At 64.3% G+C, this 56732-nt stretch carries 54 protein-coding genes, 1 rRNA gene and 1 riboswitch (2 of these 56 cut by a window edge); of the genes, 23 read left to right on the forward strand and 32 right to left on the reverse strand.

Going from position 1 to position 56732, the window contains the following annotated elements; genetic code table 11:
- Window positions 1-1311, reverse strand: a 16S ribosomal RNA gene (locus K3F49_RS30030) (it extends 178 nt beyond the left edge of the window).
- A 1019-nt stretch (window positions 1312-2330) separates the two neighbouring features.
- Here K3F49_RS30030 and K3F49_RS30035 point away from each other — a divergent pair.
- Complete coding sequence (locus tag K3F49_RS30035; protein WP_234684506.1) at window positions 2331-4394, forward strand: M23 family metallopeptidase; 2064 nt, start codon at window positions 2331-2333, stop codon at window positions 4392-4394.
- Between the two features lie 31 nt (window positions 4395-4425).
- Here the strand turns inward: K3F49_RS30035 and K3F49_RS30040 are convergent, their stop codons facing one another.
- Window positions 4426-4839 carry a hypothetical protein gene (locus K3F49_RS30040; protein ID WP_234684507.1) on the reverse strand — a complete coding sequence of 138 codons (414 nt, stop codon included), beginning with the start codon at window positions 4837-4839 and terminating at the stop codon, window positions 4426-4428.
- A gap of 253 nt (window positions 4840-5092) precedes the next feature.
- Between K3F49_RS30040 and K3F49_RS30045 the strand changes: the two genes are divergently transcribed.
- Window positions 5093-5371 (forward strand): hypothetical protein, encoded by a 279-nt coding sequence (locus tag K3F49_RS30045; RefSeq protein ID WP_234684508.1) that lies wholly within the window; start codon window positions 5093-5095, stop codon window positions 5369-5371.
- Between the two features lie 68 nt (window positions 5372-5439).
- Here K3F49_RS30045 and clpB read toward each other — a convergent pair whose 3' ends face one another.
- Window positions 5440-8079, reverse strand: coding sequence for an ATP-dependent chaperone ClpB (gene clpB, locus K3F49_RS30050; RefSeq protein ID WP_234684509.1), 2640 nt, complete (start codon window positions 8077-8079; stop codon window positions 5440-5442).
- 241 nt (window positions 8080-8320) lie between these two features.
- Here clpB and K3F49_RS30055 point away from each other — a divergent pair, with 241 nt between their 5' ends.
- The gene (locus K3F49_RS30055) at window positions 8321-9124 is read left to right on the forward strand and encodes an MOSC domain-containing protein (RefSeq protein WP_234684510.1); all 804 of its coding nucleotides are present in this window, start codon (window positions 8321-8323) and stop codon (window positions 9122-9124) included.
- Window positions 9125-9248: 124 nt separating this feature from the next.
- Here K3F49_RS30055 and K3F49_RS30060 read toward each other — a convergent pair whose 3' ends face one another.
- Window positions 9249-9905, reverse strand: a complete 657-nt coding sequence (locus tag K3F49_RS30060) for an NlpC/P60 family protein (RefSeq protein WP_234684511.1) — start codon at window positions 9903-9905, stop codon at window positions 9249-9251.
- Between the two features lie 217 nt (window positions 9906-10122).
- Here K3F49_RS30060 and K3F49_RS30065 point away from each other — a divergent pair, with 217 nt between their 5' ends.
- Window positions 10123-10986 (forward strand): alpha/beta fold hydrolase, encoded by an 864-nt coding sequence (locus K3F49_RS30065; protein WP_234684512.1) that lies wholly within the window; start codon window positions 10123-10125, stop codon window positions 10984-10986.
- A 3-nt stretch (window positions 10987-10989) separates the two neighbouring features.
- On the opposite strand, the gene metW is transcribed toward K3F49_RS30065, so the two are convergent.
- Entirely contained in the window at window positions 10990-11652 is a 663-nt protein-coding gene (gene metW, locus K3F49_RS30070; RefSeq protein ID WP_234684513.1) for a methionine biosynthesis protein MetW, read from the reverse strand.
- Window positions 11653-11680: 28 nt separating this feature from the next.
- Window positions 11681-12898, reverse strand: coding sequence for a homoserine O-acetyltransferase MetX (metX, locus tag K3F49_RS30075; RefSeq protein ID WP_234684514.1), 1218 nt, complete (start codon window positions 12896-12898; stop codon window positions 11681-11683).
- Between the two features lie 90 nt (window positions 12899-12988).
- A riboswitch (SAM riboswitch) is annotated at window positions 12989-13068 on the reverse strand.
- A gap of 159 nt (window positions 13069-13227) precedes the next feature.
- Between metX and K3F49_RS30080 the strand changes: the two genes are divergently transcribed.
- From K3F49_RS30080 to K3F49_RS30090, 3 genes are read left to right on the forward strand one after another with little or no spacing between them, the layout of a single operon-like run.
- Window positions 13228-14076: a chorismate mutase gene (locus K3F49_RS30080; protein ID WP_234684515.1), complete on the forward strand. Its 849-nt coding sequence runs from the start codon at window positions 13228-13230 to the stop codon at window positions 14074-14076.
- Window positions 14077-14110: 34 nt separating this feature from the next.
- A complete protein-coding gene (hisC, locus tag K3F49_RS30085; protein WP_234684516.1) occupies window positions 14111-15205 on the forward strand; it encodes a histidinol-phosphate transaminase in 1095 nt (364 codons plus the stop codon).
- Complete coding sequence (locus K3F49_RS30090; RefSeq protein ID WP_234684517.1) at window positions 15202-16143, forward strand: prephenate/arogenate dehydrogenase family protein; 942 nt, start codon at window positions 15202-15204, stop codon at window positions 16141-16143. The genes hisC and K3F49_RS30090 overlap by 4 nt, the downstream gene beginning before the upstream one ends.
- On the opposite strand, the gene K3F49_RS30095 is transcribed toward K3F49_RS30090, so the two are convergent.
- The 4 genes from K3F49_RS30095 to K3F49_RS30110 all read right to left on the reverse strand — a co-directional run bounded on the left by K3F49_RS30095 (window position 16140) and on the right by K3F49_RS30110 (window position 19993).
- Window positions 16140-16583 carry a hypothetical protein gene (locus K3F49_RS30095; RefSeq protein WP_234684518.1) on the reverse strand — a complete coding sequence of 148 codons (444 nt, stop codon included), beginning with the start codon at window positions 16581-16583 and terminating at the stop codon, window positions 16140-16142. The two genes, K3F49_RS30090 and K3F49_RS30095, sit on opposite strands and share 4 nt — an antisense overlap.
- Before the next feature lie 17 nt (window positions 16584-16600).
- Window positions 16601-18172, reverse strand: a complete 1572-nt coding sequence (locus tag K3F49_RS30100) for a hypothetical protein (protein WP_234684519.1) — start codon at window positions 18170-18172, stop codon at window positions 16601-16603.
- A 275-nt stretch (window positions 18173-18447) separates the two neighbouring features.
- Window positions 18448-18669 (reverse strand): hypothetical protein, encoded by a 222-nt coding sequence (locus K3F49_RS30105; RefSeq protein ID WP_234684520.1) that lies wholly within the window; start codon window positions 18667-18669, stop codon window positions 18448-18450.
- 139 nt (window positions 18670-18808) lie between these two features.
- A complete protein-coding gene (locus K3F49_RS30110) occupies window positions 18809-19993 on the reverse strand; it encodes a DUF2125 domain-containing protein (protein ID WP_234684521.1) in 1185 nt (394 codons plus the stop codon).
- Between the two features lie 210 nt (window positions 19994-20203).
- On the opposite strand from K3F49_RS30110, the gene K3F49_RS30115 reads away from it, so the two are divergent.
- Entirely contained in the window at window positions 20204-20803 is a 600-nt protein-coding gene (locus K3F49_RS30115) for a gamma-glutamylcyclotransferase (RefSeq protein WP_234684522.1), read from the forward strand.
- Here K3F49_RS30115 and K3F49_RS30120 read toward each other — a convergent pair.
- The 4 genes from K3F49_RS30120 to ftsE all read right to left on the reverse strand — a co-directional run bounded on the left by K3F49_RS30120 (window position 20800) and on the right by ftsE (window position 23982).
- Window positions 20800-21573: a lysophospholipid acyltransferase family protein gene (locus K3F49_RS30120; protein ID WP_234684523.1), complete on the reverse strand. Its 774-nt coding sequence runs from the start codon at window positions 21571-21573 to the stop codon at window positions 20800-20802. The genes K3F49_RS30115 and K3F49_RS30120 overlap by 4 nt on opposite strands.
- 11 nt (window positions 21574-21584) lie before the next feature.
- Window positions 21585-22289: a YdcF family protein gene (locus K3F49_RS30125; protein ID WP_234684524.1), complete on the reverse strand. Its 705-nt coding sequence runs from the start codon at window positions 22287-22289 to the stop codon at window positions 21585-21587.
- A gap of 72 nt (window positions 22290-22361) precedes the next feature.
- Window positions 22362-23330 (reverse strand): cell division protein FtsX, encoded by a 969-nt coding sequence (locus K3F49_RS30130; RefSeq protein WP_234684525.1) that lies wholly within the window; start codon window positions 23328-23330, stop codon window positions 22362-22364.
- Complete coding sequence (ftsE, locus tag K3F49_RS30135) at window positions 23323-23982, reverse strand: cell division ATP-binding protein FtsE (protein WP_128954174.1); 660 nt, start codon at window positions 23980-23982, stop codon at window positions 23323-23325. The genes K3F49_RS30130 and ftsE overlap by 8 nt, the downstream gene beginning before the upstream one ends.
- 177 nt (window positions 23983-24159) lie before the next feature.
- On the opposite strand from ftsE, the gene K3F49_RS30140 reads away from it, so the two are divergent.
- A complete protein-coding gene (locus K3F49_RS30140; RefSeq protein ID WP_234684526.1) occupies window positions 24160-25038 on the forward strand; it encodes an MJ0042-type zinc finger domain-containing protein in 879 nt (292 codons plus the stop codon).
- Window positions 25039-25074: 36 nt separating this feature from the next.
- Window positions 25075-25449, forward strand: a complete 375-nt coding sequence (locus K3F49_RS30145; protein ID WP_234684527.1) for a response regulator — start codon at window positions 25075-25077, stop codon at window positions 25447-25449.
- A gap of 113 nt (window positions 25450-25562) precedes the next feature.
- Here K3F49_RS30145 and K3F49_RS30150 read toward each other — a convergent pair whose 3' ends face one another.
- Complete coding sequence (locus tag K3F49_RS30150; protein ID WP_234684528.1) at window positions 25563-28172, reverse strand: TIGR02302 family protein; 2610 nt, start codon at window positions 28170-28172, stop codon at window positions 25563-25565.
- Between the two features lie 178 nt (window positions 28173-28350).
- Here K3F49_RS30150 and K3F49_RS30155 point away from each other — a divergent pair, with 178 nt between their 5' ends.
- The 3 genes from K3F49_RS30155 (at window position 28351) to K3F49_RS30165 (ending at window position 31681) form a co-directional block, all read left to right on the forward strand.
- Window positions 28351-28734 carry a carboxymuconolactone decarboxylase family protein gene (locus K3F49_RS30155; RefSeq protein ID WP_128265891.1) on the forward strand — a complete coding sequence of 128 codons (384 nt, stop codon included), beginning with the start codon at window positions 28351-28353 and terminating at the stop codon, window positions 28732-28734.
- Window positions 28735-28874: 140 nt separating this feature from the next.
- Window positions 28875-29783, forward strand: a complete 909-nt coding sequence (locus K3F49_RS30160; RefSeq protein ID WP_234684529.1) for an NAD(P)-dependent oxidoreductase — start codon at window positions 28875-28877, stop codon at window positions 29781-29783.
- A gap of 164 nt (window positions 29784-29947) precedes the next feature.
- Window positions 29948-31681, forward strand: a complete 1734-nt coding sequence (locus K3F49_RS30165) for a tannase/feruloyl esterase family alpha/beta hydrolase (RefSeq protein WP_234684530.1) — start codon at window positions 29948-29950, stop codon at window positions 31679-31681.
- A gap of 40 nt (window positions 31682-31721) precedes the next feature.
- On the opposite strand, the gene lysA is transcribed toward K3F49_RS30165, so the two are convergent.
- The 3 genes from lysA to argH form a co-directional block, all read right to left on the reverse strand.
- Complete coding sequence (gene lysA, locus K3F49_RS30170) at window positions 31722-32987, reverse strand: diaminopimelate decarboxylase (RefSeq protein WP_234684531.1); 1266 nt, start codon at window positions 32985-32987, stop codon at window positions 31722-31724.
- A 23-nt stretch (window positions 32988-33010) separates the two neighbouring features.
- Entirely contained in the window at window positions 33011-33301 is a 291-nt protein-coding gene (lptM, locus tag K3F49_RS30175; RefSeq protein ID WP_234684532.1) for an LPS translocon maturation chaperone LptM, read from the reverse strand.
- 93 nt (window positions 33302-33394) lie between these two features.
- Complete coding sequence (gene argH / locus K3F49_RS30180; RefSeq protein WP_234684533.1) at window positions 33395-34792, reverse strand: argininosuccinate lyase; 1398 nt, start codon at window positions 34790-34792, stop codon at window positions 33395-33397.
- Window positions 34793-34893: 101 nt separating this feature from the next.
- On the opposite strand from argH, the gene tlpA reads away from it, so the two are divergent.
- On the forward strand, window positions 34894-35559 hold the full coding sequence (gene tlpA / locus K3F49_RS30185; protein ID WP_234684534.1) for a thiol:disulfide interchange protein TlpA: 666 nt from the start codon (window positions 34894-34896) through the stop codon (window positions 35557-35559).
- Here tlpA and K3F49_RS30190 read toward each other — a convergent pair.
- The 6 genes from K3F49_RS30190 to K3F49_RS30215 form a co-directional block, all read right to left on the reverse strand.
- Window positions 35556-35750 carry a hypothetical protein gene (locus K3F49_RS30190; RefSeq protein ID WP_234684535.1) on the reverse strand — a complete coding sequence of 65 codons (195 nt, stop codon included), beginning with the start codon at window positions 35748-35750 and terminating at the stop codon, window positions 35556-35558. The genes tlpA and K3F49_RS30190 overlap by 4 nt on opposite strands.
- Window positions 35751-35926: 176 nt before the next feature.
- A complete protein-coding gene (locus tag K3F49_RS30195) occupies window positions 35927-36808 on the reverse strand; it encodes a 3-hydroxybutyryl-CoA dehydrogenase (protein WP_234684536.1) in 882 nt (293 codons plus the stop codon).
- A gap of 192 nt (window positions 36809-37000) precedes the next feature.
- Window positions 37001-37951 (reverse strand): electron transfer flavoprotein subunit alpha/FixB family protein, encoded by a 951-nt coding sequence (locus K3F49_RS30200; protein WP_234684537.1) that lies wholly within the window; start codon window positions 37949-37951, stop codon window positions 37001-37003.
- A complete protein-coding gene (locus K3F49_RS30205) occupies window positions 37951-38700 on the reverse strand; it encodes an electron transfer flavoprotein subunit beta/FixA family protein (protein WP_234684538.1) in 750 nt (249 codons plus the stop codon). Before K3F49_RS30205 ends, K3F49_RS30200 begins: the two co-directional genes overlap by 1 nt.
- A 138-nt stretch (window positions 38701-38838) precedes the next feature.
- On the reverse strand, window positions 38839-39411 hold the full coding sequence (locus K3F49_RS30210) for a cob(I)yrinic acid a,c-diamide adenosyltransferase (protein WP_234684539.1): 573 nt from the start codon (window positions 39409-39411) through the stop codon (window positions 38839-38841).
- Between the two features lies 1 nt (window position 39412).
- Complete coding sequence (locus K3F49_RS30215) at window positions 39413-39607, reverse strand: twin transmembrane helix small protein (RefSeq protein WP_234684540.1); 195 nt, start codon at window positions 39605-39607, stop codon at window positions 39413-39415.
- Window positions 39608-39771: 164 nt separating this feature from the next.
- On the opposite strand from K3F49_RS30215, the gene K3F49_RS30220 reads away from it, so the two are divergent.
- Window positions 39772-40665 carry a YihY/virulence factor BrkB family protein gene (locus K3F49_RS30220; protein WP_234684541.1) on the forward strand — a complete coding sequence of 298 codons (894 nt, stop codon included), beginning with the start codon at window positions 39772-39774 and terminating at the stop codon, window positions 40663-40665.
- On the opposite strand, the gene K3F49_RS30225 is transcribed toward K3F49_RS30220, so the two are convergent.
- The gene (locus K3F49_RS30225; RefSeq protein WP_234684542.1) at window positions 40592-41863 is read right to left on the reverse strand and encodes an ATP-binding protein; all 1272 of its coding nucleotides are present in this window, start codon (window positions 41861-41863) and stop codon (window positions 40592-40594) included. The two genes, K3F49_RS30220 and K3F49_RS30225, sit on opposite strands and share 74 nt — an antisense overlap.
- A gap of 106 nt (window positions 41864-41969) precedes the next feature.
- Window positions 41970-42842, reverse strand: a complete 873-nt coding sequence (gene gluQRS / locus K3F49_RS30230) for a tRNA glutamyl-Q(34) synthetase GluQRS (protein WP_234684543.1) — start codon at window positions 42840-42842, stop codon at window positions 41970-41972.
- A 146-nt stretch (window positions 42843-42988) separates the two neighbouring features.
- Here gluQRS and K3F49_RS30235 point away from each other — a divergent pair, with 146 nt between their 5' ends.
- From K3F49_RS30235 to K3F49_RS30260, 6 genes are all read left to right on the forward strand, one after another.
- Complete coding sequence (locus K3F49_RS30235) at window positions 42989-43729, forward strand: DNA-3-methyladenine glycosylase family protein (RefSeq protein WP_234684544.1); 741 nt, start codon at window positions 42989-42991, stop codon at window positions 43727-43729.
- Window positions 43726-44811 carry a DUF2855 family protein gene (locus K3F49_RS30240; protein WP_234684545.1) on the forward strand — a complete coding sequence of 362 codons (1086 nt, stop codon included), beginning with the start codon at window positions 43726-43728 and terminating at the stop codon, window positions 44809-44811. The genes K3F49_RS30235 and K3F49_RS30240 overlap by 4 nt, the downstream gene beginning before the upstream one ends.
- 78 nt (window positions 44812-44889) lie before the next feature.
- Window positions 44890-46683, forward strand: a complete 1794-nt coding sequence (locus K3F49_RS30245) for a flavin-containing monooxygenase (protein ID WP_234684546.1) — start codon at window positions 44890-44892, stop codon at window positions 46681-46683.
- Window positions 46684-46696: 13 nt separating this feature from the next.
- Window positions 46697-47674, forward strand: coding sequence for a peptidyl-alpha-hydroxyglycine alpha-amidating lyase family protein (locus tag K3F49_RS30250; protein WP_234684547.1), 978 nt, complete (start codon window positions 46697-46699; stop codon window positions 47672-47674).
- Between the two features lie 206 nt (window positions 47675-47880).
- Window positions 47881-48438 (forward strand): HNH endonuclease, encoded by a 558-nt coding sequence (locus tag K3F49_RS30255; RefSeq protein WP_234684548.1) that lies wholly within the window; start codon window positions 47881-47883, stop codon window positions 48436-48438.
- Window positions 48439-48687: 249 nt separating this feature from the next.
- Window positions 48688-49938 (forward strand): glycosyltransferase family 87 protein, encoded by a 1251-nt coding sequence (locus tag K3F49_RS30260; RefSeq protein WP_234684549.1) that lies wholly within the window; start codon window positions 48688-48690, stop codon window positions 49936-49938.
- An 18-nt stretch (window positions 49939-49956) separates the two neighbouring features.
- Here K3F49_RS30260 and K3F49_RS30265 read toward each other — a convergent pair whose 3' ends face one another.
- Entirely contained in the window at window positions 49957-50838 is an 882-nt protein-coding gene (locus K3F49_RS30265) for a DMT family transporter (protein WP_234684550.1), read from the reverse strand.
- A gap of 149 nt (window positions 50839-50987) precedes the next feature.
- Here K3F49_RS30265 and K3F49_RS30270 point away from each other — a divergent pair, with 149 nt between their 5' ends.
- On the forward strand, window positions 50988-51209 hold the full coding sequence (locus K3F49_RS30270; RefSeq protein ID WP_234684551.1) for a dodecin: 222 nt from the start codon (window positions 50988-50990) through the stop codon (window positions 51207-51209).
- A gap of 77 nt (window positions 51210-51286) precedes the next feature.
- Entirely contained in the window at window positions 51287-51910 is a 624-nt protein-coding gene (locus K3F49_RS30275; RefSeq protein WP_234684552.1) for an HAD family hydrolase, read from the forward strand.
- A 12-nt stretch (window positions 51911-51922) separates the two neighbouring features.
- Here K3F49_RS30275 and K3F49_RS30280 read toward each other — a convergent pair whose 3' ends face one another.
- The 5 genes from K3F49_RS30280 to K3F49_RS30300 form a co-directional block, all read right to left on the reverse strand.
- On the reverse strand, window positions 51923-53173 hold the full coding sequence (locus K3F49_RS30280; protein ID WP_234684553.1) for an MFS transporter: 1251 nt from the start codon (window positions 53171-53173) through the stop codon (window positions 51923-51925).
- Window positions 53174-53237: 64 nt separating this feature from the next.
- Entirely contained in the window at window positions 53238-54206 is a 969-nt protein-coding gene (locus K3F49_RS30285) for an ABC transporter ATP-binding protein (RefSeq protein ID WP_234684554.1), read from the reverse strand.
- Window positions 54203-55198 carry an ABC transporter ATP-binding protein gene (locus K3F49_RS30290; RefSeq protein WP_234684555.1) on the reverse strand — a complete coding sequence of 332 codons (996 nt, stop codon included), beginning with the start codon at window positions 55196-55198 and terminating at the stop codon, window positions 54203-54205. The genes K3F49_RS30285 and K3F49_RS30290 overlap by 4 nt, the downstream gene beginning before the upstream one ends.
- A complete protein-coding gene (locus K3F49_RS30295) occupies window positions 55198-56115 on the reverse strand; it encodes an ABC transporter permease (RefSeq protein WP_234684556.1) in 918 nt (305 codons plus the stop codon). Before K3F49_RS30295 ends, K3F49_RS30290 begins: the two co-directional genes overlap by 1 nt.
- Window positions 56081-56732, reverse strand: the 3' portion of a protein-coding gene (locus tag K3F49_RS30300; protein WP_234684557.1) for an ABC transporter permease. Its footprint extends 308 nt past the window's final position; only the last 652 of its 960 coding nucleotides appear in the window; its start codon lies beyond the right edge, outside the window — the gene reads right to left on this strand; its stop codon occupies window positions 56081-56083. The genes K3F49_RS30295 and K3F49_RS30300 overlap by 35 nt, the downstream gene beginning before the upstream one ends.

The raw sequence follows: 56732 nt of genomic DNA on the forward strand, positions 1-56732 counted from the left end.
GCGTGCTGATCCACGATTACTAGCGATTCCAACTTCATGGGCTCGAGTTGCAGAGCCCAATCCGAACTGAGACGGCTTTTTGAGATTTGCGAAGGGTTGCCCCTTAGCGTCCCATTGTCACCGCCATTGTAGCACGTGTGTAGCCCAGCCCGTAAGGGCCATGAGGACTTGACGTCATCCCCACCTTCCTCGCGGCTTATCACCGGCAGTCTCCTTAGAGTGCTCAACTAAATGGTAGCAACTAAGGACGGGGGTTGCGCTCGTTGCGGGACTTAACCCAACATCTCACGACACGAGCTGACGACAGCCATGCAGCACCTGTGTTCCAGGCTCCGAAGAGAAGGTCACATCTCTGCGACCGGTCCTGGACATGTCAAGGGCTGGTAAGGTTCTGCGCGTTGCGTCGAATTAAACCACATGCTCCACCGCTTGTGCGGGCCCCCGTCAATTCCTTTGAGTTTTAATCTTGCGACCGTACTCCCCAGGCGGAATGCTTAAAGCGTTAGCTGCGCCACTAGTGAGTAAACCCACTAACGGCTGGCATTCATCGTTTACGGCGTGGACTACCAGGGTATCTAATCCTGTTTGCTCCCCACGCTTTCGTGCCTCAGCGTCAGTACCGGACCAGTGAGCCGCCTTCGCCACTGGTGTTCTTGCGAATATCTACGAATTTCACCTCTACACTCGCAGTTCCACTCACCTCTTCCGGACTCAAGATCTTCAGTATCAAAGGCAGTTCTGGAGTTGAGCTCCAGGATTTCACCCCTGACTTAAAAACCCGCCTACGCACCCTTTACGCCCAGTGATTCCGAGCAACGCTAGCCCCCTTCGTATTACCGCGGCTGCTGGCACGAAGTTAGCCGGGGCTTATTCTTGCGGTACCGTCATTATCTTCCCGCACAAAAGAGCTTTACAACCCTAGGGCCTTCATCACTCACGCGGCATGGCTGGATCAGGGTTGCCCCCATTGTCCAATATTCCCCACTGCTGCCTCCCGTAGGAGTTTGGGCCGTGTCTCAGTCCCAATGTGGCTGATCATCCTCTCAGACCAGCTACTGATCGTCGCCTTGGTAGGCCATTACCCTACCAACTAGCTAATCAGACGCGGGCCGATCTTTCGGCGATAAATCTTTCCCCGTAAGGGCTTATCCGGTATTAGCACAAGTTTCCCTGTGTTGTTCCGAACCAAAAGGTACGTTCCCACGCGTTACTCACCCGTCTGCCGCTGACGTATTGCTACGCCCGCTCGACTTGCATGTGTTAAGCCTGCCGCCAGCGTTCGCTCTGAGCCAGGATCAAACTCTCAAGTTGGACTTGAACTTTGAACCGGCTGATCACAACGTTTGACGAGGTCCCACCATTATCGACCGAAGTCGATGTGCTGCCTGCGATTCACATCGCTGGCAACGATGGTGTTTCCTTTGAAACGTGTACCGCCGAAGTCTTTCGTCCGGTCTCGATCAGAAAAGCCGAAGCTTTTCATAAGCGAGACCCGCAAGGACTCCGCCGTCCACGTTTCTCTTTCTTCATCTTCACTTGTCAAACAGCCCGGGACCAGGAGGCCCCAACCTTCCAGAGTGGAAGGGTTCCGACACCCTTACCGGCGACGAATGAACTCCAACCGATTTGTGTCGGCTGTTGTGCACTCAACGAGGTGAGGAGCATCAGTGGCGCGTTCGCTCGCCTTGGTCAGTGACCCGGCGGCGCCGCGCTCAGTGGTCGGGTTATAGGCCCCCCCGCCCGGGATTGTCAACGACCATCGTCAACAAATCGTCGCACAGTGAATTGTCGAAAATAATCCAGCGATTCCAGTTAATTAGAAGGCCGCGGAGACGACTGAGCAAAGCGGCTCGGCAAAAAATCTGAAAAAAAGTTTGGCTCCCAGGGGGCCCGGCAGGGGCTCGGAAGGGTTCCGGAGGGGCCCAGGACGGGGACCCCGGAAGCGGCTTGCGGCGCCTCCCCTACCAGGACCCCTGCGCCCGGCCGTTCAGGAAACTTTTTCCATATTAGGCGCCGTACTAGAGCCACAATCCCGCGGCGTTCTGGTATGAGACAAGCTTGAATCGCGGGATGCCAGTGGGGGCTGCCGGCGATTTTCATGGGGTTCAGAGAAGGCGATCTGATGATGACGCGGCCTTCTTCGGACATTCGAAAGACATCGAGAGACCTTCACCTGCCTTGCTGTTCGTAATTTCGGCCGGGCCCTTTATCGGGGCCTCCTGAGCGCGAACATCTGTGCGGCACGGCTTTTCCCGCGATCCCCCTGCAAGAGGGCGACCAGGGCAAGGCACGGAGCGAAGGGTCTCGGGTCGTTGATTGGGGGACTTGGGTTGAACCAGAGGACGTCACGCGGCGCTTACGGGCGTGAGACCGGGATCATCGATCTCGGCCACGAGCCGCCGCTTTCCGTCGATGGTTCCGAGGCCGCCGTCATCGATCGCCGTCGCGTCTCGGTGCAATGGTTCAGCGGCACAATTCTGACCGGACTCTGCGGCGCAGCCCTGATCGGCGGCGCCGTTTTCGCATCTCTGGACGGCGAAATGACCTTCGCCAAGGTGCCGGAGCGGGTCGAAGGCGCGCTGCGTGGTGCGTTCAGCGGTGCCGATCGCGCCGCCACGCTGCACAAGAGCGACCGCCTGCCACCGCCGAACGATTCCACCGCTTCGCGCAACATCGTACGCGTCTCGACGGTCGCCCGCGTCGGCAACCGCGACGTGATGCGCGTACGCCCCTTTGTCCGGATCGCCGGCAACCTGTCGATGACGACGAGCGACCTGTCGGCGAAGATTCCGCCGTTCAACGCGCAACGTCTGCTCACCGACGTCGGCTCCGATCCGAAGACCGCCACCGACGATCCGAACAATCCTGAAGCCGTCGAGCCCGACGCCGAGGTCTCCTTCGTCACCAAGGACCTCTCGCCGGTGCTGCCGAAGGCCAAGATTTCCGCCGTGGTGGCGCTCGACGACATCCTGATGCGGGTGCGCGATGCCGCCAATTGGCGCGGCAATGGCGGGGTTCGCTACGCCTCCCTCGCCAATGCCACCGCCGACATCTCCGGCGCGACCGGCCCGTCCGACATGAAGATGGCCTACGCCACCGAAGTGTCGCCGTCCGATCCCTATGCCGGCTTCGAGACCCGCGTGGTGCCTGAAAACGTCACGCTGCTGCCGAAGACCAAGGAGCAGATCACCGGCGGCAATCCCAACGGCGAACGCGTCCACGTCGTCAAGAAAGGCGACTCGGTCTCCTCCGTGCTGCGCGATCTCGGCGCCACGCCGGACGAAATCAAGTCGATCGCCGCAACGCTCGGCCCCCGCGGCCGCGACGGTGGCCTGAAGGAAGGCGAGAAGCTTCGCATCCTGATGGCGCCCGCAAGCCCTGGTGCCAGGCTGCAGCCCTATCGCGTCGTCGTCGCCAACGACACAATGGTCGAGGCGATCGCGGCGCTGTCCGATCTCGGCAGATACGTCGCGGTCGACGTCTCCAGCATGAACACCGTCGCCGACGCCACGGCCAACGCCAACAGCGACGATGAAGACGATGATGACGGCAGCGGCGTGCGGCTCTATCAGAGCATCTACGAGACCGCGATGCGCAACAAAGTGCCGATGCCGGTCATCGACGACATGATCAAGATCTACTCCTACGACGTCGATTTCCAGCGCAAGGTCGCGCCGGGCGACTCGTTCGACGTGTTCTACGCCGGCGAAGACGAGGGCTCGACGGCGGTCGACAAGAGCGAAGTGCTGTTCGCTTCGCTCACGGTCGGCGGCGAAACCAAGAAATATTATCGCTACCAGAGCCCCGACGACGGCGTCGTCGACTACTATGACGAGACCGGCAAGAGCGCGAAGAAGTTCCTGGTCCGCAAGCCCGTCAACAGCGCCATCATGCGCTCCGGCTTCGGCGGCCGCCGCCATCCGATCCTCGGCTATGTGAAGATGCACACCGGCGTCGACTGGGCCACGACCTACGGCACGCCGATCTTCGCCGCCGGCAACGGCGTGATCGAAAAGGCCCAGCTCGAAGGCGGCTACGGCAAATACGTCCGCATCAAGCACAACAACGGCTACGAGACCGCCTACGGCCACATGTCGGCTTTCGCCAAGGGCATGGAGCCCGGCAAGAAGGTGCGGCAGGGCCAGGTCATCGGCTTCGTCGGTTCGACCGGCCAGTCGACCGGCCCGCACGTTCACTACGAAATCCTGGTCAACGGCCGCTTTGTCGATCCGATGCGCGTAAAGCTCCCGCGCGGCCGCTCCCTGGAAGGGCCGATGCTCGCGGGCTTCGAGAAGGAACGCGACCGGCTCGACGGCATGATGAGCGGGCGGGGCGGCGCCATCGCCCGCATGTCGGACGCCACCGGCGGGCCGTTGCAGGTCAGCAACCGCTAAGCCGGCAATTCCTCACCTTCGTTGAGCCGGGCTAGGACAGGACCTGCGCCCGCACGATCACGAAGACGATCCCGATCGCAGTCAGGCCGAACGACACGGCCATCAACGGCAACAACACGTCGATCGCGGCATGCGAGCCGTGCAGCTCTGCACCCCAGACCTTGAATTCGCCGGCCTCCCAGTCGCGCAGCGAGATCGGTCCGAGGTGCGGTTCATGCGGCATCCGATACCTCCTCCATACCCGCGACAACGTCCACGGCAGCAGGATGGCGACCACGAACAGCAACGTGACGAAGCCTAGCGACAGGCTGACGTCACTACTGCGGTCGAACAGCACCCAGGCCATCAGCGCGAACCAGGCAACGAGGCCGGCAGCGGCCGCGTAGATCTTGGGATGAAGCTGGTCGTAGACAGGATGATTGGAGGCGACGAGATCATGTTTCATGGCGATATCCTGCATGGCAATGAGCAGGCTTCGCCGACGACGATTTTGCTGGCACCTGATCGCAGGATTTGTGACCGGAGGACCCGTAACCGCAGGACTTGGCGGCGAACTTGGCGAACCTGTATTGGGGCAATCCCGGTTCGCGGCGGCAGTTTCATTAAATCGAACGGTAGGGATGGCCAGTTGGACCAGTGGAACTGTTCGGCGAACTTCATGATTAATTGGTGCGAGTCCGCCAAAGAGGAGAACGACCATGCCGCCCCTCTCCCGCGACGACGTCTTCAAGGCCGTCAGCGGAGCTGACGATGTCACGATTGCACAAATCATCGGAACCGGCGCGACCGTCGAGGAACTCGCCGAAGCCCAGGCTTGGCTCACCAATGACGAGCCCATGATCAACGATCTCCGTCCGCTCGCACATGGCCGTGTGCGCGAGCTCGTGGACATACTGTCGGAGCTCGAACAGGACGGGGACGAGGAAGGGCCCGCCTCCCCCGGCTCAGTGCCCCAGTCAGCCAGCCAACAGACCTGACCAAAACAATTCGCCCCGGAGAGGACGATCTCTCCGGGGCGATCTTGCTTGAGACCGGGCGTCCGCGGTCAGTTCAGCTTGCGCTTCGACGCCGGCGCCTCGAACTGGGTGATCTCGGCGGTCTGCGACGCCTTGCCGTTGAACGTCAGCACGTTGCCAGCGGACGAGATCGCAACATGATCGCCGTCCCTGATGTCGCCGCCCAAAATCATCTCGGCGAGCGGATCCTGGACGTAGCGCTGCACCACCCGCTTCAACGGACGAGCGCCGTAAGCTGGGTCCCAACCCTTCGCAGCGAGCCAGTCGCGCCCCGCAGCGTCGAGCGTCAGCACGATCTTGCGATCGGTCAGCAGCTTCTGCAGCCGCGCGAACTGGATCTCGACGATCCTACCCATCTCGCTCCTCTGCAAGCGGTGGAACAGGATGATCTCGTCGACGCGGTTCAGGAACTCGGGGCGGAAATGCCCGCGCACCATCCCCATCACCTGCTCGCGCACGGCAGACGTGTCTTCGCCCTCGGGTTGATTCACCAAATACTCCGAACCGAGGTTCGAGGTCATGATGATCAGCGTGTTGCGGAAATCGACGGTACGTCCCTGACCATCGGTCAGTCGGCCGTCATCGAGCACCTGCAACAGGACGTTGAAAACGTCCGGATGCGCTTTCTCGATCTCGTCGAACAGCACGACCTGATAAGGCCGGCGACGCACCGCTTCGGTGAGCGCGCCGCCCTCGTCATAACCGACATAGCCGGGAGGCGCGCCGATCAGCCGCGAGACCGAATGCTTCTCCATGTATTCGGACATGTCGAGGCGGACCATCGCGGTCTCGTCGTTGAAGAGGTACTCGGCGAGAGCCTTGGTCAGCTCGGTCTTGCCGACGCCGGTCGGCCCCAGGAACATGAACGAGCCGGTCGGCCGGTTCGGGTCCTGCAGGCCTGCGCGCGAGCGGCGCACGGCGGTCGCGACCGCACGCACCGCCTCGGCCTGGCCGACGACGCGCTGTCCGAGCTGCTCCTCCATCTTCAGGAGCTTCTCCTTCTCGCCTTCCAGCATCTTGTCGACGGGCACGCCGGTCCAACGCGAGACCACCTGCGCGATGTGGTTGGCGGTAACAGCCTCCTCCATCATCTCGCCGGAATTCTCCCTGGCCTCGATGTCAGCAAGCTGCTTCTCGAGCTGCGGGATCCGGCCATAGGCCAACTCGCCGGCCTTCTGGAATTCGCCGCGCCGCTGCGCATCGGCCAGATCGACGCGCAGGGCGTCGAGCTCGGATTTCAGCTTCTGGGCGTTGGAGAGCTTGTTCTTCTCCGCGCTCCACCGCGCCGTCAGCGCCGCAGACTTCTCCTCGAGCTCGGCCAGCTCCTTCTGAAGCGTCTCGAGACGGGACTTGGAGCCGAGGTCGCTTTCCTTCTTGAGCGCTTCCTGCTCGATCTTGAGCCGGATGATCTCGCGGTCGAGCGAATCCAGCTCTTCCGGCTTGGAATCGACCTGCATCTTCAGCCGCGCAGCCGCCTCGTCCATGAGGTCGATCGCCTTGTCCGGCAGGAAACGGTCGGTGATGTAGCGGTTGGACAGCGTCGTCGCGGCCACGAGCGCGGAATCGGTGATCCGCACGCCGTGGTGCTGCTCGTACTTGTCCTTGAGGCCGCGCAGGATCGAGATGGTGTCCTCGACCGAGGGTTCGCTGACGAAGATCGGCTGGAAGCGCCGCGCCAGCGCCGCATCCTTCTCGACATGCTTGCGATACTCGTCGAGCGTGGTCGCGCCGATGCAGTGCAACTCGCCACGCGCAAGCGCGGGCTTGAGCAGGTTGGAGGCATCCATCGCGCCATCGCCCTTGCCGGCGCCGATCAGCGTGTGCATCTCGTCGATGAACAGGATGAAATTGCCGTCGCTCGCGGTGACCTCCTGGAGCACGGCCTTGAGCCGCTCCTCGAACTCACCGCGGTATTTTGCACCCGCAATCAGCGAACCGAGGTCGAGCGACAGCAGCTTCTTGTCCTGGAGGCTTTCGGGCACGTCACCATTGACGATGCGCAACGCGAGGCCTTCGGCGATGGCGGTCTTGCCGACGCCGGGCTCGCCGATCAGGACGGGATTGTTCTTGGTCCGGCGCGACAGCACCTGGATGGTGCGGCGGATCTCCTCGTCGCGGCCGATGACCGGGTCGAGCTTGCCGTCGCGCGCAGCCTGGGTCAGGTCGCGGGCATATTTCTTCAGCGCGTCGTAGGCGTTCTCGGCCGTCGCGGAATCCGCGGTGCGACCCTTGCGCAGCGCCTCGATCGCGGCGTTGAGATTTTGCGGAGTGACGCCGCCCTTGGCGAGGATGCTGCCTGCCTCGCTGGTCTTCTCCAGCGTGAGGCCGAGCAAGAGCCGCTCGACGGTGACGAAGCTGTCGCCGGCCTTCTCGCCGGCCTTTTCGGCCGCGTCGAAGGTGCGGGCGAGCTCGGGCGCCAGATAAATCTGGCCGGCACCGCCGCCACTGACCTTCGGCACCTTGTTGAGGGCGTCCTCGGTCGCCTTCAGAATTGCACGGGAATTGCCGCCGGCGCGGTCGATCAGGCCGGACGCCAAGCCCTCATTGTCGTCCAGCAGCACTTTCAGGACGTGCAGGGTCGAAAACTGCTGGTGCCCCTCGCGCACCGCAAGCGACTGCGCGGACTGGACGAAGCCCCTGGAGCGTTCGGTATATTTGTCGATATTCATGTCTTTTCTGTCCCTCGGCCTGCCCCTGGAGCCCTCTAAGGCACCCCAAACGGCATCTTCATTGGGTTTCCGCTTGACGCGTTGACGTTCCTCAACCGACAGCGGTCGTTATCAGCCGACGCTGGCGCCGGCCTGACCCAGATGTGGGAAGCGTGCCCTCGGATCGGAAGTGGTGAGTTCACAATTTCGTGCGCTGATCGACCGACTTGGCGGACGCAGGTCGAATCCCCTAAGTAGGCCCATGAACCTAAGTGCAGAGACAGCCAGCCAGACCGCCGAAATCACCGGCCTGTACCGCTACCCGATCAAGGGCCTGACGCCGGAATCCCTGCCCCGGGTCCCCTTGAGAACCGGCCAGACCCTCCCTTCCGACCGCCGCTACGCCATCGAGAACGGCCCGAGCGGGTTCGACCCGGAGGCTCCGGAGTGGAAGCCGAAAATCCAGTTTCTGATGCTGGCCCGCAATGAGCGGCTGGCCTCCCTGGACAGCCGGTTCGAGGATGCGACCAACAGCCTGACCATCCGCAAGGACGGAGAGATCGTCGCCAGCGGCGATCTCGAAACCGCGGCGGGGCGCGCCGCCATCGAGGGCTATTTCACGGAGAATTTCCAGCCGGAGCTGAAGGGCCCGCCCAAGGTGCTGTCGGGCCGAGGCCACAGCTTTTCCGACGTCGCCCGCAAGGTCGTGTCCATCATCAATCTCAACAGCGTTCGCGCCATCGAGACCATGCTGGGCGATGTCGCCGTCAATCCCCTGCGCTTCCGCGGCAATCTTTATGTGAAGGGCTGGCCGGCCTGGTCCGAGCTCGACCTCGTCGGCCAGACGCTGGCGATCGGGCAGGCCCGGCTGAAAGTGGTCAAGCGCATCGTCCGCTGCCCGGCAACCAACGTCGATCCCGTGACCGCCAAGCGCGATCTCGAGATCCCACCGACGTTGTCGCGCCATCTCGGCCACATGGATTGCGGCATCTATGCCGAGGTGATCGCCGACGGCGAGATCGGCCTGGGTGATACGGTTGCGGTCGAACAGCCGAAGCTCGTGTGAGCGAGCACCGCTGCCGCAACCATCTCCGTCATTGCGAGCGCAGCGAAGCAATCCAGATATCTTTCCGTTGAGACAGTCTGGATTGCTTCGTCGCTTCGCTCCTCGCAATGACGACAGCGACACCTTAGTTCGGCATCACATACGCATAGATCCGGCCGCGCGAGATCGGGGCCTCGCGAACACGGTTGCCGTTATTCCCGGAGATCATGATCGGATTTCCCTGCGCGTCGATGCCGGTGATGATGCCGACATGACCGCCGCCGCGCCGACCCATCACCGCGATCGCACCGACCTGAGGACCGGAGACGCGGGTGCCGTAACGGGCGAACGAACTCGCCATGTCGGAGCCGGTGCCTTGATGACCGGTGTGCTGCAGCACCATGTTCATGAAGCGGGCACACCACAGGCTGCCGCGTCCGGTCGGGTTGCCGCCGATATAACGGCGCGCCTCGGACACGAGGCCCGATCCGCCACCGAAGCCGGCGCCTGCGGCCATGCCGTTGTTGGCCATGCCGCCGACATTGGCATTCGGATTGTAGCTGGCCTGGGTGTCGGCGAATCCGCTCGCCTGCAATTGCGCCGCGCCGCGCTCGAAGCGCGAACTGCGTGCATGATGGCGATAGTGATGATGTCTGGCGTGATGCACGTAAGCGTGCCGCTCTGCGCTATGACGATGATGCGGCCGCGCTGAGGCCGGAGAAACGAACACGGCAACCGCCGCGAAGAAGATCGCCAGCGCGACAACACGACGCGACAGGCGAGACGCAAACAACTCGAACATTACTCATCCTTCGTTGACACCCCCACTTCCAATCGGCCCCATGCGGTGGCCGACATCCGTCTGGCCGTTAAGCCGCCCGATGTGGCGAGAAAAAGACGCCGATGGCGGCGAATAGCTGCGATGATTTTGCGTCAGTGCTGGTGTGAAGCTGCCTCATTGCGGACAACAGCATTAACTGCGATCCTGAAATCACGGCTTGAAGAGAGGGAAACAGTTAATGCCCCATGCCACGACCAGGGACGACGTCCGCATCTATTTCGAAGAAGCGGGCCAGGGAGCGCCAATCATTTTTCTGCACGAGTTCGCGGCCGACCACACCAATTGGGAGCCGCAGATGCGTTACTTCTCGCGCGGCTACCGCTGCATCACCTATTCCGCACGCGGCTACACGCCGTCTGATGTGCCGGCGGGCGAGGTCTACAGCTACAAGCACTTCTACACCGACGCGCTCGCGGTGCTCGATCATCTCAGGATCGAACGCGCGCATCTCGTCGGCCTCTCGATGGGCGCCTACTCAGCGCTCCAGATCGGATTGAACGCGCCGCAGCGCGCGCTGTCGATGACGCTCGCCGGTGTCGGCTCGGGCTCGGAGATCGAGAACCTGGATAATTGGCGCAAGCAGTGCCGTGCCAATGCCGAACAGTTCGAGACGCTGGGCTCCGCCGAGATCGCAAAGGTCACGCGCGAGGCGCCGAGCCGGATTCCCTTCCTGGTGAAGGACCCGCGCGGCCACGCCGATTTCTACGCTGCGCTGGCGCAGCACGATTCCAAGGGTTCGGCCAACACGATGCGCGGTTTTCAAGGCGGCCGTCCCTCGATCTACACCATGACGGATGCGATCAAGGCCGCAGCCACGCCCGCACTGATCATCTGCGGCGATGAGGATGATCCTTGCGTCGGGGCGAGCCTGTTCTTGAAGAAGCATCTGCCGGCCGCGGGGCTCGCGATGTTTCCGAAGTCCGGCCACGTGCTCAATCTGGAGGAGCCCGCGCTGTTCAACGAAAGCGTGGAGCGGTTCGTGACGCTGGTGGAGGCGGGACGGTGGCCGGTGCGGGATGCAAGGTCGTTGGCGGTCGGTTAGGCGTCACTTCCCCTGCCCGCGGCTCAGCAAGAACACGCCCTGCTCGCCGAACAGATTCCACACCCACCACGGCAATCGCAGCCGTAGCGGGCGGCCGTAAAGGTCGAGCGCCTCGGCGCGCTCCATCTTGACGTGGATTTCGTCGCAAAGCTCGACGAAGTCCTTGATGGTGCAGAAATGGATGTTGGCGGTGTCGTACCAGCTGGCCGGCAGATTTTCCGTGCGCGGCATGTGACCGCCGACCAGGAGCTGCAGCCGCATCCGCCAGAAGCCGAAATTGGGGAATGACACGATGGCGCGGCGGCCGATGCGCAGGAGATTCTCCAGCACCACCTTGGGCTGTCGCGTCGCCTGCAGTGTCTGCGACAGGATCACATAGTCGAAGGCGTCGTCCGGATAATTCACGAGATCGGTGTCGGCGTCGCCCTGCACCACCGCGAGGCCTTTTGCCACGCAGCGGTTGACACCCTCGCGCGACAGCTCGATGCCGCGACCGTCGATGCCGCGGGTTTCCAGCAACTGAAGCAGATCGCCGTCGCCGCAGCCGACGTCGAGCACTTTCGAGCCCGGCTTGACCATCTCGGCGACCAGCAGATGGTCGGCGCGAAATGGGCCGGACTGCTCCGCAGCGAGGCCATTGAGCGGCAGCACTTCCTGTACAGACATCGCTAGCCGTCCTCGTCAGTCATTCTTGTTAGTGGTCTTGGTTGTTAGTGGTCTTGCCGGTGAGCCCGCGCGCCTTGCCGGCCGATTGCAGGAAGGCGCGGGAGATGTCGAAGAATTCGGGTACGTCGAGCAGGAAGGCATCGTGGCCGCGATCGGTCTCGATCTCGGCGAACGACACCCGCGCGCTCGACGCGTTCAGCGCGTGCACCAGCGCGCGCGATTCCGAGGTCGGGAACAGCCAGTCGCTGGTGAAGGAGACCACGCAGAAGCGCGTCTCGATTCCAGCGAACGCCTTCGCCAGCACGCCGCCATGGTCGCCGGCGATGTCGAAATAGTCCATCGCGCGCGTGAGATAGAGATAGGAGTTGGCGTCGAAACGCTCGACAAAGGACGAGCCCTGGTAGCGCAGATAGGACTCGACCTGGAAGTCGGCGTCGAACGAGAAGGTCGGCAGCTCGCGATCCTGCATGCGACGGCCGAATTTGCGATGCAGCGCGGCGTCCGAGAGATAGGTGATGTGCGCGGCCATGCGCGCGACCGCGAGGCCGCGATGCGGATGAATGCCCTGATCGGCGTAGGCGCCATTGTGCCAGTCGGGATCGGCCATCACGGCCTGGCGACCGAGCTCGTGGAAGGCGATGTTCTGCGCCGAGTGCCGCGTCGAACAGGCAATCGCCAGCGCGGAGTAGACGCGCTTGGGATAGGCCGCGGTCCATTGCAGCACCTGCATGCCGCCCATCGAGCCGCCGACCACGGCGAACAGCGTGTCGATGCCGAGCCGGTCGATCAGCATCGCCTGCGCGCGCACCATGTCGGGGATGGTGATGACGGGGAAATCCAGGCCCCACACCTTGCCGGTCGCGGGATTGATCGAGGCGGGCCCGGTCGAGCCCATGCAGCCGCCGATCACGTTGGAGCAGATGATGAAGTAGCGGCTGGGATCGAGCGGACGGCCCGGTCCGACCAGGGTGTCCCACCAGCCGGACTTGCCGGTGACCGGGTGCACATTGGCGACGTGCTGATCGCCGGTCAGCGCATGGCAGATCAGCACGGCGTTGGAGCGATCGGCGTTGAGCTCGCCATAGGTCTTGTAGGCGATCTGGAACGGGGTGAGATCGATGCCGCAATCGAGCCGCAGCGGCTGGTCGGCGCCGAACTGCGCGACCTCCGAACTCGGATGATCGACCTCATGCGACCGATCGTCGGCACTGATCGCGGGACTGGGGACAGACTTGACGCCAACCATCTGACCATCGACCTCGTTTGCGATCAGACTTTTGACCGCGATGAAATCAGGCCATAAAAAACCCGGCCTGAACGATAGGTTCGGCCGGGATCGAAAACGTCCCCGGCCTGTTTAGCGAGTTTTTTAACGTGGCTGCAAGCCGGCCGGCTCAAATGACCACGGAACAGGCAAAAACCTACTGGCTTGGGCGCTTTTCGTCAAGTCGCGGTCCGGATGAGCCAAATTCGCCCCAGCGCGGCCAGCCGAAGCGGCCGTCATTTCTCTTTGCTTTCGCCGTCCATCCTGCCTAATCAGAACCTCGCCGCAGCCCTCACAACACCCTGTCAGATATGTCCCAACGTCCGCCCGCGCCACCATCGCTTCAGGAATTGCGCAAGGAGATCGACGCGATCGATGAGGGCATGCATCGCCTGTTGATGCAGCGCGGCGACATCATCGACCGCCTGATCCAGGTGAAGCAGACCCAGGAGGTCGGCTCGGCGTTCCGCCCGGCACGCGAAGCCTCGATGATGCGCGACATCGTGCAACGCCATCGCGGCATCCTGCCGCTCGACACGGTCGAGAGCATCTGGCGCGTCATCATCTCCACCTTCACCTATGTCCAGGCGCCGTTCTCGGTGCATGCCGACATCTCGGTGAGCGAGCCGGCGATGCGCGATTCCGTGCGCTTCCATTTCGGCTTCACGGTTCCCTACGTCGCGCATTTCAGTGCGCAGGCCGCGGTCGAAGCGGTGGCGCAGTCCAAGGGCGATCTGGCGCTGGTCTCGGCGACGTCGAGCCGCACGCCGTGGTGGCTGGAGCTGGAAGCGGACGGCGCGCCGAAGATCATCGCGCGGCTGCCCTTCGTCGAGCGTGCCGACCATCCGGCCGCACTGCCGGTGTTTGCGATCTCGCGCGTCGCCGACAGCGCTGTCGTGACGGAGGTCGAGACCTTCAGCGTGCGCGTATCAGGGTGGAACGCCGAGGTCGCACGGGCGCTGTCGCCGCTCGCCGAGATCGTGGCGGTGCCCGATACCGCCTTCGACGGTGCGGCGCTCCTGGTCTCGGTCACGAGCGCCACCAGCATCGACAAGATCAGGGCTGCCCTGATCGACGCGGGGGCCTCGGTGCGCTCCACGGCCCTCGTCGGCAGCCACGCAACGCGCTATACGGTGCCCCCGATCGGGTCGAAATCGTAGATCGCGAACTGACTTAGCCTATCCGGAGTTGAAGATGTCCCGCCCCGTGCCGAATCCCGGCATTCTCGATATTGCGCCCTACACGCCCGGCAAGAGCCCGGTCGCGGAGCCGGGCCGCAAGGTGTTCAAGCTCTCGGCCAACGAGACGCCGTTCGGACCCTCGCCCAAGGCGATCGAGGCCTTCAGGCACGTCGCGGACCATCTGGAAGACTACCCGGAAGGAACCTCACGCGTGCTGCGCGAAGCGATTGGCCGCTCTTACGGGCTCGATCCCAACCGCATCATCTGCGGCGCCGGCTCGGACGAAATCCTCAATTTGCTCGCCCACACCTATCTCAGCCATGGCGACGAGGCGATCTCGACCACGCACGGCTTCCTGGTCTACCCGATCGCGACCATGGCGGTCGGCGCCAGGAACGTGGTCGCCGCGGAGAAGAACCTGACCTGCGACGTCGACGCCATCCTCGAGGCGGTGACGCCGAAGACGAAGCTGGTCTGGCTCGCCAATCCCAACAATCCGACCGGCACCTACATCCCGTTCGACGAGGTCAAGCGCCTGCGCGCCGGCCTGCCCCCGCACGTGCTGCTGGTGCTGGACGCCGCCTATTGCGACTACGTTTCCCGTAACGATTACGAAATGGGGATCGAGCTGGTCGCCACCACCGAGAATACGGTGGTGACGCACACCTTCTCCAAGATCCACGGCCTTGCCGCGCTGCGCATCGGCTGGATGTTCGGTCCCGAGCACATCATCGACGCGGTCAACCGCATTCGCGGTCCCTTCAACGTGTCGACGCCGGCGATGTATGCCGCGGTGGCCGCGATCGAGGACACCGAACACCAGGCGATGTCGAAGCAGTTCACCGAGACCTGGCGCAACCGGCTCTCCGAGGAGATCACCAAGCTCGGGCTGAAGGTGACGCCAGGCGTCGCCAATTTCGTGCTGATCCACTTCCCGGAAACCGGCAAGACGTCGGACGCGGCCGATGCCTATCTCACCAAGCGCGGCCTCGTGCTGCGCGCGCTGAAGAACTACGGCCTGCACCATGCACTGCGCATGACCATCGGCACCGAGGAGGCCAACCGCCTCGTCGTCGAGGCCTTGCGCGACTTCATGGCCGGCAAATGAGCGTGGACCCACACTTCCAGCGCGTCGCGCTGATCGGTTTCGGTCTGATCGGCGGCTCGATCGCGCGCGCTGCGAAGCTTCAGGGCTTGGCCTCCGAGATCGTCACCACCGCCCGCTCGGAGAAAACGCGCGCGCGGGTGATGGAACTCGGTATCGTCGACCAGGTCGTGGCGACCAATGCGGAAGCGGTGAAGGATGCCGATCTCGTCATCCTCTGCATTCCCGTCGGCGCCTGCGGGCCGGTGGCGCAGGAGATTGCGGCGCATCTGAAGCCCGGTGCCATCATCTCCGACGTCGGCTCGGTCAAGGGTGCAATCGTCAAGGACATGGCGCCGCATCTGCCGAAGAATGTCCATTTCGTGCCGGCGCATCCGGTCGCGGGCACCGAGCATTCGGGTCCGGATTCCGGCTTCGCCGAGCTCTTCATCAACCGCTGGTGCATCTTGACGCCGCCGGAAGGCACCGACGCCGCGGCCACCGCGCATTTGCGCGCCTTCTGGGCCGCGATGGGCGCCAAGGTCGAGGTGATGACGCCGGATCATCATGATCTCGTGCTCGCGATCACCAGCCATCTGCCGCATCTGATCGCCTACACCATCGTCGGGACCGCCGACGAGCTGCAGCAGGTGACGGAATCTGAGGTCATCAAATTCTCGGCCGGCGGGTTCCGCGACTTCACCCGCATCGCGGCCTCCGATCCGACGATGTGGCGCGACGTCTTTCTCGCCAACAAGGACGCGGTGCTGGAGATGCTCGGCACCTTCACCGAGGACCTCGCCAAGCTCACCCGCGCGATCCGTCGCGGTGACGGCGAAGCGCTGTTCGATCATTTCACCCGCACCCGCGCCATCCGCCGCGGCATCGTCGAGATCGGCCAGGATTCGGCCGCTGCAGACTTCGGCCGTCAGCATGGGCAGCTCGACAAGAAGCCCGGCTAACCGCGGTCCTTGACCCCTGCGATGCGGCGCCGGCCGGCAAGACCGGCGCCGATCTGCGTGCAAACGCCCACCATCCAGGTGGCCCCAAACAGAAGATTGCCGGCGGGATCGGACGTCTCGTCGAACACGAAAGCATAGAGCGCGAGCAGGCCGGCTCCGGCGGCGAGGAACGTGCCGATCGCGCTCGCGAGACCGATCGCGGGCGATCGATGTGCCGGCTCCGCCTGAAGCTGTGGCCAGCGCGGGATATCGATCCCCAGATAGGCGCCGATCATTCCGAGCACGACCAGCAAGACAGTGAATTCGACCGTATCGAACCAGGGCAGCTCGGCCCGCATCAGCAAGGCGGCGACGAAGGTGGCGCCGACCGCGCCCGTCATCGCCAGGCCAAGCCGGGCGACGACGTGCGCGAGCCGAAGGATCAGAAGACCGTCGGACAATTGCCGTCCTCTAAAGATTAGAACGGATAGTACCGGATCTGCGTCATGACGATGTTGTCGTCGGTCTTGGGCGCGCCACCGACACCGGCGAAGGCGAACCGCTGCGTATAGGAATACTGCACGCCGGCTTTCAGCGTGCCGTAATTGCCCTGGTAGATGGTGTCGTAGATGCCGGCGGTGATCTGCCGGACTTCCTTGGTGTTGCCGTTACAGGTCGCCGCCGGCGTGTTCTCGGTGAAGCAGCCGGTATTGTTGTAGAGTGGATTGCCGTAGCCGAACGGAGTGGTCCCGACATTGGCGAAATTGGCCTTGGCCTTTTCCAGCCCAGCGTAGCTGTAGACATCGAGGCTCGGCGTCGCGTGCCAGATCAGGCCGACCGCAGCCGCCGTGATCGTCAGCGGCAGCACCGTGCCATCCTGCGCCACCGCCGCATCGGGGAACGGTGTCGCCGTGAAGCGGCCGAGCACGCCATGCGCGCCATAGAGCTGGAGGTCGAGGGTTTTTGGAATCAGCTCGGCAAAGATGTGGCCGCCGAAGCTCCCCGTATCGTAGGTGTGGTTGGCACCATTGAATCGATCGAACAGCTGGCGATACAGCGCCCACGCTTCGACATGCAGCTTGTAGGGCCCGAGCCGCGGATCCCACGCCGCCTTGACGGTGACGTCAGGTACCTGGTTCAAGCTGACATTGTTGAGGTTGTTGAAGAAGCTGCCGCCCGGCCCGGTCAGATTGACCTGGAGATTCGGATTGAGCACGCCTTGCGGGCCGACCGCCGGCGTACCGACCGTCGGCGTATTGCCGCCGAAGAATGCGGTCTGCGGATTTTCGACGGAGGCGGCGAGCTTGAACTCGGGACCGAGATCCTTCCAGACGCGGAGGCCGGGTTGCCGTGCCGCCAGAAATCCCGGAACGGATTCAAAGTCGATCACGCCGGGCGCATCGACACCGCGAGGATCGATGCCCGTCTTGGTCGGCGCGTTGAGCGACCAGGATTGGCCGGCGAGGAAGTGCAGGCCGATGTCGGTCCGATCGAGCTCGAGACTGAGCTGCCGCATCCGCGGATTGAAGGAGTTGGTGGCAACGGAGCTTGCCGTTTGCGCTGCGCCCTCGAAGTCGATTTCGCCATAGCCCGCGAGATGTGTATCGGGATCGGCGTTGCCTTCGGCCAGCACCGAGAACCGGCTCTGGCGTGCGGAGAAGCGCGTCTCCGGGAAGTAGAAATTGTGAGCTTGCTGATAAGGGATGAAATTGAACACCGAGCCGGTGTCGGAGGCGATGTTGCGCGAGCGGTAGATGCCGGTGAGATCGACCCAGCCGCCGAATGTCAGCGTGACGCCCTTGTAGCAGACCTTTCCGCCCGCACATGCCTCGACTGGCAGTGCCTTGTAGGTCCCCGTCATCGGCATGGCTTTGGCCTGCACCGCTTCGACCTGACGCGTCTTACGCGCCTCCGAATCCACCTTCTGCTGCAGCTCCTTCAGCTTCGCCTTCAGCGCCTGTAATTCGGTTGTGACATTGTCGTCGGCACGCGCCTGTCCTGAACAGGCAGCGAGTAGTCCCAGCATCAGTCCGCAGTTGATGATCCGCACGTAAGCCTCCCTCCACTGGGGAAGCAGGTGCTGTTGGTTGCGCCCCCGGCGCGTGCATGCTTCCCTGGTGTGGAGTGATGCGAATGGGCGAGCTGTTATTCTCGGCGAGGCGCATCTTCTGCATCACGTTTTCCTGACGATCATGTTCGGAATATTTTCGCTGCTCGACCGATCCGCGCACGATTGCTGCGCTCACGATGCAGCGCGCATTGGGCCCGGCCGGGACATGGCCGGGCCCAACTCCGCGACGCGCAAAGTCTCAAGGGGGATGGCGGCTATTGACCCTTGGTCGCGCGGATCACCGTGGGGCGCGGTGATTTCACAGAAGGCACGTAAGCCATCGTATCGCGCGTCGCGGGGCTCGCGAGATTGCGGTCGCCGTTCGGATACCGGGATTCGTGGGCGGCCGGCTCCTGCGACCGCCACTGCGCGAACGCAGGCGTCGCGCCTGCGGTCGAGATGGCGAGGGCGGCAACGAACAGCCTGGAGGTCGTCATGGTATTCTCTCCTGCCTCGGCGGCCCGCTTCATTGGGCAGCTGACATGGAGAAAGACCGGGCGTTGCGGCTCCGCATTCCCGGCGAACGATCACGATCCGGCGAAGAGACCGTGACGTCGCCAGTGAGAGCAACGACCGCTAATACAGCGGCGGAATCTGGCCGACCGTGACCGGGCCGAGCAGCACGGCACCGTCGACGAATTTCAGCGGGAAGCTGCGGGCCTTCTTGCCCTCGAGTGTGCTCTCGGTGCCGATCGAATTGATGCCGGCGGCAACGCCGGCGTTGGCGTTCTGCTTGATGACCTTGCCGAGGCCGGGAACGGCGCGGTCGAGCGCCCCGAAGAGATTGTTGAGATCCTTTGACTTCACGCCGGGCGCGACGCGATCGAGCGTTGCCTGCGGCACGCCCTCTTCCAGCATCTTCTCGATGCCGAGCGCCGGGATGACGCGCTCGAGACCGGTCACGGTCATCTGCAATTCGCCGTCCAGTCGGCCATTGGCCGAGAGGCCCAGCGTGCCGGCCGCGACCGCAATCATTTCGCCCTGCTGGATCCGCGACTGCACGATCTCGATATGACCGCCGGCGGCCTGGATCTCGCGGAAGCGTTGCGGCCAGGGTTTTGGGGTGAGATCGGAGAGCCCGGTGATCTTCGCGCGCGTGTCGGCTTCGAACGGCTCGGCGAGCAAGGGATGAACGCCCTGGATGCTGCCCTGCGCGACCTGAAGCACGGTCTCGATCACGGGGTGATCGGCCGGCGATCCGTCCGCGATGCGCCCATGCAGCTCAACCTGCTTGGCGCGCGCGAGCGGCACCTGCATCGAACCATCGAGACGATTGATGGTGGGATCATCGAAAACGATGGAGGCGCGTTCCGGGATGGCCGGCAAGCCGACGACGCTGCTGCGGCCCTTGCTCCAGTTCACCACGAAGGTATTTTGCGTGACGCCATCGGTCAGCGTTGCGGGCGCGGAAAACTCGGCGATTACGTGTTTTGGATCGTAGACCTGCGCCAGAACCAGAATGTTGTCGAGCTTGGCCGTGAACGGCGTCTTGCTCGCATTCTGCGAGACCAGCGCGACGCTGGCGCCGGAGCACTGGACCTCGAAGCGGAACGGGAAGCCGGCAATCGAGCGCTTGGCACAGTCATAGATCCGGCCCGCCTTGGCCTCCTGCGCGCGCCAGGCGTCGGCCGCGACCTCGGCCTGCGAGGCCGCATAGAACCAGAAGCCGCTCCAGGCGGCCGCAAGGATCAAGAGGAGGACGGGGGCAATGAAGAGCCCCCAACGGGAGCGCCGGCCTGCGGCAACGGTCATATCGGACATGCGGCGACCCTTTGGCCCCAGATTTTGTCAAATGTAAGCGAGGTTTGACCACGACGAAAGGCGGAGAAATCACTTCGCTTGGGGGCCCGGGTCTGCTAAAGCGCGACCCGATTTGTGAAAATCGCATCGCGCTTTAGCTCCTTGTTCGAGCATGATCTTTTCGGAAAACCGCTTCACACTTTTCCGGATCATGCTGTAGCCGTGCCCGAAATGTCGGAAACCACCCTTACCACCGTCACGTCAGCCAAGGGCGACCTCTGGGTGTTCGGCTACGGATCGCTGATGTGGCGGCCGGGCTTCGAATTCGAGGAACGCGTCCCTGCCCGGCTGGTCGGCGAGCATCGCGCGCTCTGCGTCTATTCCTTCGTGCATCGCGGCACGCCGGAGCAGCCGGGCCTGGTGCTTGGGCTCGACCGCGGCGGCGCCTGCCGCGGCATCGCCTTTCGCGTCGCTGAAAAGAACCGTACCGACGTGGTCGCCTATTTGCGGGCGCGCGAGCAGGTGACGTCGGTCTATCGCGAGGTGATGCGCTCGGTGTGGCTGGAGAACGAGGCGCGTGAACGCGTCTCCGCGCTCGCCTATGTCGTCGACCGCGGCCATGTGCAGTACGCGGGCCGGCTGTCGCTCGCCGACCAGCACCGCCATGTGCTGCAGGGTCACGGCCAGTCCGGCGCCAACCGCGACTACGTGACGGCGACCGTGAAGGCGATCGAGGCCGAAGGTTTTCGCGACACACAATTGCATCAACTCGCGACGATGCTGCATGGCGCGCACGCGCCGGCTCCCGCAGAAGATCGAGAGAACCGCTAGCTCTCCGAGGGAGCGTAGCTCGGCGCGCGGCCGATCAATCGCTCCTGCTCCTCGCGGCCCGCTTCGACGATGCGAGCGGTCGCATCCTCGATCGCCGTCTGAACGCGCGTGAGAAATTCATCCTTGGGCAGGCCCGGCGGCAGCGGATCGAGGAACTCCACCACCAGCGTTCCGGGATAGCGCATGAAAGTTCGGCGGGGCCAGAACAGGCCGGAATTGAGCGCGATCGGCAGGCACTGCACGCCGCAGGACGAGTAGATCTGCGCAAAGCCGGTCTTGTAGTCCGGCGGTGCCCCCGGCGCACGGCGCGTGCCTTCCGGAAAGATCACGAGCTGGCCGCCCCCGCGCACCGCCTCGCGCGCGCGGCGCGTCATGTCCAGCAGCGCCTTGACGCCGGCATTGCGGTCGATCGCGATCATCCCGGTCTTGACCAGGAACTGACCGAACACCGGAATCTGCATCAGCTGGCGCTTGAGGATGAAGATCGGGCGATGAAAGAAGCCCGGCAACACGAACGTTTCCCAGAACGACTGGTGCTTCGCCACGATCACCAGCGGTCCCTGCGGGATCTTGTCGACGCCGCGGAATTCCACCTTGATGTTGCAGACCACGCGCATCAGGAAAACCGTCGCCTTCGCCCACCATTTCGCGACCGTCAGCATGGCGCGCGGCGGCAATGCGAAGGTCGGGAGCGCCGCGATCGCAAGGCACACCAGCACGGCGTAGAACAGCACGTTGAAGACGAGCGAGCGCAGGAAAATCAGGAACATCGATAATCCGATCAATTGGCCTGCGCGGTGGCGGGCCGCCGGGATTGCAGACCCGCAGGCTGCTCCGACATCTCGGGGGAAAGGTCAATCCCGAAATCTTCCAGCCGCACCCTGAGCTCGGCCGCGATGTACTTGACATATTCGGACAACAGCAGCCGCAGCGTCGAGGCCGAGGTCCACCACGGCTCATCTCGCCATTTGTCGCCGACCACGACGAACGGGATCAGCGCGGTCTCCGGCATCGCATGCGAGAATTCCACCAACGCGCGCGGCATGTGATAGTTCGAGGTGACCACAATCAGTGATTTGAAGCCGCGCCCCTCGGCCCAGCGCCGCGCCTCCGCCGCGTTGCCGCGGGTCGTGAGCGCGGTGCGGTCGAGATCGACGCAGCAGGTCATGAAGGACTGGTTCTCCGGCAGCGTCCGGGAGATGTCGCTTGCGGTCGAGGTCGGATGCACGCCCGAGATCAGGAGCCTCTTGCCGTAACCAGCCGCCAGCAGTTCCATCGCATCCGACACCCGTGAGGAGCCGCCGGTCAGCACCACGATGCCGTCAGCCTTGCGATTCGGCGCGATCTCGGCGCCGCGCAATTGCGACAGGAACGCGACGAAGCCTGCCACCGCGCCGACGAAAACGAACGCAACCGTCGAAACGACGGTCGCGCGGAGCCAGCCGCGCGGCAGTTTCGGCGATGGATCGTCGGTCGGCGAGGTCATGTGATGTCGGTGATCCCTTCCCCGGATTATTTTAGGACGTTTTGAGGCGAAGTGGAGTCCGGTTTATCGGGCTCAATCCACGTCATTCAGCGTCGCGAACAGGGTCTGGCGCGAGGCGACCGCTGTGATCGCGCCGATCAGGACGGCCTGCACCGCGAGCACGACATAGCCGGAGGACCGCAACGAGAAGGTGCCGAGCAGGGCCGCAAACTGGTCGCCGACCGGGGTGCCGGAGAACCAGCCGGCGATCGACTCGGAGAAGCCGAACAGCAGCATGGCGACGCCGCCGCCGATGACGCCGCCTTCGAGGCCGAGCCTGAGGAAGTGCCGAAGGAAATGATTGGCAATGTAGCGATCGCCGGCGCCGACGAAATGCAGAACCTCGACGATCGGGCGGTTGGCCGCCATCGCGCCGCGGGTTGCGAACGAGACCGAGATGATGGTCGCCACGATGACGAGTGCGAGGATGCCGATGCCGGCGAACACAGTGGCATTGGTCATCGAGCGCATCCGCTCGATCCAGGCGCGATGATCGTCGACGCTGGCGCTTGGCGCCACCTGCGTCACGCGGGCGCGCAAGGCGCCGAGATCGAGCGCCGTGCCAGGCTGCACGCGCGCGATGATCATGCGCGGCACCGGCAAATCGTCCATCGAGAGGCCGGTGCCGAGCCAGGGCTCGAGCAGCTTGCCGCTCTCCTCCTTAGTGAACGGCTTGACCTCGACGATGCCGGCCTGCGCGCGCATCGCCTCGGTGACGGCAGCGGTGTCGCGCTCGATGTCGCGTCCGGATTGCGGACGAACCTGGATGGTGATCTCGCTCGCGACATCGGACTGCCATTCCGCGGCCGAAGCGCTGACCAGCAGCACGGTGCCCGTCGTCATCGAGGCGAGGAAGGTCATGATGGCGACGACGGCGACCAGCGCGCGGCCATGGATCGAGGCGCGCGGCACGATCGGCGACATGTTGCGCGCCCTGGCCGGAAGCTGCGGACGTTCCTGTCCGAGATCGACCAATACGCCGCGCTCGTCGGTTCTACTCATAGACGTGCAGCCGGCCCTGATGCAGCACGAAGCGGCGCGCTTCGTACTGGTCCATCAGCGCGATGTCGTGGGTTGCGATAATGACGGCGGTCCCGGATTTGTTGAGCTCGATGAAGAGCCGCAACAGTCGGCGCCCGAGCGTCGGATCGACGCTGCCGGTCGGCTCGTCCGCGAGCAGCAGCTGCGGCCGCGAGATCACCGCCCGCGCGATCGCCGCGCGCTGCTTCTCGCCGCCAGACAGGATCGGCGGCAGCGCATCCATGCGGTCGCCGAGGCCGACCCAGCGCAAGAGGTCGATGACCTCCTTGCGATAGCTGGATTCGCTGCGGCCCATGACGCGGAACGGCAGCGCCACGTTCTCGTAGGTCGTCATGTGGTCGAGCAGGCGGAAATCCTGGAGCACGATGCCGATGCGCTTGCGCAAATCGGCGATCTCGTCCTTGCCGAGCTGCGAGATGTCGTGGCCGAACAGATTGACGAGGCCGCGCGTCGGCCGATGCGACAGGAACAACAGACGCAGCAATGACGTCTTGCCGGCGCCGGACGGCCCGGTGAGGAATTGGAAGGAATGCGCCGGGATCTGGAAACTGAGGTCGCGCAGGATCTCCGGCCCCAGACCGTAGCGTAATCCGACATTTTCGAACCGAACCAAGCTCAGCTCCGTTCGAGAGGTGACGCAGGCGCATTGCCAGCGAGGCTTCGCCGCATGCGACCAAGGGGTTTTGCGACCGTTATGGTTTCCGGTTCGTTAACGGTCGCCCTGTAGCATCCCAGGCAATATCTTTGGCGCGCCCGGTTCCGCGCGACAAGGTCATCGTCGAGGCCGTCCATGCATATCGTCTGCCCCCATTGTACGACATCCTACGCCATCAAGCTTGCGAGCCTTGGGGCCAACGGGCGGACGGTTCGCTGCTCCCGCTGCAAGGAAACCTGGATGGCGCATCCCGAAGATGCCATCGAGGAGGCGTCCGTGCCGGCCATGGCCACAGCCAGCCAGGCCGACGACCAGTCCGATCTCGCCGAGCAGTGGAACTCCTACGCCAAGGACGACGCGGCTGCCGAAACTCCGGTGGTCGAAAGCCCCTCGATTGCCAGCGACTGGCCGACCGAGGATGCTGCCGAGCCCGAGGACGAGTGGTCGGCCGCGGCCCGAGCCGCCGAGGACGAAGTCGTCGGCGCGCAGCACCAATCCTGGTTCAGCGGCCTGTTCAGCCGCCGTGGGGCAAAGGTGAGCCGCCCGGCACCAGCCGTGGTTCGGCGGAAATCCTATTACGGCCTGCCGACCACCTGCGCCGCCATGGGCGCGCTGGTGCTGGCGCTGGTGATCTGGCGCGGCGACATGGTTCGCCTGCTGCCGCAGACCGCGGCCTTCTACAAGATGGTCGGCCTGGAGGTGAACCTGCGCGGGCTCGCCTTCAAGGACGTCAAGCTCTCGACCGAGACCGTGGACGGTAAGCAGGTGCTGGTGATCGAGGGCGTGATCGTCGGCCAGGGCAAGAAGCCGCTCGATATCCCGCGGCTGCGCTTTGCGGTGCGCGACGCCCAGGGCGCCGAGATCTACGCCTGGAATTCGGTGCTGGAGCGGACCGTGCTGCAACCCGGCGAGCGCGCCTTCTTCCGATCGCGCTTGGCCTCACCGCCGCCGGAAGGCCGCAATATCGACGTTCGCTTCTTCAACCGGCGCGACATTGCCGGCGGCAGCGTATAATCAGCCTGTAGAGTCCCGCACGGGAAGGTTCGTCCCATGCCGAAAGTTCTGATTGCAGACGACGAGGATTCGATGCGCCAGCTGGTGGCGCGCGCCATCGCCATGGATGGCCACGAGACCGTCACCGCACAGGACGGCGCCGAGGCGCTGGAGATCCTGACCCGCGAGGACGGCGCGTTCGATCTGTTGCTCACCGACATCCAGATGCCCGTCATGGACGGCATTGCACTCGCGCTCTCCGCCGCGCGTGACTTTCCCCGGCTGACCATCTTGCTGATGACCGGCTTTGCCGACCAGCGCGAGCGCGCGTCGAACCTCAATGCGCTGGTGCATGACGTAGTCACAAAACCGTTCTCGGTCGCGGATATCCGCACGGCGGTGGCGGATGCGCTGGCGGCGAAGAGAGGGTAGCGGGCCTGTCGCCACAACATCATTGCGAGCGTAGCGAAGCAATCCAGAATCTTTCCGCGGAGGGACTCTGCATTGCTTCGCTGCGCTCGCAATGACGAAGGATGAGGTAGCCCTCAAAAATCCTTCAGCAGCCGCTCGATGTAGTCGAGCTCGATCTGCGGGCGTGAGGGGTCGCCGAGGCGGCGGCGGAGTTCTTCGAGGATGCGGCGGACGCGCTGGACGTCGATCTCGCCGGGAATCTTGACCGTGTAATCGTCGCCGAATTCGCGGCCGTGCAGCGGCCGGCCGAGCGGGTCGGTCTGGTTGCCGCCGCTCTGCTGGCGGCCGGCGCGATTGCCGGGACCGTCGCCCTGGCCGTCGCCGTCGCCCTGCTGCATCGCCTCGGCCATCTTCTGCGCACCCTTGCGCATCGCATCCAGCGCCTTGCCCTGGGAATCCACCGCGCCATCGGCATTGCCGTCGCCAAGCTTCGAGCCCGCATCGCCCATGGCGTTGTCGGCGGAATCGAGCCCGCCGTCATCATCGCCCTGGTCGGCGTCCTGATCGCCATCCTGGCCCTGGTCGCCTTGCTGACCTTGCTGACCCTTCTGTCCCTGCTGGCCTTTCTGACCCTTCTGCGAAAGGCCGCGCTTGGCCATTTCGTCCTGGAGCTTCTTCAAGCGGTCGCGCAGTGCCTGCTGGTCCTGCTGCAGGTCCGACATCGACTGATCGCCCTGCTGCTGCTTGCCGCGCATGCGATCGCGCCGGGAGTCCTGGCCCTGCTTGTAGGTCTTGTCGCGCAATTGCTGCTGCTTGCGGATCATGTCGCCGAGCTCGTTGAGCGCCTGCTCCATGTCGCTCTCGCCGGACTGTCCCGGCTGCGCCATCTGAAGGCCCTCCAGCATCTGCTGGAGCTGGTCGAGCAGCTGCTTGGCCGCGTCCTTGTCGCCCGAGCGCGACAGGCGCTCCATGCGATCAATCATGTTCTGGAGATCCTGCTGTCGCAGGATCTTGGTGTTGGGATCGAGCGGGCGCGCGAGCTGCTGCGCGTCCTTGTTGTTGCGGAACTGCTCGGCGAGCTGGCGCATGAAATTGTCGAGCGCCGCCCGCAGGTCCTGCGTGAGCTTCTTGATCTCCTCGTCGCTGGCGCCGCGCTCCAGCGCCTGCTTCAAGGCGTCCTGCGCCGCGCGCAAGGCCTTCTCGACGTCGGAGATGTTGCCGTCTTCGATCGTCACCGCGAGCGCCCACAGGCTCGCCACGACCTCGCGCAATGAATCGTCCGTGCGCGCGGCCTCGAGCTGGCGCGCGACACTGTGGAGGCCGAGATATTGCCCGGCCTCCGGCGTGAACAGCTCGGGCGCGATCATCAGCGCGTCGAGCGCGGTGTAGACGTCGGAATTCTTGTTGGCGTCGAGCGCGAGGATGCGGCGCTGCTCGATCAGCGCGCGCGCCAAGGGCTTGGTGAAGAGCCGCTCGGGCAGGCGCATGTTGAACGGCTCGCTCTTCGCCTCGTTGCCCGCCTCATCCTTGGCAGTGAGCGTCAGCGTGACATCGGCGCCGGCATAGGGATCCTCGCTGAGATCCTTCACTGTCTGGCCGACGCCATTACGGGTGCGCGCATTCGGCAGCACCAGTGGAAACTGCGGCGGCTGGAACAGCGGCCGCGCAGCGGCCTTGCTGTCACCGTCCTTGCCGGCATCGGTGGAGCGCGGAGCGACTTGCGCCTCGGCGCCGGTGACGCCGTAATCGTCCTCGATCTTGTAGACGAGCTGGAGCGCGCCGCGCGCCTGGCGCTCCGGATCCTTGACCAGCGCGATCGTCGGCGGGCGGTCCGGCGTCGCCGCAAAAGCCCATTGCGGCTGGCCCGAGGGGGCGCGGACATGCGCAGTGCCGTCGCTGGTGATGGTGAAATGCTTCTCGTTGGTGCCCTTGGGGGTGGACTCGGTCGGCGCGACTTCCTTGAGGCCGCCGGAAACCACGACATCCAGGCTGCCGCCGGAGGAGCGCACGATCAGGGTCGAGCCTGCGGGAACGCCGAGCGGGCCGGAGGCCGGAAGCGCTGCGGCATCCTTGTTGGCGGCCGACAGGATCACCGGCGGTTTGCCGGTGTAGAGCGGCGGCGTGACCCAGGCATCGACGCGAATATTGGTTGGTGCCAGCACGCCGTTCCAGTCGAACGCCGCCCCCAGCCGTAATCCGCGCTCGTCGCCGGCCGCGAAGAAGGTCGCGACCAGCATCACCATGACCAGCGCACGCAGCGCCCAGGGATCATGGATGGCGAGGCGCGGGTGCGGCAAACCAGCGCGGATGCGCTTGAGCGAGGCCAGCGTGCGCTCGCGCTGCGCCTGCCAGAGCGCCTGCGCAACCGGATCCTGCGAGGTCAGCGTGTCCGTGAGCGTCGTGGCCGGGCGATGACGGATGCCCGAACCGCGGTCGAGCCGCGCGAGCGCCACTTCGCGGCTCGGCCAGCGAAAACGAACCAGGGGGAACAGGGCGGCAGCCGCGAGGCCTGCGAAAATGACGAGGCCGATGGCACGGGCAACAAGGGGCAGCGCCAGCCAGAGGCCGGCCCAGGACACCACCAGAAACAGGCCTACGACGGTGAGAACACGCGCCAGCCCGGGCCAGGCACGCTCCCACGCGATGGCATAAGTGGACCGCTTGAGGGCCTGCGCCAGCTTCAACCGCGACAGAGCATCGCCATCGCGGATCGGGTCTGACGGGTCGGGGGTGACGCCGTTCAATCAACTCTCCAGGTTACCCGGCAGAGTGGAGCGTATCACAACGGCAGCACTGAGGCATCCGTTCCCGTACGGGACATCCCCCTTTTCCCGCATAACACGAGGACGTGACTGCTCCGGCTCAACCCCGTAGTTTCCGCGGCGCCATCGAAGAGAAAGCAAGGGACGTAAAGGAAACGCCATGGACAAGAAGATGCACGACAAGGGCCTGGAAGTCCGCAAAGCGGTGCTGGGCGAGGCCTATGTCAACAACGCGCTGAAGAACGTCGACGACTTCAACCGTCCGTTCCAGGAGATGCTCAACGAATATTGCTGGGGCACGGTGTGGGGCCGCGAGGAGCTGCCGCGCAAGACCCGCAGCATGCTCAACATCGCAATGATCGCGATCCTCAACCGTCAGCACGAGTTCCGCGCGCATCTGAAGGGCGCGCTCACCAACGGCGTCACCCGCGAGGAAATCCGCGAGATCCTGATGCAGGTCGCGATCTATGGCGGCATGCCGGCGGCGGTGGACAGTTTTCGGATCGCGCGCGAGGTGTTCACAGAGATTGATGGGAAGGCGTGAGCCAAGCCAACCGCCCTCAACTTTATTGCTCCGTCATTGCGAGCGAAGCGAAGCAATCCAGAGCTCACCCTCCGGGGAAACAGTCTGAATTGCTTCGTCGCTTCGCTCCTCGCAGTTGACGACGGGAAGGAAATAACACCATGGACATCGGATTCATCGGCCTCGGAAACATGGGTTTCCCGATGGCGCGGCGGCTGGTCGAGGCCGGACATAAGCTCGTCGTGTTCGACACCCGCAAGGAGGTCGTCGACAAGCTCGTCGGGCGCGGCGCCACCGCTGCGACGTCGCCGAAGGATGTTGCCGATAAGGTCGAGACTGTCATGGCGAGCCTGCCGTCGCTGCAGGCCTCGCTGGAGGTTGCCACCGGCGCGAACGGTGTGATCGAGGGGAGCCGCGCAAAGCGCTTCATCGATCTGTCGACGGTCGGCTCGACGATGGCGGCAAAGATTCACGGCTTTCTGGCCAAACGCAGCATCGTGCAGATCGACTGCCCGGTGTCCGGCGGCGTCGGCGGCGCCGAGAAGGGCACGCTGGCGGTCATGGTGTCGGGGCCGAAGGCGGAGTTCGAGCTGTTGAAGCCCGCGCTCGACGTGATCGGAAAGGTGTTCTTCATCGGCGAGAAGCCGGGCGCAGCGCAGACCATGAAGCTCGCCAACAACTTCCTCTCGGCCACTGCGATCGTAGCGACGTCGGAAGCCGTGGTGATGGGTGTGAAGGCCGGGCTCGATCCGGCCGTGATGATCGACGTCATCAATTCGGGCTCGGGCATGAACACGGCGAGCCGCGACAAGTTTCCGCGCTCGGTGCTGCCGCGAACGTTCGACTTCGGCTTCGCCACCGGGTTGATGGTGAAGGACGTGCGGCTCGCGCTGGAGGAGATGAAGCAGCTCGGCCTGTCGATGGAGGTCGCGGACGCCGTCGGACGGCTGTGGGAGACGGTGATCAGCGCAGAGGGCGCCGAATCCGATTTCACCGCGGCGATCAAGCCGATCGAGAAGAAGGCCGGCGTCGTGGTCGGTGGCAAGACCGGCGGCTTGGCGGGGAAATAGCCGCACGCCCCGATTGTTGAGATGCCATCGCGCTTCGGTCATCACAACCGGGGCGCGAAGCCGCGCGCTGTTTCGCGATGTCACGCTTCATCCTTGAGTTGTATTCGTTGTGGGCTATCCTGCGCGCTCTACACGACTGCCAAAAAACATCAGGGGAGGACGGAATGAAGCGTCATCGACACTTACTTGTCGGTGCGACCACGGCCCTGTTTGCCTGTGTCGCACTCGGTACGTCGCCCGCCATGGCGACGGCGTGCACCAACCTTCGATCTTTGCAACTGCAGCACACGGTGATCAATTCCGCGGACGACAACACCACCGGCACCTTCGTGCCGCCTGGCGCGAGCCCGATCACCGGCCTTCCCGCCTTCTGCCGCGTCACCGCAACCCTGATCCCCAGCTCGGATTCCAGCATCAAGATCGAGGTCTGGCTGCCCGAGAGTACGTGGAACGGCAGGTTCCTCGGCACCGGCGGCGGCGGCTTCCAGGGCCAGATCACCTACAACGAGCTCGCCATCGGCATCCAGGGCGGCTTTGCCGCGACCAACAGCGACCTCGGGACCGGGTCATCGGGATGCAATCCGCTGTTCTGCGGCTCGGCCGGCAACATGGGCAATCCGCTCGCCATCGACTTCGGCGATCCGACGGCGCCGTCGACGGGCCTGTTCGGGCATCCCGAGCGGATCAAGGATTTCGGCTACCGCGCGATCCATCTGATGACCGAACGGGGCAAGGAGATCGTCAGCGCGTTCTACGGCCATCGATCGCAACGGGCCTATTTCGCCGGCTGCTCCACTGGCGGACAGAACGCGCTGATGGAGGCGCAGCGCTTCCCCAACGACTATGACGGCATCCTTGCCGGCGCTGCCGCATTCAACCGCACCCATTTGCACATGGCAGGACTCTACGGCTGGCAAAACACGCATGCGAGTCCCGGCCGGTTTATCCAGACCGGCCAGATGACGCTGATCAACCAGGCCGTGCTCAAGCAATGCGTCGGCCAGGACGGTGGCGCCAAGACCGATCAGTTCCTGACCGATCCGCGCGACTGTCATTTCGATCCGAGTGTCCTGCTCTGCAAAGGCGGCAACGCGCCGCCGGCCTGCCTGACCTCCGATCAGGTCACGACCATGCAGCGCTATTACGCCGGCACGATCGACCCCGTGAACGGACAACTCGTCAATCCTGGCTCCGAGCGCGGCAACGAGACCGACGACATCCTCGCACTCGGCCTCGCGTTCCAGGAGCGACTACCGGAGCCCGCCTTCGACGGCCTGTTCTACTGGGTGTTCGGCCCGAGCTTCGGCTATCCGGCAAGCGCGACCAACTATGCCAATTTCGACTTCCACCGCGACATCGACAAGGTCGACGATCAGCTCGCCGCGGTGCTCAACGCGACCAGCACCGATCTCGGCGAATTCAGGGGACACGGCGGCAAGCTGCTGATGTACCACGGCTGGGCCGACCCGCTGATTCCGTCACAGAGCAGCATCAACTATTTCCTGGCCCTGGTGGGGAACGAAGGCCAGGGGCCTCAACCGGTCGCCTTCTCCGATCACGGCAACGGCAATCCGGCGCTGCAACGGACCCAGAGCTACGCACGTCTGTTCATGGTACCCGGGCTGTACCACTGCTCCGGCGGCCCCGGTCCCAACACGTTCGATGCGCTGACACCGCTGGTCAAATGGGTCGAGGCCGGCGTCGCACCGGAGACGATCCTCGCGACAAAGTTCGTGGCTGATACGCCGCCCGCGGTTCAGATGACCCGGCCGCTCTGCGTCTTCCCCAAGGTCGCGAAGTACAACGGCAGCGGCGACACCAACAGCGCGGCGAGCTTCACCTGCGTCACCGACGAGAACGATTTCAACCAGAAGCCGGCTCCGAAATACGGGCCGTGACGAACACGCAGCGCCGGCGAGTCCAACCTCGCCGGCGTCCTCACAACCACGGCGCCGGCGTATCCATCGCGATCAGCTGCTCGACCTCGATGCGCGGGCGCACGACCGCGTATTGATCGCCCTTCACCAGCACCTCCGGCACCAGCGGCCGTGTGTTGTAGGTGCCGGCCTGCACGGCGCCGTAGGCGCCCGCGGTCATGACGGCGATGAGATCACCCGGCTTCGGCGTCGGCAGCGTGCGGTCCAAGGCGAGATAGTCGCCGGTCTCGCAGACCGGACCGACGATGTCGGCCTTCATCGTCGCCGCGCCCTTGTCCGGCTGCGTCACCGGCAGGATGTCGTGATGCGCCTCGTACAGCGTCGGACGGATGAGGTCGTTCATCGCGGCGTCGATGATGACGAAGTTCTTGCCGTCGCCGTGCTTCACATAAATCACCTTGGCGACGAGGATGCCGGCATTGCCGACGATCATGCGGCCCGGCTCGAACATCAGCGTGCAGCCGAGATTGTGGCTGACGCGCTTGACCATCGCCGCATAGGCGTCCGGCGCCGGCGGCGCCTCGCGGTCCATGTAATAAGGAATGCCGAGGCCACCGCCGAAATCGACGTGACTGATGTTATGGCCGTCGGAACGCAGCGTCTGCACGAATTCGGACAGGATGCGGAACGCGATCTCCATCTTGGAGAGATCGGTGATCTGGCTGCCGATATGAACGTCGGTGCCGGTCACTTCGATGCCCGGCAACTTCGCAGCCCGCGCATAAACCTCGCGGGCGTGGACGATCGGAATGCCGAACTTGTTCTCGGACTTGCCGGTGGAGATTTTTGCGTGCGTACCGGCATCGACGTCCGGATTGACGCGAATGGAGATTCGCGCGGTCTTGCCCGTCTCGGTCGCAAGGCGCGACAGCAACTCGAGCTCGGGCTCGGATTCGACGTTGAGGCAGAGGATGTCGGCGGCCAGCGCGGCACGCAGCTCGGTCTCGGTCTTGCCGACGCCGGAGAACACGATCTTGCTGCCGGGAATGCCGGCGGCCAGCGCGCGCTTGAGCTCGCCGCCCGAGACCACGTCAGCACCGGCGCCGAGCTTCGCCAGCGTGCGCAGCACCGACTGGTTGGAGTTCGCCTTCATGGCGTAGCAGACCAGCACCTTCTCGCCGGCAAAGGCCTCAGTGAAGACGTGGTAGTGCCGCTCAAGCGTGGCGGTCGAATAGCAATAGAACGGCGTGCCGACGGTCGCCGCCAGCTCGGACAGGTTCACCGCCTCGGCGTGCAGCACGCCGTTGCGGTAGTCGAAATGGTTCATGGCGTTGGCTCAGTTGCCCCAACCTATCGGCTGGGCTTTTCGTCCAGGAGCGGGTCGAGGATAAACGGTTTCTTCTTACCCTTGGTCGCCGCCGGTGGGGCATCCGCGCCATAGGTCGGATTGTACACGCTCGGCGTCTTCTGGGCTTCGGTCTCGGTGTCGGTCGGCGCAGCGATGTTGGCCGTGGACGCGTTGGAAGCGGTCGGTGGCAGATCGAGCGGGCCCTTGCGGCCGCAGCCAGCGAGCGCAAGCGCGCTCAGGCTCAAGACAATGATGGCCCACCCCGAGCCGGCCGGGCGAAACTTTGACGTCACGACGAAATCCCCACTACGCGGGGCGCACCATACAGAGATTGGCGCGCTCTGGCGAGAGCCGGATGACCATGAAACATAAGCGAAATTTTGCCTTCAGCCCAATTTTCGCTCTTTTTCCAGCCGCTTCGCCCAGGCCTTGGCCTGCGACGTCACGTTCTTCGGCGCGGTGCCGCCGAAGCTGGTGCGGCTCTTCACCGACGATTCGACCGAGAGCACGCCAAGCACATCCTTTGTGATCTTTGGCTCGATCGCCTGCATGTCCTTAAGCGGCAGCTCGTGCAGCGCCACGCCGCCCTCGGCGGCCTTGGCCACGATGCGGCCGGTGACGTGATGGGCCTCGCGGAATGGCATCTTCAGCGTCCGCACAAGCCAGTCGGCGAGATCGGTCGCGGTGGCATAGCCCTCGCCGGCAGCCGCCTTCATCCTGGCTTGGTCAGGCACGAGATCGCGCACCATGCCGGTCATGGCGCGGATCGCCAGCGACAGCGCGGCAAAGCCTTCCATGGCGCCCTGCTTGTCCTCCTGCATATCCTTTTGATAGGCGAGCGGCAGGCCCTTCATCACGATCAGGAGGCCGTTGAGCGCACCGATGACGCGGCCGGTCTTGGCCCGCACCAGCTCCGCGGCATCAGGATTGCGCTTCTGCGGCATGATCGAAGAGCCGGTGGTGAACTTGTCGCTGAGGCGGATCATGCCGACCAGCGGCGAGGTCCAGATCACGATCTCTTCGGCGAAGCGCGACATGTGCACGGCGCAGATCGAGGCGGCCGACAAGGTCTCCAGCACGAAATCGCGGTCGGAGACCGCATCGAGCGAGTTCGCCATCGGACGGTCGAAGGCCAGCGCCTTGGCGGTCGCGTGACGGTCGATCGGGAACGAGGTACCGGCGAGCGCGGCCGCCCCCAGCGGGGATTCATTGAGCCGCTTGCGCGCATCCTGGAAACGGCCGCGGTCGCGTGCGGCCATCTCGACATAAGCAAGCAGATGGTGACCGAACGTGACGGGCTGCGCGGTCTGCAGATGCGTGAAGCCGGGCATCACGGTGCCCGCATGCTCCAGCGCGCGTTCCACCAGCGCCTGCTGGAACGCGGCGAGCGCCGCATCGGTCGCGTCGACGATGTCGCGGACATAGAGGCGGAAGTCGGTCGCGACCTGGTCGTTGCGCGAGCGCGCGGTATGCAGGCGGCCGGCGGCGGGCCCGATCAGTTCCGACAGGCGGCTCTCGACATTCATGTGAATGTCCTCGAGCGCGCGCTTGAATTCGAAGCCGCCCTTGCCGATCTCTGACAAAATCGTGTCTAGACCCTTGCCGATATTTTTCGCATCAGAGGCCGTGATGATGCCCTGGCTGGCAAGCATCGCGGCGTGGGCCTTGGACGCGGCAATGTCCTGGGCAAAGAGGTGACGATCGACGTCGATGGAGACGTTGATCTCTTCCATGATCTCATCGGGACGTTCCGAGAACCGGCCGCCCCACATCTTGTTGCTCATGATCCCCTGCTCACGCCTTGCTTTGCCGCATGTTTGCTGGTGGTGGCCAGCCGTATTAAGAGGCCTCTGATAGCCATATCTGCGACCGGATGACAAACGATATGCTCGACCAGAAGCCCTCCGCCACGCGCCGGATCCCCATCGTCATCGCCACCGTGGTGGTCGGCGGGCTGGCCGGCTTCGCCGCGCTGTACGGGCTCGGCCTGAGCCGGACCCCATCAGGCGATCCGGCTTGCCGGGCGGCGGTGGCCACGGCCCAAAAGATCGCCCCGCTCGCCCACGGCGAGGTGGCGGCGCTGACCATGGCGGGCGCCCCCCTGAAGCTGCCCGACCTGGCCTTCGAGGATGCGGACGGCAAACCGAGGAAGCTCTCGGATTTCCGTGGCAAGACCCTGCTGGTCAACCTCTGGGCCACCTGGTGCGTGCCATGTCGAAAAGAGATGCCGGCGCTGGACCAGCTCCAGACCAAGCTTTCAGGCCCGAATTTCGAGGTGGTCGCGATCAATATCGACACCCGCGACCCCGAGAAGCCGAAAAACTTCCTGAAAGACGCCAATTTGACCAGGCTCGGCTATTTCACCGATCAGAAAGCCAAGGTTTTCCAGGATCTTAAGTCGATAGGACGGGCCTTGGGCATGCCGACCTCGGTGCTGGTCGACCCGCAGGGCTGCGAAATCGCGACGATCGCGGGACCGGCCGAATGGGCGAGCGACGACGCGCTCAAGCTGATCCGGGCCGCGCTGGGATCGGCGGCTGCGTCGCTTTAGGCGGTGATATTGAGGTTGCCGCCGACGCCTGCGCCGATATTGGCGAGCGAGGGCTGACCGGCGCCCAGCAACGTCAGGACGGCGGATTTCTCCGCGTCCGCGTTCTGCTTCATCAGCGTCGCCGAAATGTTCGACTGCAGCGCGCCTTGCTGAGAGGCCAGCATGGTGCTGACCATCGCCATCGTGTCCATTACGCAAATCCTCGTACCGGAGGCAGCCTAGGCGGAGTGGATTAACGCGACATGAATTGTCACGAAGCGGATGCCGTAGGCAAAGCGAACCTTGCCCACCAATTCCCTCGCATGAATGGAGAGGCTGCGGGCACGGCGCTTTGCGCCTTTGCCCACCCTTCGGCACCGAGGCCAGCTTACCTAGTCGGAACCGGCTTGGCGCCGCGGTAGTCGTAGAAGCCGCGCTGGGTCTTGCGGCCGAGCCAGCCGGCCTCGACGTATTTCACCAGCAACGGGCACGGCCGGTACTTGGAGTCGGCCAGGCCCTCATGCAGCACCTGCATGATCGACAGACAGGTATCGAGGCCGATGAAATCGGCGAGTTCCAGCGGCCCCATCGGATGGTGGGCGCCGAGCTTCATCGCCGCGTCGATCGCCTCGACGTTACCGACGCCTTCGTACAGCGTGTAGATCGCCTCGTTGATCATCGGCAGCAGGATGCGGTTGACGATGAAGGCCGGAAAATCCTCGGAGACGGCGACCTGCTTGCCGAGCTTGCCGACGAATTCCTTGGAGGCCTCGAAGGTGGAATCGTCGGTGGCGATGCCGCGGATCAGCTCCACCAGCTCCATCAGCGGCACCGGATTCATGAAGTGAATGCCGATGAAGCGCTCGGGCCGGTCGGTGGCCGCGGCAAGCCGCGTGATCGAGATCGACGACGTATCGGAGGCGACGATCGCTTCCGGCTTCAGCACCGCGCAGAGATCGTGGAAGATCTTGCGCTTGACCTCTTCCTTCTCGACCGCCGTCTCGATCACGAGATCGCAGTCGGCGAGGTCGTCGAGCTTCTCGGCGAGCTTGATCCGCCCGATCGCCTTGACCTTGTCATCCTCGCTGACGGCCTGCTTGGAGACCTGTCGCGCCAGATTGCCGTTGATGGTGGCCATACCGGACTTGAGGCGGTCGGCCGAGACGTCGTTGAGCACCACGTCGAAGCCAGCCAGCGCCGCGACATGCGCGATGCCGTTGCCCATCTGACCCGCGCCGATCACGCCGACCTTCTTGATCACTGCCGCCATAATGTCATCCACCGGAACGGCGCGCATGTCGCGCCAGCCTAATCCCCCGAGCCGGGAAATCTGATTTAATCAGAACCTTGGCTCGAAACCTAGATTGGATCGCTTCTAAGGCGTGCCCCACGCCAAAGAAAACGCCTCGAAAAAGCAACACCGGCCGGAGTTTATACCTCCGGCCGGTGTTTTTAACGCGTTTTACTTGCCGAGCTTGCCGAGTTCGGCGGTCAGCTCCGGAACCGCCTGGTAGAGGTCGGCGACCAGGCCGTAGTCCGCAACCTGGAAGATCGGCGCGTCCTCGTCCTTGTTGATCGCGACGATCACCTTGGAGTCCTTCATGCCGGCCAGATGCTGGATCGCGCCGGAAATGCCCACGGCGACATAGAGCTCGGGGGCCACGACCTTGCCGGTCTGGCCGACCTGCCAGTCGTTCGGCGCATAGCCGGCGTCGACCGCCGCGCGCGAGGCACCGACACCGGCGCCGAGCTTGTCGGCAAGCGGCTCGATGTATTTTGCGAAGTTCTCGCGGCTCTGCATGGCGCGACCACCGGAGACGATGATCTTGGCCGAGGTCAGCTCGGGACGGTCGCTCTTGGCGACTTCCTCGCCGACGAAGGACGACAGGCCCGGATCGGCAGCCGCTGCGACGCTCTCGACCGGCGCGCTGCCGCCGGCAGCGGCCGCCGCGAAGGTCGAGGTACGGACCGTGATGACCTTCTTGGCGTCCTTCGACTTCACCGTCTGGATGGCGTTGCCGGCATAGATCGGACGCTCATAGGTGTCGGGGGCGACGACCTTGATGATCTCCGAGACCTGCATGACGTCGAGCAGCGCTGCGACGCGCGGCATCACGTTCTTGAAGCGCGAGGTCGCGGGCGCGACGATCGCGTCATAGGACGGCGCCAGCGAGACGACCAGCGCGGCCAGAGGCTCGGCGAGATCGTGCGCGTAGGGCTCGCCTTCGGCGACCAGCACCTTGGCAACACCGGCGAGCTTCGCGGCCGCGTCGGCCGCAGCCTTGGTGCCCTGTCCGCCACCGGCGACCAGCACATGAACGTCGCCGCCGAGCTGGGACGCCGCGGTCAGCGCCTTGTTGGTGGAGTCCTTGAGGACCTCGTGTTCGTGTTCAGCAATCAACAGCGTCGTCATTAGAGCACCCCGGCTTCGTTCTTGAGCTTCGACACCAGCTCGGCGACGTCCTTGACCTTGACGCCGGCCTTGCGGCCCGCGGGCTCAGCCGTCTTCAGAACTTCGAGGCGCGCGGTGACGTCGACGCCGTAATCGGCGACGGTCTTGTCCGCGATCGGCTTCTTCTTGGCCTTCATGATGTTGGGCAGCGAGGCATAGCGCGGCTCGTTGAGACGCAGATCGGTGGTGACGATCGCCGGTCCCTTGAGCTTCACGGTCTGCAGACCGCCGTCGACCTCGCGGGTGACCTTGAAGTCAGAACCTTCGACCTCGAGCTTCGAGGCGAAGGTCGCCTGCGACCAGCCGAGCAGCGCGGCCAGCATCTGGCCGGTCTGATTGCTGTCGTCGTCGATCGCCTGCTTGCCGAGAATGATCAGGCCGGGCTGCTCTTCTTCAGCAACCTTCTTCAGGATCTTGGCGACGGCGAGCGGCTCGACGGTGCCCTCGGCCTTCACCAGGATGCCGCGATCGGCGCCCATGGCGAGACCAGTGCGGATCGTCTCCGACGCCTGCGCCGGTCCGATGGAGACCACCACGACTTCGGTCGCCTTGCCGGCTTCCTTCAGGCGCAGCGCTTCCTCGACCGCGATTTCGTCGAAGGGGTTCATCGACATCTTGACGTTGGCGAGTTCAACGCCCGATCCATCGCCCTTGACGCGGACCTTGACGTTGTAATCGACCACCCGCTTTACCGGCACTAAGACCTTCATCGATCCTCTTTCACTCAATTTGGGAGGGGGTATTCAACTGGCGCGGAACCTAAAGGCCTGATCCGGCCCGGTCAACGCGCGACAGGGCCAAATTTTAGACCTTAGAAATGGGCTGCTCAATGGGCAGTAATCTTGGGGTCAGCGATTCTGGCCCGGAACCCAAAGCACGTCGCCGGCGCCATTATAGTTAGCCGCGCGGCTGGCCACGAACAGGAAATCCGACAGGCGGTTCATATATTGGATGCCAGCTGCGCCGACCGGCTCTCTTGGCTGAGCCGCCAGTTCCACCATGACACGTTCCGCCCGGCGGCAAATCGTGCGGGCGACATGGAGGTAGGCGGCGGCCGGCGTACCGCCCGGCAGCACGAAGGACGTGAGTGGTGCGAGCTTGTCGTTGAGCGCGTCGATATCGCGCTCGAGCCGCTCGACCTGGCTGGCAACCACCCGCAAGCGCTCCGCTTTGCCTTCTCGTTCGGGCACCGCGAGATCGGCACCGAGATCGAACAGATCGTTCTGGATGCGGCCGAGCATCGCATCGAGCTCCGGCGCATCCCTGGTGTGAAGGCGCACCACGCCGATCGCGGCATTGGTTTCGTCGACCGTGCCATAGGCCGCGATGCGCAGATCATATTTCGGACGGCGCTCGCCGGTTCCGAGCGCCGTCGTGCCGTCGTCACCGGTCTTCGTATAGATGCGGTTGAGCACGACCATGTTAACGCCCCATCGCCCAGACCGCGATCATGGCAATGACGATCGCGATAAACTGAAGCAGCACGCGCCAGCGCATCAGCTTCTGCGAGGTGTTGGGCGAGCCGCCACGCATCATGTTGACGAGACCGAGCAGCAGCACGATCGCCACGGCGCCGGCTGCCACCGGCAGGATGAAAGTACTCAGGATAGATGCCATTTGGGGGTGATAACACCGTGTGCGGCGCTCCGCCATGGCGTTCCCAATCTGGCTTTTAGGCCAATAATATCAGAAGCTGGCCCGATGATTTCCGATTTGCGCGCATTGCCTGCCTTCTTCGCCTGTCCCCGCGTGCGGGGAGAGGGAGCGCTGCGGGGCGGGCTGTGAAGGCAATCCGATACGTCTATGTCGTCGTCGAGGACGCCTTTTACACGTTCCTCGCCGACGACGGCTGGGCGATCGCGAGCCACATCGCGCTGTCGACGCTGATGGCGCTGTTCCCGTTCCTGATCGTGCTGACGTCGCTGGCCGGCTTCTTCGGCTCCAAGGAGCTCGCCGACCAGGCGGCCGGGCTGATGCTCCAGGTCTGGCCGAAGCAAGTGGCGGATTCCCTCTCCGGCGAGATTCACGACGTGCTGACCACAACCCGCACCGGCGTGCTGACGATCGGCGCGGTGCTGTCGGTCTATTTCGCCTCGAACGGCGTCGAAGCGTTGCGGGTCGCGCTGAACCGCGCCTATGCGGTGGTGGAGATGCGGCGCTGGTACTGGCTGCGGCTGGAATCGATCGGCTACACGCTGGTCGCGGCCTTCACCGCGCTCGCCATGGCGTTCCTGATCGTGCTCGGCCCGCTCTTCATCGAGGCGGCGCGGCGCCACATTCCTCTGTTCGTCGAATCCAACGAGAGCATCCTGACCTGGCTGCGCTACGGCATCACCATCGGCGCGCTGGTGGTGGCGCTGCTCATCCTGCATGCCTGGCTGCCGGCGGGGCGACGCAGCTTTTTCCAGATTCTGCCCGGCATCGTCTTCACCATCGTGGCCTCGCTGATCTCGGGCATCGTGTTCGGCCAGTACCTGGCGCGCTTCGCCAACAATTACGTGACGATGTATGCGGGGCTCGCCTCGGTGATCATCGCGCTGGTGTTTCTGTATTTCATCGCCGCGATCTTCGTCTTCGGCGGCGAGCTCAACGCCGCGATCATCAAGTCGCGACTTCCTCACGGCGTTTCGCTTCAAGCAGCGCAGTCGCTAAAGCCCGCGGGGACACAGGCTTGACCAGGAAGGCGTCGGCACCGGCCGCGCGCGACGCCGCCTCGTCCTCGCCGCGCCCGGACACGCCGATGATCGGGATCTGAGCCAGCGGCGCCTGCATCGTGCGGATCCGCCGGATCGCCTCGACACCGTCGATGCCCGGCAACACCATGTCCATCAGCACTGCATCGAAGCCGCCCTGCGCGAGCCGGTTTACCGCGTCCTCGCCGCGCCCGATGAACTCGGCATGATGGCCGAGCTCGGTCAAAATGGTGTTGAGCACGACACGGCCAAACGGATTGTCTTCGACGCTGAGCACGCGCAGCGCCGCCAGCGGATCCGCCGCACCGCTGCCAGGCTTACGCGACTTCGCCGGCTCCGCCGCATCGAGCGACACCGTCAGCGTGAAGGTGGCGCCACCGCCGCGCCGGGGCGCCACCGTGATGTCGCCGCCCATCGCGCGCGCCAGCTGCTTCACCGAGGACAGACCGAGCCCGGCGCCGCCGAAGCGCGAGGCGATGGTGACATTGGCCTGGGTGAACGGGCGGAACAGCCGCTTGATTTCGGCCATGGTCAGGCCGATGCCGCTGTCGGACACCGCGAAGGCGACGCCGACCCGGCGCTTGTCTTTCGCTCTGCCCTTGCCGCTGCCCTTGGCGGGACGCCAGGGCGTCGCCGATATCGCGACGCCGCCCTGGTCGGTGAATTTCACGGCATTGTCGATCAGGTTCTCGAGCGCGGCGCGCAAGCGGACAGAATCGCCAACCACGAGGCCCGCCAGCTTATCGGAGATCTCGACCTCGGCCTGGAGCCCCTTGGCGGCGGCGCGGCCAGCAAGCGAATCGCCGGTGCTGCGGGCGAGTGCCCGCAGATCGAACAGATCCTGCCGCAAGGTGCTGCCGCCCGCGCCCTTGCCGGTCTTGGCGGCATCGACGAATAGCGTGGCAAGGTTCGCCAGATGCTCGGCGCCAGCCTTGATGGTGTCGGCCCAGCGTCGCTCCCGCTCGCCGAGATCGGAGGTCGACAGCAGGTCGCTGATCGCGAGAATGCCGGTCAGGGGGGTGCGGACCTCGTGGGCAAAGGCTGCAAGCGCGGCCTGGATCACGTCAGGCGCGACAGCCCCCGTGCTACGCTTGCGCAACCTCCCGGCCGCCCCGGACCGCTTCCGAGGCGGTGGCCTGGACTTTCGCGTGGTGCGCGCTGCGCGCGTTTTCGCCGCCATAAATCCCCTTCGAAGTATCCTCTTCGAACCCCCCGGGCTATCGGCCAAGCATCGCACGGCGGAACCCCCGGAGTCACGGCGACGTTTTGCTAACCCCCAGAGAAACTTAGCCTAATCCCACGGACATGCGGATACCGGCGGTCGAGTGGCCTGCCGCGCGTAACTCCCGCAAGCCGGTCGAGCGGTCCGATTTCGACAGCTTCCGCCCGTCGGCGTCGCGAATCAGGGGGTGGTGGCGGTAGGCGGGCTCCGGCAGGCCAAGCAAGGCCTGGAGCAGGCGGTGGACCGAGGTGGCGTGAAACAGGTCCTGGCCGCGCACGATCTCGCTCACACCCTGGAGCGCGTCGTCGACCACCACGGACAGATGGTAGCTGGTCGGCGTCTCCTTGCGAGCCAGAATCACGTCGCCCCACGCCTCGGGCCGCGCGGCGACCATGCCGCGCTTGCCATCGGGGCCCTCGCCCAATTCGTTCCAGGTCAGGCCGGCGGCGCGCTGGCAGGCGGCCGCCATGTCGAGCCGCAACGCGTAAGGCGCGCCGGTCTCGATCAGACGCGACCGCTCGCCGGCCGCCAGCGCTTTCGCGTCGCCGGGATAGAGCGGCGCGCCGTCAGGATCGCGCGGCCATGGTCCGTCGACCTCACGCGCAGCCACGAGCCTGGCAATCTCGGCGCGGCTTTCGAAGGCGGGATAGACGAGGCCGAGCGCGACGAGCTTGCCCAGGGCGTCGCGATATTCGGCAAGATGCTCCGACTGCCGCCGCACTGGCGTCTCCCAGGTGATCCCCAGCCAGGCGAGATCCTCCTCAATCGCCGTCTCGAACTCCAGCCGGCACCGCGTCGCGTCGATGTCTTCGATCCGCAGCAACAGCCGCCCACCGGTTTCGCGCGCGCGATCGAAATTGAGCAGCGCCGAATAGGCGTGGCCGAGATGCAAGTGGCCGTTCGGGCTGGGCGCAAATCGGAAAACGGGTGGCGGCATTTGGCAAGATCTCGTCATGGCCGGGCATAGCCGTCAAGGACGGCGTCGCTTCCGCCAGCCTATAACCCGCGCATCCATCTTCCAGGACTCTGTTACGATAGGAGATGGATGCGCGGGTCAAGCCGCACATAACGAGTTGAGCCATAATGACCATCCACCTCGAAACCCAGTCCGACCTCGACGAAGCCGTCCATACGCTGATCAAGCGCGATCCGCGCCTCAAGCCCGTCCTCGAAATCGCAGGCATGCCGGCCTTGCGGCGGCGGGAGCCGGGGTTTGCGGGGCTTGCCCATATCGTCTGCGGACAGCAGCTCTCGACCGCGAGCGCGGCGGCGATCTGGGGACGGCTGTCCTCCGCCTTCGATCCGTTCGACCATGAGGCCGTGCGCCGCGCCCGCACCGATCGGCTGGGGCGGCTCGGCCTGTCCGCGGCCAAGATCAAGACGCTGAAACATCTCGCGCGCGAGCTCACCGCGCAGCGGCTGAACCTCGACGTGCTCGCGGAGGAGGATGCCGAGGCTGCGCACCACACGCTGATTGCGCTGCCGGGCATCGGGCCGTGGACAGCCGATGTCTATCTGCTGTTCTGCCTCGGTCACGGCGATGCCTGGCCGGCCGGCGATATCGCCGTGCAGGAGGGGATCAAGGTTGGCCTCGGCCTTTCGGCACGGCCGACGGAAAAGCAGATGGCGCCGATCGCCGAACCCTGGCGTCCGTTGCGTGGTGCTGCCGCGCATCTGTGGTGGAGCTATTACCGCGCGGTGAAGAAGCGCGAGGGCGTCATCGCTGGCGAAGCAAACGTTGTTTCAAACAATGTTGCTGTTGCAAAGGCCTCACGGGTGAAAGAGAAGATGCCGGCACGGAAAAAGCCGGGACCTTCGTCATGACATCGACCGACTTCATCGTTGCGCGCAACGATCTCGGACAGTGCAAGCTGATCGAGACCGCCATTCCGGATGCAACCACGTTCCCCGCCGATGCCGTTCTGGTGAAAGTCGAGCGCTTCGCGTTCACTGCCAACAACATCACCTATGCCGTGATGGGCGACGAGCTGAAATACTGGCAGATCTTTCCGGCGCCGCAGGGCTTTGGCAACATCCCGGTGTGGGGCTTTGGCGAGGTGATCGCCTCGAAACATCCCGGCGTCGCGGTCGGTGAGCGGCTGTTCGGCTATTTCCCGATGGCGACACATCTCGTCATCGAGGCCGCCGACGTCAGCAAGCGCGCTCTTCGTGACGGCGCCGAGCATCGCAAGCAGGTCTCGCCCGTTTACAATCTCTATTCCCGCGTTACCGACGACCCCGGCTTTGCGGGACATCAGGGCGACCTTCAGGCGCTGCTGCGGCCGCTGTTCATGCTGTCGTTCCTTGTCGACGACTTCCTCGCCGAGAACGACGACTTTGGCGCGAGCAGCGTGCTGCTCTCCAGCGCCTCCAGCAAGACCGCGTTCGGGCTTGCTCATCTCCTGCACAGCCGCGGCCGCAAGGTGATCGGGCTGACTTCGGCCGGCAACGCCGGCTTCGTCGGCTCGCTTCCTTGCTATGACGAGGTCGTTACCTATGATCGCGTCAGTGCACTACCGACCGATGTACCGGTCGCCTTCGTCGACATGGCCGGCAGCAGCGCGCTGCGAACCGAGTTGCACCGATATTTCCGCGACCAGATGAAATGCTCCGTGCGCGTCGGTTTGACGCATCGCGCCACCGAGCCCGACGAAGGCGAATTGCCCGGCGCAAAACCGCGCTGGTTCTTCGCACCCGACCACATCCGCAAGCGGGCGAAGGATTGGGGCCCCGGCGGCATCGAGCAGCGCTTTGGCGCGGCGTGGTCCGGTTTCGCACCGATGCTGGAGCGATGCCTGAGCGTCGTCGAGAGCCGCGGGCCCGAGGCGGTGCAGCGGGTCTATCTCGACACGCTGAAAGGGCGCATTCCGCCTGAGCAGGGCCACATGCTCTCGTTGCTCGGGTAAAGCGCTTTTGACGTAGCCTGATCCAGTATAGCGTTCGACCTCAGAGGAAGCACCGCGAAGACGGCCACGAGGTTGCGCATGTTGGATCGCACGAAAGATATCGCCGTCTCCGCGCAAGCCTGGCTCGATGAATTCGAGCGTGCGCTTGGCAAACCTGATGGCGCAGCACTCGAGCGGCTCTTTCTCGCCGACAGTTTTTGGCGCGATGTGCTGGCGTTGAGCTGGAACCTGCAGACCCTTGCGGGCCGCGATGCAATCTCGCCGGCGCTAACCGTGATCGCGCCCAAGGCGACACCAAGCAATTTCAAGATTGCGCCGAACCGTGCAGCGCCGCGCTGGGTGACGCGGACCGGCACCAACAATATCGAGGCGATCTTCAATTTCGAGACCGCAGTCGGCCACGGCAGCGGCATCGTGCGCCTCGTGCCCGATGCCGCCGACGGCGACCGTCTGAAAGCGTGGACGCTGCTCACTGCGCTCGACGAACTCAAGGGCTTCGAGGAACAGCTCGGCACCTCGCGTCCGCGCGGTCAGGCCTATTCACGCGATTTCCGTGGGCCGAACTGGCTCGACCTGCGCAACGCCTCGCGCGACTATGCCGACCGCGATCCCGCCGTGCTGGTGGTCGGCGGCGGCCAGGCCGGGCTTGCGATCGCGGCACGGCTGAAGCAGTTGCAGATCGATACGCTGATCGTCGATCGCGAGGCGCGGATCGGCGACAATTGGCGCAAGCGCTATCACGCGCTCACCCTGCACAACCAGGTGCAGGTCAACCACCTGCCCTACATGCCGTTCCCGCCGAGCTGGCCGACCTACATTCCCAAGGACAAGCTCGCGAACTGGTTCGAAGCTTACGTCGACGCAATGGAGCTCAATTTCTGGACCGGCACCGAATTCGAAGGCGGCGCCTATGACGAGGCCAGGGGACACTGGACGGTGACGCTGCGCCGCGCCGACGGCAGCAAGCGCACCATGCATCCGCGTCATGTGGTGATGGGGACCGGCGTCAGCGGAATTGCCCATGTGCCTGATATTCCGACGCTCGATCGTTTCAACGGCACGCTGCTGCATTCCAGCCGCTACGAGGACGGCGAGAACTGGCAAGGCAAGCGCGCCATCGTCATCGGCACCGGCAACAGCGGTCACGACATCGCGCAGGATCTTCATTCGAGCGGCGCCGCGGTGACGCTGGTGCAGCGTTCGCCGACACTGGTCACCAATATCGAGCCGTCGGCGCAGCTCGCTTATGCGACCTACAATGAAGGTACCCTCGAGGACAACGATCTGATCGCGACCTCGATGCCGACGCCGCTCGCCAAGAAAACGCATGTGATGCTGACCGAGCAGTCGAAGGAACTCGACAAGGAGCTGCTCGACGGCCTCCGCCGCGTCGGCTTCAAGCTCGACTTCGGCGAGGCCGGCACCGGCTGGCAATTCAAATACCTGACGCGTGGCGGCGGCTATTATTTCAACGTCGGCTGCTCCAACCTGATCGTCGAAGGCGCGATCAAGCTGAAGCAGTTCGAGGACATCGACAGCTTCACGGCCCACGGCGCCCAGATGGAGGACGGCACGACCATCGCCGCCGATCTCATCGTGCTGTCGACGGGCTACAAGCCGCAGGAATACCTCGTGCGAAAGCTGTTCGGTGACGGCGTCGCCGACCGCGTCGGCCCGGTCTGGGGCTTTGGCGACGGTTTTGAGCTGCGCAACATGTATGCGCGCACGGGGCAGCCCGGCCTGTGGTTCATCGCTGGCAGCCTCGCGCAGTGCCGGATCAACTCGAAATTTCTCGCGCTGCAGATCAAGGCGGTCGAGGAAGGGATTTTGCCACGGAACCCGACTGCATACCAGCACGACAGAGGTAACTGAAGAGGGACCACACATGCCAGCCATTCTCGGCACCGGCGAGCACCGCTACCGCGTCGTCGACAATTTCGCAAAGCTTCCCGACGGCTGGCAACTCACCGACGTCGCCTCGGTGGCGGTCGACAGCAAGGACCGCGTCTACGTCTTCAACCGCGGCGCCCATCCGATGGTGGTGCTCGATCGCGAGGGCAATTTCCTGCGCAGTTTTGGCGAAGGCCAGTTCTCCCGCGCTCACGGCCTGCACATCGACGCCGACGACAATCTCTATTGCACCGATGACGGCGACCACACCGTGCGCAAATGCACCACCGACGGCAAGGTGCTGCTGACGATCGGCATTCCTGCAAAGCCTTCGCCGTTCATGAGCGGTGAGCCCTTCCACCGCTGCACCCACACCGCGCTGTCTCCGAAGGGCGAGATCTACGTCTCCGACGGCTATGGCAATGCGCGCGTTCACAAATACACACCGGACGGCAAACTTATCAAAAGCTGGGGCGAGCCTGGTACCGATCCCGGCCAGTTCAACATCGTGCACAACATCGCCACCGATGCCGACGGCTGGGTCTACGTCGCCGACCGCGAGAACCATCGTGTGCAGGTGTTCAACGGCGAAGGTAGATACGAGACGCAGTGGAACAATCTGCACCGCCCCTGTGCGCTGTGCTGTTGCGGCGGGGGCAAGAGCCCGACCTTCGTCATCGGCGAGCTCGGCCCGGGCATGGCCGTCAACCGCAAGGTGCCCAATCTCGGCCCGCGACTGTCGATCGTCGACGCCACGGGAAAGCGCATCGCGCGGCTCGGCGGCGAGGAAGGCCCGGGTGTCGCCAGCGGAAAGTTTCTGGCACCACACGGCATCGCACTGGATTCGAAGGGCGACATCTATGTCGGCGAAGTCGGCGTCACAGACTGGAAGACGAGCTTTCCGGACGAGGAGATGCCGGCCTTGGTGCGCGGCACGCGGTGCCTGCAGAAGCTGGAGCGGGTACGGGAATAGCTGCCGGGGCAAGCGCACGACGCGCTGGTCAAGACGTTTCCCGACCCCCTCCCCAAAATCGCGGCGTTTTTGAGCGTTCGCCACCCCGCCGCCTTATTGCTTGCGCCTGAATAAGTCGCTCAACGGGCTTCACAATCCCGTCACGCTGCATGTAGTATGTCAATACATGCTGCTTCGCAGCGTATATTGGAGGCCAGGAGCGTTACTTGAACGCACATGTCTCGCAAGGCAGTTGGCCGGTGCTGGTCCTCAACGCGGACTTCCGGCCGCTGAGTTACTACCCACTGTCTTTGTGGTCGTGGCAGGACGCGATCAAGGCGGTGTTTCTCGATCGCGTCAATATCGTAGCGCATTACGATCAGGCGGTTCACAGTCCCACGCTGCAAATGCAGCTGCCGAGCGTGGTTTCGCTCAAATCCTTCGTCAAGCCGACCACGCACCCCGCCTTCACCCGGTTCAACGTCTTCCTGCGCGACCGCTTCAATTGCCAGTATTGCGGCTCGCCCGAAGACCTCACCTTCGACCACATCATCCCGCGCAGCAAAGGCGGCCAGACCACCTGGGAGAACGTGGTCGCGGCATGCTCGCCCTGCAACCTGCGCAAGGGCAATCTCACCCCGGTGCAGGCCAAGATGTTTCCGCGCCAGCACGCGTTCGCCCCGACCGTGCACCAGCTCCACCGCAACGGCCGCCTATTCCCGCCGAATTATCTGCACGAGAGCTGGCTGGACTATCTCTACTGGGATACGGAGCTGGATCCGTAGGGGGCAACAGCCAGATCGATGCGGCCATACTGGAAGGGCGGCTCCGCGCGACTCTGGTCGGCGATTTCCCGGGCTATCGGATCCGACCGTTCGTGCCAGCCCGTCGTTAACGATGGCGAGCGGCGGATTCGGATTGCAAATTGCGCTCAAAGCCCGAATCCGCTCCCGTTTGTTACCGTCCCTTAAGGCTCGCTCGGCAATCTGAGCTGCAAAGCGCAGCTGCGCCGTCTCGTCGTAAGGTCGTCATCCATGCTCACCGCAACATTGGAGCAGATCCAGGCCTCGCCACGGAAGCGGACGATCTATGTCTGCGTCATCCTCTCGCTCCTCGCAGCCATACTCGCCTTCAAGGCCTTCCGGTTCTTCGAAGGCGGCCTCTGGTACGGCAGCCAGACACCCGACTTCGCCGCCTTCCATATCGTCGCGCAACGGATCTGGCTCGGGGATCTCGACCTGACCTACCAGTTCACGTCGTTCACGAAGATGCAGCTCGCGGCGGCCGGCGGTGCGGTCGGCGTCATGTCTTGGACTTACCCGCCGCAATTCGACCTGCTGCTTGCGCCTCTCGCGTTCCTTCCGGGCTGGGCCGCCTATTTTCTCTTCACGGCGATCACGCTGGCGGCCTATCTGATGACACTCCGCGCCATCGCCGGAAACAACTTCGCACTCGTGCTCGTGGTGTTTTTCCCGGCCATCGCGATCACGATCGCTATCGGCCAGAACGGCCTGTTGACCGGCGCGCTGATCGGCCTGGTCTGCATCAACGCGGAACGACGCCCGGTGCTTGCCGGCGTTGCGCTCGGCCTGATGGTCATTAAGCCCCATCTGGCCATAGCGGCCGGCATCTACATGCTGTCGACGCGTCGCTGGCCGGCGGTGCTGACCGCCGCGGTCGTGGTGGTCGCGAGCTCGCTGGTCTGCACGCTCGCCTTCGGTCCGCACATCTGGGGCGCGTGGCTCGGCAGCATCCGGGAAGCCGCAGGCTTTCTGGAGGAGGGCCGCTATCAGCTGTCTCGGATGATCTCGGCCTATGCGGCCCTGTACCAGGCCGGCCTCCCCGCCGCTGGGGCGTTCTGGGGACAGATGGCAATGGCAGGTCTCGCGCTGGTCGCAGTCGTACTCGCAGTCGCTCGCGGACCGTCTCCCCGCTTCGCGCTCGGCATCGTCGCGGTCGTCTCCGTGATGATCAGCCCCTACGCCTACGACTATGACCTGCCGATCGTGGGGATCGGGCTTGCACTGCTGCTTCCGGGCCTTGCCAGCCTGGCGAGCTCGCGCGAACGCGGCGCGATCTACGCCCTGCTCCTGCTGGCCAACGCCTATGGGCTGCTGCAATCAGCCTGGTTCTCCGCCGAAAACGTCACCGCGGGTGACCTGCAAAATCACGTGGCTCCTGCCGTTGGCGGCTTCGCCCTGATGGCGGTGCTCGCGATGCTGTTGAGGTGCCTGCTGCGCGACGCCAAGCCTGCCGCCATCCGCCTGCATGGCGAGCCTGCATAGCTCCGGGCACCAAAGCGATTACGTGCGCTGCAAGGCCAGCGTCACGCCACCGAGCGTGAGCACCATCGCCGTCCATTCGCGCAGCCCCAGCGGTTCGCCCAGAATGATCCCGGCGGAGACCACGCCGATCACGGGAACGACCAGCATCCCCGTTGAAGCCGAGATCGGCGGCAGGCGGCGCAGCGTCTCGAACCAGGTGACGTAGCAGACGCCCATCGGCACCAACGTCATATAGACGAAGCAGCCGAGCCCCAGCGGGGTGATCGCGGTGATATCAGGATGTTCGAAGAGAATGCCGAGGACCAGCATGGTGGCGCAGCCGAGCCCGACCTGCCAGGCGACGACGACCAGCGGGGGCATCGGCAGCGGCTTGCGGTTGAGCACATTGCCGAGCGCGAACAGGATGGCACATAGCAGCGCCAGTCCAATGCCGAGCAGCTTCTCGGTGCCGAACGCAAGGCCGTTGCCGCTCAGCAGCAGCGCCACCCCGGCGACGCCGAGGACGAGCCCGAAAATGTCCCGGACAGTTGGCGGCGTATGTAGCACCGGCCAGGCGAACAGCATGGCCCAGATCGGCATGGTGTAGGCGAGCAAGGCGCCCTCCCCCACGCTGACATATTTCATCGCGACCGTGCCAAGCCCCATCCAGGCAAAGACATTCGTCAACGTCGCGAACAGCAGCCGCGGGATCGCCTCGCGCGGAACGGCAAGCTGCTCCTTCCGGGCAAGCGCCAGAGTGGCGAGGATGAGCGAGGCACAGACGCCGGCGAGGCCACGGGCGAACAGCGGCGGCCATTGCTGGAGCAACAGCTTCATCAACGGCCAGTTCAGCGCCCAGCCGATCGCCGTCACACCAAGGCAAAGGAAACCGATCGTCCTGTCGCGCCGCGCCGAATCCATGACCAGCGCTTAGCAGGCCGATCATGCCCGCTCCACAGCGATTGGCGCATGCGGGCCATGGCGGGCGACGGAACCGGAAAGGCCCGCGCCCGTTCAGATCCAAGACGCCGCGGCGGCTGACGCCGCAGCGCAACCGACGGAGGCTCACCATGCCCGCAGCCGAGAAGGATCATGTCTACAAGATCCTTGAATTGGTCGGATCGTCCGAGACCTCGATCGAGGACGCGATCAAAAACGCGATCAGCCGCGCGTCCAAGACCGTGCGCGAGATGAAATGGTTCGAGGTGGTGCAGACGCGCGGCCACATCGAGAGCGGAGCCGTGCGTCACTACCAGGTGACCCTGCGCGTCGGGTTCACGCTGGATGCATGAGCCGGGCTTGCGCCCGGCAGCGCTTTGGATATCACTCAGTCGTGGCCGGGCGCCCTGACCGGACCTAGGGTGCTGCCGTGACCGATGATATCAAGCTCGTCCTCTTCGACGTCGACAACGTTCTCTGCGACTACGCCAGGGGAAAGCGGGTCGCACGCCTGGCGGAACTTGCAGGGACCAGCAGTGAGTTCGTCTACCAAGCGATCTGGGAGTCCGGGTTCGAATTTCTCGGCGACTCCGGCGCTGTCGATGCGCAGGATTATTTGCGCGGATTTGGCGAACGCATCGGCTATCCCCTGTCCCTGGATGAATGGGTCGAGGCGCGGCGACTTTCGATGACGGCCGACCTCGCGATGCTGGAGATTGTCGGCCATCTTCGCGGATCGGTCGATATTGCGATCCTGACCAATAACACCACGCTGGTCTCCGATCACATCGACCGGCTGCTGCCTGAATTGCGTCCGTTGTTCGGCGCCAGGATCTACACCTCGGCCCAGTTCAGGACGGCGAAGCCCGACCCACTCTGCTATCGCCTCTGCGTTTCAGAGCTCAAGGCCAGACCCGAGACCGTCCTCTTTGTCGACGACCTCGCGGCGAATGTTGCCGGCGCACGGCAGGCCGGTCTCCTTGCGCATCACCACACGTCCGTAGAAGCGTTCAGGCAAGCCCTTTCAGGTTACGGCCTGCTGCGCGGACGGTGAGCGAATTCGACGTCAGATCAGCTCGACACCGCGTCGCTCCGGGATGAGCACGAGCAACGCCACGATATCGATCAGGTAAAGCAGCGCGAGGCCTGCGATTGCGGTCGGGAAGCCGTAAGCGGCGCTGACGACGCCGACGACCAGCGGACCGAAGCCGGCAACCGCCCGACCGATGTTGAAGAACACGTTCTGCGCAGTGGCGCGCGCCGCGGTCGGATAAAGCTCGCTCATCAGCGCGCCGTAGCCGCCGAGCATGCCATTGACGAAGAAGCCCATCACCGCTCCGCCGATCAGCAGCGCACCGGCGGTGGTCAGCTGCGAATAGACCACCACCATCACGGCTGCGCCCAGCATGTAGGTCAGAAACGCCGCACGGCGGCCGAAACGATCAGCCGCATGACCAAACACGAAGATGCCGAGCGCCATGCCCGCGATGGTGACGGCCGTCCAGAGCGCCGATTGCGTCAGGCCATAGCCGAACCGCGTCGAGAGATAGTTCGGCAGCCAGATCATGATGCCGTAATAGCCGAAATTCTGCACCGAGCAGAGAATGATCATTCCGATGCCGATCCGGGTCGTCTCCGCATCGGCCACGAGCGCGCGCAGCGACGAGCCGGTATTCGCCGTATTCGCCTTGTGCGCGATGAAGACGTCCGGCTCGTGCAGCTTGCGCCGGATCACGTAAGCGACCACCGCCGGAAACACGCCGAGCGCAAACATCCCGCGCCAGCCGATGATCGGCAACAGCACCGGCGTCACCAGCGCCGCCGTGAGCACGCCGAACTGCCAGCCGAGCCCGACATAGGACGTAGCCCGCGCGCGCTTGGTCGCAGGCCAAGTCTCGGCCACCAGCGCCATTCCGATGCCGAATTCGCCGCCGAGACCAATGCCGGCGATGGCCCGGTAGGCCAACAGGTCCCAATAGCCTTGCGCCAGTGCGCACAGGCCGGTGAAAACCGCGAACAGGACGATGCTCCAGGTCAGCACCCGCACCCGGCCAAGCCGGTCCGACAGCATGCCGAAGACCAAACCGCCAACGACCGCACCGACCAGCGTTCCCGTCACCAGCGAGGCTGCCTGCGGCTGCGTGAGATGAAGGTCTTTCGAAATCGCCGTCAGCATGAAGCCGAGGATGAGAAGGTCGAACCCATCCATGGCGTAGCCGAGCGCCGATCCCCACAGCGCCCGGCGCGCTTCCGCATCGCGATCCGTTGCACGGTCCATATCAACCGCACCGAGAGTCACATCCTGTACCTGGCTCATGCGTCCCCCTACGCCAGCCGGTCCCTTGGGATCAAGGCCTCCAGGGACCTATGCACCGCGCAACTCAGGCCAGATGGCACGCCACGAAATGCCCCCCTGCGCCTTCCTTCAGTTCCGGCGCACTTTCCGCGCAACGCGGCTGGGCGATCGGACAACGGGTGTGGAAATGACAGCCTGACGGCGGCTTCATCGGGCTCGGCACGTCGCCCTTGAGGCGGATGCGGCTGCGCTTGAGCTTGGGATCCGGCACCGGCACGGCGGAGAGCAACGCCTTGGTGTAGGGATGCTGCGGATTGCGATAGAGGTCACTCGCCTTCGCCAGCTCGACGATGCGACCGAGATACATCACCGCGACGCGGTCGGAAATGTGCTCGACCACCGAGAGGTCGTGCGCGACAAAGAGATAAGTGAGGTTCAACTCGGCCTGGAGATCTTCCAGGAGGTTGATGACCTGCGCCTGGATCGAGACGTCGAGCGCGGACACCGGCTCGTCGCAGACGATCAGCTTCGGCTCGACCGCGAGCGCACGCGCGATCACGATGCGCTGACGCTGGCCGCCGGAGAATTCATGCGGGTAGCGACGCATGTGCTCGGCCTTGAGGCCGACCTTCACGAGCAGGCTTGCGACGCGATCCTCACGCTCCTTGGCCGTTGACCCAAGCTTATGAATGATGAGGGCTTCGCCGAGGATGGAGCCGACGGTCATGCGTGGATTGAGCGAGGCGAACGGATCCTGGAACACCAGCTGCATATTCCGCCGCATCGCGCGCAAATCGTTGCCGCCGAGCTTGCCGACGTCCTGGCCGTCGAACACGACTTCGCCGTCGGTCGGCTCGATCAGGCGCAGCACGCAGCGCCCGGTCGTCGACTTGCCGCAACCGGATTCACCGACGAGACCGAGCGTCTCGCCGCGATTGACCGAGAACGACACGCCGTCGACCGCATACACGGTGCCGACCTGGCGCGACAACAGGCCGCCGAGCACGGGGAAATATTTCTTCAGGCCGCTGACGCGGAGCAGAGTTTCGCTCATGCCGCGCCTCCCAATTGCGTATCTCCGAGATGGCAAGCCATGCGATGACCGGGCGCGATCTCGCGCAGCAGCGGCTCTCTCTCGGTGCAGACGTCCATGGCATGACGGCAGCGAGGAGCAAAACGGCAGCCGACCGGCGGATTGATCAGGATCGGCACCGAGCCGCCGATCGCCTCGAGCCGCGTCTTGTGCTCGCTGTCAAGATCGATACGCGGGATCGAGCGGATCAGGCCCTGCGTATAGGGATGACGCGGATCGGCGAAGAGAGCGTCGACATCGGCTTCCTCCACCACCTTGCCGGCATACATCACGACGACACGCTGCGCCGTCTCGGCGACGACGCCCATGGCATGGGTAATCAGCATCACCGCCATGCCGAAGCGTTCCTTCATGTCCTGGAGCAGATCGAGGATCTGCGCCTGGATGGTGACGTCGAGCGCGGTGGTCGGCTCGTCGGCGATGATGAGCTTGGGCTTGCAGGCCAGCGCCATTGCGATCATCACGCGCTGGCGCATGCCGCCGGAGAATTGGTGCGGATAATTGTGGACCCGGCCCTCGGCGTTGGGGATCTGGACCAGCTTCAGCATCTCGATAGTGCGCTCGAGCGCCTGTTTTCTGGTGACGTTCTCATGCCGGCGCAGGCTCTCCGCGATCTGCTCGCCGACCGTCAGCACCGGATTGAGCGAGGTCATCGGCTCCTGGAAGATGAAGCCGATCTCCTTGGCGCGGATCTCGTCGAGCTGGTTGCTCGACAGCGGCACCAGATCGCGGCCCTCGAAGATGATCTCGCCGGCTGCGATGCGGCCCGGTGGCATCGCGATCAGTTTCAGGATCGACATCGCGGTGACGGTCTTGCCGCAGCCGGACTCGCCGACGACGCAGAGTGTCTCGCCCTTGTTGATGGTAATGTCGACGCCGTCGACGGCCTGCAGAATGCCGTCGTCGGTGGAGAAGTGGGTCTTGAGACCTTTGATCTCGAGCAGCGGCGCCATCAGATCACCCGTCGCGCATCGAGCGCGTCACGCAAACCGTCGCCGATGAAGTTGATGGCGACCACCGCGATGAAGATCGCGCCGCCCGGGAACAAGGCCCAGTGCGGGCCGATGTCGAGAAAGTCCTTGGCATCGTACAGCAGCCGGCCCCACGTCGGGGTATCCGGCGGAAAGCCGAGGCCGAGGAAGGACAGCGTCGATTCCGCGATGATCGCGGCGGCAACATCGATGGTGCCGGCGATGATCACCGGACCGAGCGCATTGGGCAGGATGTGCTTCACCACCTGCCGCACCGGACTGGCACCGAGCGCACGCGCGGCCTCGACGAACTCCTTCTCGCGGATCGAGAGGAACTGCGCGCGCACGAGCCGTGCGACCGGCATCCAGCGCAAGCCGCCGATGACGAGGACGATCAGGATGAAGATGCCGCCCTCGGGGCCGAACACCTGCTTCAACCCGTCACGGAACAGATAGATCAGCAGCAGCAGCAGCGGCAGTTGCGGCAACGACAGAAAGAGGTCGGTGAGCCACATCAATCCGTGCCCCAGCGCGCCGCGTGACATGCCCGCAAGTGCGCCGACCAGCGTGCCGATGAACACCGAGACCAGCATCGCGGCCAATCCGACCGCAAGCGAGATACGCCCGCCATAGATCATGCGCGCCAGGATGTCCTGACCGAGATCGTCGGTACCGAAGGGATGCGCGAGCGAAGGCCCTTGCATGCCCGCCACGATATCGATGTCGTTGATCGAGACACGCCAGATGAAGGGACCGACCACCACCGCAAGAATCAGGATGAGAAGCAGGAACGCACTGACGACGGCAAGCTTGTGGCGGCTGAAGCGCCGCCACGTCTCGCGCCAAGGCGAGTAGGCGCCCCGTTCAGCGGAGGGAGATGCGAGGGTCAAGCCAGCCATACAGCACATCCGCGATGAGATTGAAGAGCACCACCAGACAGGCGAACACGAAGGTCACGGCCATCACGACCGGGGTGTCATTGGAAAGAATCGAAGTGATCAGCAGCGAGCCAATGCCTGGAATGCGAAATATCTGCTCGGTGACGATGGCGCCACCAAACACCGCAGGCATCTGCAGCGCGATCAGCGTGACGACCGGAATCATGGCGTTGCGCATCACATGCTTGACGATGACCTTGGCCTGCCCGAGGCCCTTGGCGCGCGCCGTGGTGACGTAGTCGAGCCGGATCACGTCGAGCATCGCCGAGCGCACGAAGCGCGTCATCGACGCCGCCTGGAACAGCCCGAGCACCGCCACCGGCATGATCGCCTGCCGGACCATCTCGAGTACATAATGGATGCCCGTGGCCTTGATGTCCGTGGTGTAGACAAACGGCAGCCAGTCCAGCGTGACCGAGAAGATCAGGATGAACAGAATGCCGGTGAAGAAGGTCGGCAGCGAGAAGCCGACAAAGGCGAGCGTATTCGCGATCTGGTCGAACAGCGAATAGGGCTTTGTCGCCGCGTAGACGCCGACGGGAATCGCGATCAGCAACGCCAGGATCTGCGCCGAGCCG

Origin of the sequence: Bradyrhizobium monzae (assembly GCF_021458635.1) — a bacterium.
GTDB lineage: Bacteria > Pseudomonadota > Alphaproteobacteria > Rhizobiales > Xanthobacteraceae > Bradyrhizobium.

Excerpts from the sequence above, each read along its gene's own strand:
- K3F49_RS30200 (WP_234684537.1), bottom strand. The coding sequence starts at position 37,951 with ATGACGACGCTGTTGATTGCTGAACACGAACACGAGGTCCTCAAGGAC.
- tlpA (WP_234684534.1), top strand. The coding sequence starts at position 34,894 with ATGCTCGACCAGAAGCCCTCCGCCACGCGCCGGATCCCCATCGTCATC.
- K3F49_RS30205 (WP_234684538.1), bottom strand. The coding sequence starts at position 38,700 with ATGAAGGTCTTAGTGCCGGTAAAGCGGGTGGTCGATTACAACGTCAAG.
- K3F49_RS30160 (WP_234684529.1), top strand. The coding sequence starts at position 28,875 with ATGGACATCGGATTCATCGGCCTCGGAAACATGGGTTTCCCGATGGCG.
- K3F49_RS30260 (WP_234684549.1), top strand. The coding sequence starts at position 48,688 with ATGCTCACCGCAACATTGGAGCAGATCCAGGCCTCGCCACGGAAGCGG.
- clpB (WP_234684509.1), bottom strand. The coding sequence starts at position 8,079 with ATGAATATCGACAAATATACCGAACGCTCCAGGGGCTTCGTCCAGTCC.
- K3F49_RS30245 (WP_234684546.1), top strand. The coding sequence starts at position 44,890 with ATGTTGGATCGCACGAAAGATATCGCCGTCTCCGCGCAAGCCTGGCTC.
- lysA (WP_234684531.1), bottom strand. The coding sequence starts at position 32,987 with ATGAACCATTTCGACTACCGCAACGGCGTGCTGCACGCCGAGGCGGTG.
- K3F49_RS30190 (WP_234684535.1), bottom strand. The coding sequence starts at position 35,750 with ATGGACACGATGGCGATGGTCAGCACCATGCTGGCCTCTCAGCAAGGC.
- K3F49_RS30145 (WP_234684527.1), top strand. The coding sequence starts at position 25,075 with ATGCCGAAAGTTCTGATTGCAGACGACGAGGATTCGATGCGCCAGCTG.
- argH (WP_234684533.1), bottom strand. The coding sequence starts at position 34,792 with ATGAGCAACAAGATGTGGGGCGGCCGGTTCTCGGAACGTCCCGATGAG.
- K3F49_RS30210 (WP_234684539.1), bottom strand. The coding sequence starts at position 39,411 with ATGGTCGTGCTCAACCGCATCTATACGAAGACCGGTGACGACGGCACG.
- K3F49_RS30265 (WP_234684550.1), bottom strand. The coding sequence starts at position 50,838 with ATGGATTCGGCGCGGCGCGACAGGACGATCGGTTTCCTTTGCCTTGGT.
- K3F49_RS30090 (WP_234684517.1), top strand. The coding sequence starts at position 15,202 with ATGAGCGTGGACCCACACTTCCAGCGCGTCGCGCTGATCGGTTTCGGT.
- K3F49_RS30155 (WP_128265891.1), top strand. The coding sequence starts at position 28,351 with ATGGACAAGAAGATGCACGACAAGGGCCTGGAAGTCCGCAAAGCGGTG.
- K3F49_RS30115 (WP_234684522.1), top strand. The coding sequence starts at position 20,204 with ATGTCGGAAACCACCCTTACCACCGTCACGTCAGCCAAGGGCGACCTC.
- K3F49_RS30140 (WP_234684526.1), top strand. The coding sequence starts at position 24,160 with ATGCATATCGTCTGCCCCCATTGTACGACATCCTACGCCATCAAGCTT.
- K3F49_RS30280 (WP_234684553.1), bottom strand. The coding sequence starts at position 53,173 with ATGAGCCAGGTACAGGATGTGACTCTCGGTGCGGTTGATATGGACCGT.
- K3F49_RS30080 (WP_234684515.1), top strand. The coding sequence starts at position 13,228 with ATGTCCCAACGTCCGCCCGCGCCACCATCGCTTCAGGAATTGCGCAAG.
- K3F49_RS30045 (WP_234684508.1), top strand. The coding sequence starts at position 5,093 with ATGCCGCCCCTCTCCCGCGACGACGTCTTCAAGGCCGTCAGCGGAGCT.
- K3F49_RS30250 (WP_234684547.1), top strand. The coding sequence starts at position 46,697 with ATGCCAGCCATTCTCGGCACCGGCGAGCACCGCTACCGCGTCGTCGAC.
- K3F49_RS30240 (WP_234684545.1), top strand. The coding sequence starts at position 43,726 with ATGACATCGACCGACTTCATCGTTGCGCGCAACGATCTCGGACAGTGC.
- K3F49_RS30055 (WP_234684510.1), top strand. The coding sequence starts at position 8,321 with ATGAACCTAAGTGCAGAGACAGCCAGCCAGACCGCCGAAATCACCGGC.
- K3F49_RS30105 (WP_234684520.1), bottom strand. The coding sequence starts at position 18,669 with ATGACGACCTCCAGGCTGTTCGTTGCCGCCCTCGCCATCTCGACCGCA.
- K3F49_RS30195 (WP_234684536.1), bottom strand. The coding sequence starts at position 36,808 with ATGGCGGCAGTGATCAAGAAGGTCGGCGTGATCGGCGCGGGTCAGATG.
- K3F49_RS30215 (WP_234684540.1), bottom strand. The coding sequence starts at position 39,607 with ATGGCATCTATCCTGAGTACTTTCATCCTGCCGGTGGCAGCCGGCGCC.
- metX (WP_234684514.1), bottom strand. The coding sequence starts at position 12,898 with ATGGTTGGCGTCAAGTCTGTCCCCAGTCCCGCGATCAGTGCCGACGAT.
- K3F49_RS30295 (WP_234684556.1), bottom strand. The coding sequence starts at position 56,115 with ATGGCTGGCTTGACCCTCGCATCTCCCTCCGCTGAACGGGGCGCCTAC.
- K3F49_RS30110 (WP_234684521.1), bottom strand. The coding sequence starts at position 19,993 with ATGTCCGATATGACCGTTGCCGCAGGCCGGCGCTCCCGTTGGGGGCTC.
- K3F49_RS30060 (WP_234684511.1), bottom strand. The coding sequence starts at position 9,905 with ATGTTCGAGTTGTTTGCGTCTCGCCTGTCGCGTCGTGTTGTCGCGCTG.
- K3F49_RS30120 (WP_234684523.1), bottom strand. The coding sequence starts at position 21,573 with ATGTTCCTGATTTTCCTGCGCTCGCTCGTCTTCAACGTGCTGTTCTAC.
- hisC (WP_234684516.1), top strand. The coding sequence starts at position 14,111 with ATGTCCCGCCCCGTGCCGAATCCCGGCATTCTCGATATTGCGCCCTAC.
- K3F49_RS30290 (WP_234684555.1), bottom strand. The coding sequence starts at position 55,198 with ATGGCGCCGCTGCTCGAGATCAAAGGTCTCAAGACCCACTTCTCCACC.
- K3F49_RS30225 (WP_234684542.1), bottom strand. The coding sequence starts at position 41,863 with ATGGCGGCGAAAACGCGCGCAGCGCGCACCACGCGAAAGTCCAGGCCA.
- K3F49_RS30235 (WP_234684544.1), top strand. The coding sequence starts at position 42,989 with ATGACCATCCACCTCGAAACCCAGTCCGACCTCGACGAAGCCGTCCAT.
- K3F49_RS30165 (WP_234684530.1), top strand. The coding sequence starts at position 29,948 with ATGAAGCGTCATCGACACTTACTTGTCGGTGCGACCACGGCCCTGTTT.
- metW (WP_234684513.1), bottom strand. The coding sequence starts at position 11,652 with ATGTCTGTACAGGAAGTGCTGCCGCTCAATGGCCTCGCTGCGGAGCAG.
- K3F49_RS30270 (WP_234684551.1), top strand. The coding sequence starts at position 50,988 with ATGCCCGCAGCCGAGAAGGATCATGTCTACAAGATCCTTGAATTGGTC.
- K3F49_RS30285 (WP_234684554.1), bottom strand. The coding sequence starts at position 54,206 with ATGAGCGAAACTCTGCTCCGCGTCAGCGGCCTGAAGAAATATTTCCCC.
- gluQRS (WP_234684543.1), bottom strand. The coding sequence starts at position 42,842 with ATGCCGCCACCCGTTTTCCGATTTGCGCCCAGCCCGAACGGCCACTTG.
- K3F49_RS30065 (WP_234684512.1), top strand. The coding sequence starts at position 10,123 with ATGCCCCATGCCACGACCAGGGACGACGTCCGCATCTATTTCGAAGAA.
- K3F49_RS30130 (WP_234684525.1), bottom strand. The coding sequence starts at position 23,330 with ATGAGTAGAACCGACGAGCGCGGCGTATTGGTCGATCTCGGACAGGAA.
- K3F49_RS30040 (WP_234684507.1), bottom strand. The coding sequence starts at position 4,839 with ATGAAACATGATCTCGTCGCCTCCAATCATCCTGTCTACGACCAGCTT.
- K3F49_RS30125 (WP_234684524.1), bottom strand. The coding sequence starts at position 22,289 with ATGACCTCGCCGACCGACGATCCATCGCCGAAACTGCCGCGCGGCTGG.